Annotated in this window: 36 protein-coding genes and 2 riboswitches; of the genes, 8 read left to right on the plus strand and 28 right to left on the minus strand. The window is 39.0% G+C overall.

Features of this window, described 5'->3' with window-relative positions; genetic code table 11:
• Positions 1–70 precede the first annotated feature (70 nt).
• The 3 genes from ACR65M_RS02265 to ACR65M_RS02275 form a co-directional block, all read right to left on the minus strand.
• Positions 71–232, minus strand: a complete 162-nt coding sequence (locus ACR65M_RS02265; RefSeq protein ID WP_440272437.1) for a hypothetical protein — start codon at positions 230–232, stop codon at positions 71–73.
• A gap of 208 nt (positions 233–440) precedes the next feature.
• Positions 441–1208 (minus strand): MerR family transcriptional regulator, encoded by a 768-nt coding sequence (locus ACR65M_RS02270; protein WP_440272438.1) that lies wholly within the window; start codon positions 1206–1208, stop codon positions 441–443.
• A 133-nt stretch (positions 1209–1341) separates the two neighbouring features.
• Positions 1342–4425, minus strand: a complete 3084-nt coding sequence (locus ACR65M_RS02275; RefSeq protein WP_440272439.1) for an efflux RND transporter permease subunit — start codon at positions 4423–4425, stop codon at positions 1342–1344.
• Between the two features lie 98 nt (positions 4426–4523).
• Between ACR65M_RS02275 and ACR65M_RS02280 the strand changes: the two genes are divergently transcribed.
• Entirely contained in the window at positions 4524–5351 is an 828-nt protein-coding gene (locus ACR65M_RS02280) for a TetR/AcrR family transcriptional regulator (protein ID WP_440272440.1), read from the plus strand.
• Positions 5352–5410: 59 nt separating this feature from the next.
• Here ACR65M_RS02280 and ACR65M_RS02285 read toward each other — a convergent pair whose 3' ends face one another.
• From ACR65M_RS02285 to ACR65M_RS02300, 4 genes are all read right to left on the minus strand, one after another.
• Positions 5411–6673, minus strand: coding sequence for a glutamate-5-semialdehyde dehydrogenase (locus tag ACR65M_RS02285; RefSeq protein WP_440272441.1), 1263 nt, complete (start codon positions 6671–6673; stop codon positions 5411–5413).
• A gap of 141 nt (positions 6674–6814) precedes the next feature.
• Positions 6815–7936, minus strand: coding sequence for a glutamate 5-kinase (gene proB / locus ACR65M_RS02290; RefSeq protein ID WP_341329687.1), 1122 nt, complete (start codon positions 7934–7936; stop codon positions 6815–6817).
• Positions 7937–8031: 95 nt separating this feature from the next.
• A complete protein-coding gene (gene proC, locus ACR65M_RS02295) occupies positions 8032–8886 on the minus strand; it encodes a pyrroline-5-carboxylate reductase (RefSeq protein WP_440272442.1) in 855 nt (284 codons plus the stop codon).
• A gap of 320 nt (positions 8887–9206) precedes the next feature.
• On the minus strand, positions 9207–10184 hold the full coding sequence (locus tag ACR65M_RS02300; protein ID WP_440272443.1) for an asparaginase: 978 nt from the start codon (positions 10182–10184) through the stop codon (positions 9207–9209).
• Between the two features lie 191 nt (positions 10185–10375).
• Here ACR65M_RS02300 and ACR65M_RS02305 point away from each other — a divergent pair, with 191 nt between their 5' ends.
• Entirely contained in the window at positions 10376–11086 is a 711-nt protein-coding gene (locus ACR65M_RS02305; protein ID WP_341329684.1) for an MOSC domain-containing protein, read from the plus strand.
• 459 nt (positions 11087–11545) lie between these two features.
• On the opposite strand, the gene manA is transcribed toward ACR65M_RS02305, so the two are convergent.
• From manA to ACR65M_RS02370, 13 genes are all read right to left on the minus strand, one after another.
• Positions 11546–12490 carry a mannose-6-phosphate isomerase, class I gene (gene manA / locus ACR65M_RS02310; protein ID WP_440272444.1) on the minus strand — a complete coding sequence of 315 codons (945 nt, stop codon included), beginning with the start codon at positions 12488–12490 and terminating at the stop codon, positions 11546–11548.
• A 78-nt stretch (positions 12491–12568) separates the two neighbouring features.
• The gene (locus ACR65M_RS02315; RefSeq protein ID WP_341329682.1) at positions 12569–13462 is read right to left on the minus strand and encodes an ROK family protein; all 894 of its coding nucleotides are present in this window, start codon (positions 13460–13462) and stop codon (positions 12569–12571) included.
• Between the two features lie 17 nt (positions 13463–13479).
• A complete protein-coding gene (locus ACR65M_RS02320) occupies positions 13480–14385 on the minus strand; it encodes an ROK family protein (RefSeq protein ID WP_341329681.1) in 906 nt (301 codons plus the stop codon).
• 133 nt (positions 14386–14518) lie between these two features.
• Positions 14519–16801, minus strand: a complete 2283-nt coding sequence (locus ACR65M_RS02325) for a glycoside hydrolase family 3 N-terminal domain-containing protein (protein ID WP_440272445.1) — start codon at positions 16799–16801, stop codon at positions 14519–14521.
• A 45-nt stretch (positions 16802–16846) separates the two neighbouring features.
• Entirely contained in the window at positions 16847–19969 is a 3123-nt protein-coding gene (locus tag ACR65M_RS02330; protein WP_440272446.1) for an alpha-mannosidase, read from the minus strand.
• Positions 19970–20081: 112 nt separating this feature from the next.
• Positions 20082–21185: an FIMAH domain-containing protein gene (locus ACR65M_RS02335; protein WP_341329678.1), complete on the minus strand. Its 1104-nt coding sequence runs from the start codon at positions 21183–21185 to the stop codon at positions 20082–20084.
• Between the two features lie 6 nt (positions 21186–21191).
• Entirely contained in the window at positions 21192–23078 is a 1887-nt protein-coding gene (locus ACR65M_RS02340; RefSeq protein WP_341329677.1) for an endo-beta-N-acetylglucosaminidase, read from the minus strand.
• A gap of 381 nt (positions 23079–23459) precedes the next feature.
• A complete protein-coding gene (gene gmuD / locus ACR65M_RS02345; protein ID WP_341329676.1) occupies positions 23460–24872 on the minus strand; it encodes a 6-phospho-beta-glucosidase GmuD in 1413 nt (470 codons plus the stop codon).
• Between the two features lie 19 nt (positions 24873–24891).
• Complete coding sequence (locus ACR65M_RS02350; protein WP_341329675.1) at positions 24892–26397, minus strand: response regulator transcription factor; 1506 nt, start codon at positions 26395–26397, stop codon at positions 24892–24894.
• A complete protein-coding gene (locus ACR65M_RS02355) occupies positions 26390–28186 on the minus strand; it encodes a sensor histidine kinase (protein WP_341329674.1) in 1797 nt (598 codons plus the stop codon). The genes ACR65M_RS02350 and ACR65M_RS02355 overlap by 8 nt, the downstream gene beginning before the upstream one ends.
• A 348-nt stretch (positions 28187–28534) precedes the next feature.
• Positions 28535–29992, minus strand: a complete 1458-nt coding sequence (locus ACR65M_RS02360; RefSeq protein WP_341329673.1) for an ABC transporter substrate-binding protein — start codon at positions 29990–29992, stop codon at positions 28535–28537.
• Between the two features lie 23 nt (positions 29993–30015).
• Positions 30016–30894, minus strand: coding sequence for a carbohydrate ABC transporter permease (locus ACR65M_RS02365; protein WP_341333457.1), 879 nt, complete (start codon positions 30892–30894; stop codon positions 30016–30018).
• Positions 30895–31050: 156 nt separating this feature from the next.
• On the minus strand, positions 31051–31980 hold the full coding sequence (locus tag ACR65M_RS02370; protein WP_341329672.1) for an ABC transporter permease: 930 nt from the start codon (positions 31978–31980) through the stop codon (positions 31051–31053).
• A 198-nt stretch (positions 31981–32178) separates the two neighbouring features.
• Between ACR65M_RS02370 and ACR65M_RS02375 the strand changes: the two genes are divergently transcribed.
• Positions 32179–32907, plus strand: coding sequence for a ThuA domain-containing protein (locus tag ACR65M_RS02375; RefSeq protein ID WP_440272447.1), 729 nt, complete (start codon positions 32179–32181; stop codon positions 32905–32907).
• Between the two features lie 90 nt (positions 32908–32997).
• On the opposite strand, the gene ACR65M_RS02380 is transcribed toward ACR65M_RS02375, so the two are convergent.
• From ACR65M_RS02380 to ACR65M_RS02415, 8 genes are all read right to left on the minus strand, one after another.
• Entirely contained in the window at positions 32998–36108 is a 3111-nt protein-coding gene (locus tag ACR65M_RS02380) for an alpha-mannosidase (protein ID WP_341329670.1), read from the minus strand.
• Positions 36109–36120: 12 nt separating this feature from the next.
• Entirely contained in the window at positions 36121–38001 is a 1881-nt protein-coding gene (locus ACR65M_RS02385) for a beta-N-acetylhexosaminidase (protein ID WP_341329669.1), read from the minus strand.
• 34 nt (positions 38002–38035) lie between these two features.
• Complete coding sequence (locus ACR65M_RS02390; RefSeq protein ID WP_341329668.1) at positions 38036–38656, minus strand: YesL family protein; 621 nt, start codon at positions 38654–38656, stop codon at positions 38036–38038.
• 35 nt (positions 38657–38691) lie between these two features.
• Complete coding sequence (locus ACR65M_RS02395; RefSeq protein WP_341329667.1) at positions 38692–40023, minus strand: glycoside hydrolase family 125 protein; 1332 nt, start codon at positions 40021–40023, stop codon at positions 38692–38694.
• Between the two features lie 11 nt (positions 40024–40034).
• Positions 40035–42749 (minus strand): alpha-mannosidase, encoded by a 2715-nt coding sequence (locus tag ACR65M_RS02400; RefSeq protein WP_341329666.1) that lies wholly within the window; start codon positions 42747–42749, stop codon positions 40035–40037.
• 214 nt (positions 42750–42963) lie between these two features.
• Entirely contained in the window at positions 42964–45978 is a 3015-nt protein-coding gene (locus tag ACR65M_RS02405) for an endo-beta-N-acetylglucosaminidase (protein WP_440272448.1), read from the minus strand.
• Positions 45979–46121: 143 nt separating this feature from the next.
• A complete protein-coding gene (locus ACR65M_RS02410) occupies positions 46122–48737 on the minus strand; it encodes an endo-beta-N-acetylglucosaminidase (RefSeq protein WP_440272449.1) in 2616 nt (871 codons plus the stop codon).
• 523 nt (positions 48738–49260) lie between these two features.
• The gene (locus ACR65M_RS02415) at positions 49261–50403 is read right to left on the minus strand and encodes an alpha-hydroxy acid oxidase (RefSeq protein WP_341329663.1); all 1143 of its coding nucleotides are present in this window, start codon (positions 50401–50403) and stop codon (positions 49261–49263) included.
• A gap of 146 nt (positions 50404–50549) precedes the next feature.
• A riboswitch (SAM riboswitch) is annotated at positions 50550–50667 on the plus strand.
• Positions 50668–50761: 94 nt separating this feature from the next.
• On the opposite strand from ACR65M_RS02415, the gene ACR65M_RS02420 reads away from it, so the two are divergent.
• The 5 genes from ACR65M_RS02420 to ACR65M_RS02440 all read left to right on the plus strand — a co-directional run bounded on the left by ACR65M_RS02420 (position 50762) and on the right by ACR65M_RS02440 (position 56115).
• Positions 50762–51871, plus strand: a complete 1110-nt coding sequence (locus tag ACR65M_RS02420; protein ID WP_341329662.1) for an iron-containing alcohol dehydrogenase family protein — start codon at positions 50762–50764, stop codon at positions 51869–51871.
• Positions 51872–51934: 63 nt separating this feature from the next.
• Entirely contained in the window at positions 51935–52768 is an 834-nt protein-coding gene (locus ACR65M_RS02425) for a MetQ/NlpA family ABC transporter substrate-binding protein (RefSeq protein ID WP_341329661.1), read from the plus strand.
• A 117-nt stretch (positions 52769–52885) separates the two neighbouring features.
• The gene (locus ACR65M_RS02430; protein WP_341329660.1) at positions 52886–53926 is read left to right on the plus strand and encodes a methionine ABC transporter ATP-binding protein; all 1041 of its coding nucleotides are present in this window, start codon (positions 52886–52888) and stop codon (positions 53924–53926) included.
• The gene (locus tag ACR65M_RS02435; RefSeq protein WP_121448472.1) at positions 53910–54572 is read left to right on the plus strand and encodes a methionine ABC transporter permease; all 663 of its coding nucleotides are present in this window, start codon (positions 53910–53912) and stop codon (positions 54570–54572) included. Before ACR65M_RS02430 ends, ACR65M_RS02435 begins: the two co-directional genes overlap by 17 nt.
• 138 nt (positions 54573–54710) lie before the next feature.
• Positions 54711–54789: riboswitch (ZMP/ZTP riboswitch) on the plus strand.
• A 126-nt stretch (positions 54790–54915) separates the two neighbouring features.
• Complete coding sequence (locus ACR65M_RS02440) at positions 54916–56115, plus strand: phosphoglycerate dehydrogenase (RefSeq protein WP_341329659.1); 1200 nt, start codon at positions 54916–54918, stop codon at positions 56113–56115.
• Positions 56116–56209 lie beyond the last annotated feature (94 nt).

The following is a 56209-nucleotide window of genomic DNA, read 5'->3' on the forward strand; positions in this document are numbered from 1 at the left end:
CAACACCTTATTCTGACTCAATTCTGCCATTTTCCTGTGCTCGCTGTCGCAATCAGCGCTCTATTCTGACTCAACTCAGCTGATTCCTTACTCGCTCTGTCACAATCAGCACCTCATTCTGACTCAACTCTGTCAATTTTCTGCTCTCGCTGTCATAATCAACACTTCTTTCCGACTCATCACAGACGTTTTCTTGCCCTCGCTTCGCAATAAACGCTCTATTCTGACTCAACCAGACAACTTCCCACTCTAGCTGTAGCAAGTAGTGTTCTTCTCGGATACCAAACAGTTGATACCCACACTTTCTGTCCGGATGGCAACACTACAATCTGGTAACACTTAGACAAATTCCTACACAATAACGTGCGAACTGAAACATTACTCTCTCAAAAAAAAGAGCGAGACCTCTAAGATCTCACCCCCAAAAAAACTCATCCACCTTATTCAGTCTTTTGCCCTGTATACACAACTATTGCATCTCTCAAGAATACTGCGGTTCCTGGCTGTTGTTTGTCATAATATGCTGTGAATCGTTCGTCATCGACATACATTTGCGCCAAGCCTGCATGCGCTTCTTTGCTATATTTTGGCCAAAAATACATGAGCCACTGCTTATGCAACTCAGCGGCTTTTTGGCCGAGTTCTCCAGCAGGATCGCCAGTCTTCATCGCATCACTTAAGGTTTCCATTAATTCCTCAGAAAGACGGGTTACCGCCTCATGATCCTCTTTGGACATATTCATGAACTTCTCGTTTGATTGTTTAACTGTTTCTTCACCATATATTTCACGGATTTCTTTTCCGTATTTTTTCTCATTTTCTTCGAGTGCCTTCTTTTTAAAGCCTTCGAATTTTTCTTGATCAGACATAATAACTCTCCCTTCTTTTTGCGCAATGGTTTTTTCAACATTGGCAATGAGTAGATCGATTTGTTTTCGTTTATCAAGGAGCTGCTCTCGATGTTCTTTGAGTGCTTTAGACTCATCAAAGGCAGGATTGGTCATAATTTGTTTGATATCTGTTAGATTGACCCCGAGTTCACGGTAAAAAAGAATTTGTTGTAGACGATCGATTTCATCTTGGCCATAAATTCGGTAACCTGATGAATTGATTCTTGCCGGCTTAAGAATCCCAATTTCATCATAGTACCTTAGAGTTCTTGTACTTACTCCTGCTAGTTTCGCTAGCTTTTGTACCGTATACTCCACCTCATCACCCCCTTGATAATTTCAATTTACACCTTTACGCAACGTTAAGGTCAATACAAAATTACGAAAAAATTTTTAAGGTGTGAATATAAAAGCCCCACAAGATATGTATAACCTTGTGGGGCCGGATTGATTAGTTTTCTTGAATGTTTTTACGGTCTTTCTTAAACATTTTAGACAAAATTTCGTAGACGATTGGTACGACTAGAAGTGTTAGTAGAGTTGAACTTGCGAGTCCACCGATAACGGTAATACCAAGCCCTTTCGAAATTAAACCTCCACCACCTTCGCCAAATAATAACGGGATTAGTGCACCCATTGTGGCAATTGCCGTCATTAAGATTGGACGTAAACGTGTGGCACCAGCCTCAAGAACAGCTTCACGCATTGTTAGTCCATCACGTTCCATATGAATGATTCGGTCTACTAAAACGATGGCGTTTGTAACCACTATACCGATCAACATCAACAGACCCATCATAACCGATACCGAAATGGTTTCGTCTGCAATCAATAATCCAACAAACGAACCAATAATTGCAAATGGCAAGGAGAACAGAATTGCAAATGGTGCAACTCCTTCACCAAATGTCACAACAAGGATGAAGTACACAATTGCAATTGCTGCGAGCATTGCAAGACCTAGTTGGGTAAATGTTTCAACCATATCTGCTTGAACACCGGCAATATCAAGTGTTACTCCTTTTGGAAGGTCTAGTTCTTCTACTTCTTCTCCAACCTTAGCTGTTACTTTTGAAATATCATCCCCAATAATAGATCCTGAAACGGAAGCATAGTACTCACCTTTACTACGAGCAAGTGTATTTAAGGTAGTACCTTCTTTAACCGTTACTAAATCAGAAAGAGGCATCGTTGCACCCATTGCTGTTGGTACTTGAGTTGCAAGAAGATCATCTATTGACTCTGGTGTAGCTACTTCTTCCTGCTGAACAATAACCTCCAATGTATTTCCATCTTTTTCAACAGTTGTGATAACCTCTTGTGAGCGGTCTGGATTTAGCATCATCACAATTTGACCAGTTGTAAGTCCATATTGTAATAATTCATCCTGTTCAACATTGAATGTGTACTCGACATATGCATCCTCAGCACTTGACGATACATCCTCTAAACCGTCTGCATCATTCATGACGCCTTCAACCATATCAACAGCATCATAAAGCTTATCTAAATCTTCACTATATAATGTATAACTAACTTCATTTGTGCTCATTGACATAGAAGAGAAATTCTGGCTCTTCCACTCACCCGATTGGCCAATATTAAACACGTATTCTTCAACTTCTTCGCGGACTTCAGGGAAGTTCTCCATTTCCGGATCGAAAATGAGGTACATGAGCGCACCGTCACCGCCGCCTCCCATCATTGCGGCCATTGGGTCGCCGCTTTCTGTTACAGAAACCTGAAGAATATCAATATCTTCTCGTTTTAATAACTCTTCTTCAACTGTTGCAACATTATCCAAGGTTTCATCTTTTAACTCACCAGTTCCTGGCGTATAAGTTAGATACATGACCTTTTCTTCTTCACTACCCATAAAACTAAAACCAATAAGCGGTGTTAATGCTAAGCTACCGACTAATAATAATATTGACAGTACTGACACAATAATTTTATGATTTAGCGACCAATTTAAAATACCTTTATACCAATTTGCAAGCTTACCTACTTCTTTATGCTTTGACTCTGTTTTTTCAACATAGAGCTGTTTTTTAAACAAAGTATGTGATAAAGCAGGAACGATCGTAATCGCAACTAACAAGGAAGCACCTAAGGCAAAAGTCATTGTTAATGCGAACGGCATGAACAATTCTCCAACCATACCACCTACAAAAATTAACGGTGCAAATACCGCAACCGTAACTAACGTGGAGGAAAGGATTGGTTTGAACATTTCAAGTGTTGCTTCACGTATTAAGGCACGGCCATTTAGCTTTTCTTCTTTTAAATGTAGTCTTCGATAAATATTTTCAACAACGACAATGGAGTCATCAATTACACGTCCGATTGCAACCGTAACTGCCCCTAGTGTCATTAAGTTCAATGTAATGTCCATCCACTTCAGTAACAATAATGCCATAAAAATGGAAACCGGAATGGATACAATCGAAATAATTGTTGATCTAAAATTACGAAGGAATAGTAGAATTATTAAGACCGCGATTAAACCACCAAATAGTGCTTTTTCTACCATTGTTGCAACTGATTTTTCAATTGGCTCTCCTTGGTCTAGTGAAACATCGATAACGAGACCTTCAATTCTTTCCTGCTCGTCTTCAATAAGATCCTTTACTTCATTTACCACATCCACTGTGTTTGCTCGTTGCTCTTTTACAATTTGAATTGCGATGGCGTCTTTTCCGTTCGTACGAGATACGGATTGAACACGTCCAACTTCTTCAATTGTCGCAATATCGCCAAGCTTCACAAATGGCTGTGGTTTATTTTCAGTAGGTGTAACAGGAATTAACATTTCCTTTAACTCATCTGCTGTCATGAACTTTCCGTCGATCGCAACAGCTTGTTCACCTTCTTTAAATTCAAAAAGTCCTAGTGATACTGACATATCACTTGCCTGGATTATCTGTTTGACCGAATCCTCTGTTAAGTCAAGCTCAGCCATTTTTTCAGTATTATAAGTAAGTTGTACTTCTTCAATATGCTGACCTGTGATTGTTGCTGATCCAACCCCATCAAGCTTTTCAATCTTTGGAAGTAAAACATCTTCAACTGTTGATGTTAATTCCACAATATCTTCTGTTTTACTACTCACACTTAATGCCACAACCGGCATCATATTCATGCTAATGGCAGTAATAACAGGCTCTTGTGCAGCTTCTGGCAATGTTACTGCATCTAACGCGGATTGAAGTGCACGGTTCGCCTCGTCCATATCCTCGCCATACTCATATTCAACTTGAATATTAGCCATGTTCGAATAGGAATTGGAATAAACAGATTTAACCCCATCAAGTCCCTCTACCGCTTTTTCAATTGGCATTGAGACATCTTCCATCACCTGTTCAGGAGTTGCACCTGGATATACATCCATAACCATTAGGAAAGGAATGGATATATCAGGAATCGTTTCTGTCTTCATTTGAGTACCTGAATAAATCCCAGATACCGTTATAATAATTGTTAATAACCAAACTGCTAGTTTATTTTTTAATACAAAGTTGGCTATACCTCTCACACTTACACCTACCCTAGATTGACTTATTAAACCCATTTATTTATAATAATGACCAATCAGTCATTTGTCAATGAAAGAAAACGGGAGAGAACCACGAAATGGTGAAAAAACAACTTATAATGGAAAAAGCGCTAGAGCTTTTCGCAAAGCAAGGTTTTGAGGCAACATCCGTACAGCAAATAACTGATCAGTGTGGGATTTCAAAGGGAGCTTTCTACCTCTCTTTCAAATCAAAAGATGAATTAATCATCGCCCTAATCGACCAGTTTATGGAGCAAATTTTTGCTAATATTGACCATTTAGTCAGAAACAAAAAAGATACAGAAAATCTTCTGTTTGAATATTATTATGTAAGCTTCCAGTCATTTAAAGAACACTCACATTTTGCGAATATCTTAATGAAAGAGTATACCCAGTCTCTTAACGAAAAATTAATTCTTAAAATGCATTATTATGACAAACTAGGTAATACAGTGATTCTCTTGATGATTGACCGCATTTATGGAGAAAAAGCAGAGCATATAAAATATGATCTACTCTATAGTATAAAAGGTTTTATGAGGATGTATTCGGAGCTCTTTCTGTATCAGCTTGTTCCACTGGATATTGACCTCCTGTGTCAGTCCCTAGTGGAAAAAACAGATTTATTAGCTCATGGCATGACCCTTCCTTTTCTAAAAAAAGAACTTATGGAATCATCCGGACAGGGTGAGATTACAAAGGAACAATTGATTTCGTTACTTGAGGAGAAAGTAAAAGAAATGGAAGATTCAATGGAAAAGGAATCCCTGCTGCTATTGCAAGAACAGGTGAATAAACGAACATATAGCCCTGCGATTATAAACGGACTCCTGTTAAACGTCCGGAACCATCCACATTGTAATTGGATCGCTCATTTACTCAGTTCCCATTTTAAGAAACAATAAATTTACCCCTTTCACCAAAAAACACGGCAGAATCCTATTTATTCTGCCGTGTTTCTTTATTATCTTATTTGTCCATTTCCGGTCATTAAGAATTTTACTGTTGTTAGTGCTGGTAGTCCCATCGGCCCACGTGCATGAAGCTTTTGAGTTGAAATACCAATTTCAGCACCAAACCCTAGGGCTCCACCGTCTGTAAATCGAGTTGAAGCATTATGATATAGAGAAGATGCATCGACAAGTTTCATAAACACATCTGCTACTTCTTGATTTTCTGTAATAACCGCCTCTGAGTGCTTTGTCCCATATTTTTCAATATGGTCAATTGCTTCGTGCACATCTTCAACAATCTTCATCGCAATATCCAAACTTAAATATTCATTTGCCCAATCCTCTTCACCTGCGGGGATTGCATTTGGGATAATTGATAGTGACTGCTCATCCCCATGCACTGTAATAGAATGTTCCTGTAATGTTTTCACAAGCGCATCCTTATGTTTTTGCAACCAGTCCTTATGTATAAGGACTGTTTCCGCAGCATTACAAACAGCCGGTCGATCTGTTTTTGCATTCACAAGGATTGGCAACGCCTTGTTGACATCAGCTCCAGAGTCAATATAGACATGGCAGTTTCCGACACCTGTTTCGAGTACAGGAACTGTTGCTTGTTTAACAACCGTTTGAATCAAAGAGGCCCCGCCGCGAGGAATAAGCACATCAATATATTCCTTCATCGTAAATAGCTGCCCGGTAGCTTCACGATCCGTACTTGCAATAAATTGAACAGCTTCCCTTGGTATCATCGTATGCTCTAGCGCATATTGAATAACCTCAACGATTGCTTTATTTGTGTGAATCGCTGATGAGCCGCCTTTTAAGATGATTGCATTTCCTGACTTTAACGCGAGCCCTGTTGCATCAACCGTTACATTTGGTCGTGCCTCATAAATCATCCCGATAACACCCAAAGGTACCGTTACTTTTTTCACCTGTAGGCCGTTTTCCAATGTCCAATCTGAAATAACTTGGTCTGTCGGGTCCTCCAAAGCAGCAACTTGTCGAAGTCCCTCTGCAAAATCAAAAATACGTTTCTTTGAAAGTGTTAGCCGATCCATGAATGCTGGCGTATATCCAGCTTCTTTACCTTTTTGCAAATCAACCTTATTAGCTTCTAAGATAATTTCAAAGCTTGCTTCTAAATGTTCAGCTATTATATACAATGCTCTATTTTTATCGTCAGTTGATAGAATACTCACTTGTTTGGCAGCTTTTTTTGCTTCACGTGCTTGATTTCTAATATCTACATTTTCCTTTACTAAAGTCACCTAATTCCTCCTTTAATCAATTGCGCCTTGGCGTATTTGATGCCCAGAGCTATTCGAGCCTGCTCGAAAAACTACTTCTAAAAATCTGTGGCAACGCCGGAGGCTTTGACTTTACTCAGTTGGGTTATCTACTGAATAAAGTCAAACTCCAATTGTGATTGGTGCATCTATATGGCAAACAAAATCTCCTATTTCCATAATGACAGTGGAATCTATTACTTGATCTCTTTGAGACTGTAGCATCCGTTCTAACTCATCTGAAGAGATTTTCACCAAACCTCTGGCAATTTCTTCTTCGCCCGTATCCACTACACGGACAACAGCGCCTTTTTCAAACCTACCTTCGACTTGAAGAATCTCCTTTAGCCGCAAGCTCTTCCGATTCTTCACAATTCTCTCTATTGCATCGGCATTGATGATTATTTCTCCCTTGGATCCTGAGTGAAAGGCAATCCACTTTTTCTTTTGATTAAGTATTGTCACTGATTTTTTACAAGAAAAAAACGTACCGGTCGCCTTTTCTTCCACGGCATCCACGATGATATTTTCTTTATTTGCATTTCCTAAAAAAGTTGAAATCCCAGACGCCATTGCAATTTTCACGGCTTCAATTTTAGACTTCATGCCACCTGTACCAACAGTACTTCCAGAACCACCTGCAGCATTCTCGATTTCATCCGTAATTTCAGACACTTGCTCTATTAACTTAGCATCCTCATGTACAGTTGGGTTTTTATCATATAAACCATCTATATCAGATAAAATGACCAGTTGGTCAGCATCCACTAAACCAGCAACTTTAGCCGCCAATGTGTCATTATCACCAAAGTTCAAACGCTCTGTCGAAAGCGTGTCATTCTCATTAACGATTGGAATAATCCCTCGGTCTAATAAAACATTCAATGTGTTGCGCACATTTTGATAACGTGATTCATCCAAAAAGTCGCTTCTTAAAATCAAGATTTGCGAAGCCACATAGCCGTGTGATAAAAATAGGTGGGAATAGGACTCCATTAATAATCCTTGACCAATCGATGCAGCTGCTTGTTTTTCTGACAATGAATCTGGGCGTTTAAGACAGCCGAGCTTTCTATATCCAGCAGCGACGGCCCCTGATGATACTAGAACAACCTCGTGCCCTGCATCCTTCAACTCAGCAATTTCATTCGTCAATTTTTCTAGTTTTATCTTACTAATTTCTCCATGACGGCTCGTTAACGAGCTACTTCCGACCTTTATAACAACTCTTTTTTCTATGGACATCCGATCAATCCTTATCTGTTTTGTTTTTGATTTGATTGCCGGACGATAATACTTTTACAAGCGCTTATCGCCCGTAAAAGGGTTTTATGCTTATGTTAAACAGCTTGAACTTTTTTCTCAGTAGTGCCTTCAAGCTGTGAACTGATTTCTTGGGAACGCTTTGCCGCATGTTTAATAGCTTGTGAGATCGCCTTACCGGCACCATTTTTTTCTAAGGCTGCTAAACCTGCAGCTGTTGTTCCATTTGGGGAAGTCACATTTTCCCGTAATGTGGTCGGTGTCTCATTCTGTTGCTGAATCATTTTTGCTGCTCCGACAATCGTTTGAGCAATAATTTCTCTTGTCACTTTTTCTTGTAATCCTGCCTTTTTCACTGTTGCTTCCATATGCTCCATTAGGTAATAAATATAGGCAGGTCCACTACCCGCTACTCCTGTAAACACATCCATTTGGTCCTCTGGAATCTCGTAAACTTCTCCAATTGATTCAAGCAGGTCTTTAGCCAGTAACATATTTTCCGTAGTAGTCGAGGAACCAGCTGAAATGGCTGTTGCAGACTCTCCAATCATGCTAGATGTATTCGGCATCACACGAATCACCTGTTGTCCCGCTGGTAAATGCTGCTCCATGTAAGTTGTGGTAATACCCGCTAGTACGGATAAAACGAGTTGGTTTGGTTGAAGTGAATCTTTGATGGACTGTAGTGCAACTTCTGCATCTTTAGGTTTCATTGCGAGGACGATAATATCGATATTTTGTAGGTTTAGATGTTTGCTTGTTAAACCTTTAATATAATAATTTTCTTCAAGCTGTTGTAGTCGTGCTGTATTCGAACGGTTGGTAACAAAAATCTGATTCGAAGGAACTTTTCCAGCCGCAACAATTCCTGATATCATTGCCTCTGCCATAGAACCTGCCCCTATAAAGGCGATTGTTTTTTCATGTAACATCAAATGTCTCCCTTGTGGTAAAAATTTAAGAACGTATTTATCGTAACATCTTAAAAACCATTATCAAGGGTATCTCGGAAAGTCATATGCATATGATTCAATTAGTGAGTGTAAACGCTACCAAACTAAGCTAATCACATCAAACCACCTTCTATCCGTTCAAAACATGCCTGAGCCAATAATTTGCCAGTTAGCGGGACAGGGGGATAGGTCCCTCATCCCAAAATGTTACAAACTACTACTAAAACCGACAAAAAGGACAGGTCCACCCTCTTTGCGAATTTCACAAATTACAAATGAACCTATCCTCTTCAAAGAATTTAATGATGAAAATGATCTTCATTTATTTCTTTTACGCCCGCAGCTATCAGAACGGCTAATTTAATTCTGGCCTTCTTGCTGTCATAATCACCAGCTAAAAGGACCCCCGTATTTTGCAAGGACCAGGCACTTCCTGGGAAGTCATAAACCGTCTTTACTTCCCCTTCCTCAGCACTTGTTGTGAGAATGACATATATTCCTTTTTCAACCGCCCTTTTTACACTTTCTAGGATATATGGTGGTGCATGACCTCTACCAGGAGCTTCTACAATAATTCCTTTAGCCCCATGTTCAGCCGCACAGTCTATAAATTTACCATCTGAACCAAGTGAGGTTTTTACGAGCTCAACAGAAGGTAATGAGTTTTTCAAAGTATATGTTTCTCGTTTCACAGGTTTTTGATAGATAAAGATTGTATCTTGATCCACAATTCCTAGGTAACCGAAGCCAAAAGACGTAAATCCATCTACGTTTGATGCATGTTTTTTCTTGATGTATCGCCCGGTGAATATTCTCTCATTAAATAAAGCAACCGTTCCAAGACCCCTACATTCTGGATATGCAGCTAATAGAATGGATTGGCGCAAGTTAACAAAAGCATCCGTTCCATTAACTTGAGGCCCCCGCTGTGATCCAGTGATTACAACTGGCCTTTCATCAGCAATAACTAAATCTAAGAAATATGCCGTTTCTTCTAATGTATCCGTCCCATGAGTGACTACGACTCCATCTATATCTGGGTTTTCAAAGACTTCTTCAATTTTTTCCTTCAAGGTAATTAAATGACCAAAGGTCATATGATTGCTAGGTATTTGAAAGACAGACAGCACATCAACATCTATATATGAAGGGAGATCACACATTTCAGATAGTTCTTCACCAGACATCACACCCGCTGTTAAAAGCCCCGTTACTGGATTTCGTTTACTGGCAATTGTCCCTCCTGTACTTAACATAATGATTCTTTTCTTATCCATGGTTACCCTCCTTCAATTTAAAACAACCATTAGAAACTATTAATTTAATAGTATAGTGCCCCTCTATCCGTTTCAATAGTTTGAATTAAAAGAAAGTAGTAAATATCTCTTCAGTATCCAACACGTTAAGCCATAATCGGACAGATTCCTCTCTTCAACCATGGTAAACTAAAACCAGAGGTGATAACGAAATGGAAAACCAACCATACATAAACCAATTATTTATTGGCAAACCCAAAACAATGGGTGACCCAAATGCGAAAAAGCTCATGGATAAAGAATGGACAAGTGGTATTTTTAAAGAGCCCATTCATTATCCGGTAATGCTTGGTAAAGAAGGTCTAACCGGAGATGGTCAAGCTGATTTAAAAAATCACGGCGGACCTGAAAAAGCCGTTCTTGCCTATGCAGCAATCCATTATGAAAAATGGCAAAGTGAATTAAACAATGATCAAATTGTCGCAGGAGCAATGGGAGAAAATTTCTCAATTGTGGGTCTTGATGAATTCAATGTTTGCATCGGGGATATTTATGAGGTTGGTGAGGCTTTGGTTCAAGTTTCACAACCACGTCAGCCGTGCTGGAAGCCTGCCCGTCGCTTTAAAATACTCGATTTTGCACTACGAATTCAAAAAAGTGGTCGAACCGGATGGTACTTCCGCGTTATCAAAGAAGGCATTGTTAAAGAACAAGATAAAATTAAGTTAATAGAACGCCCATACCCTGAATGGACCATTGCCAGTTGCAATGAAGTTATGCATGAAAAGAGAGATGATAAAGAGGCAGCAGCCAAACTTGCAGCCTGCATACACCTTGCAGCGAACTGGAAAGAAACATTAGCTAAACGACTAAAAGGTGAATCAAAATCAATTGAAAGCCGTGTTTACGGGCCAAATATTTAGGGGTAAACATAGTGTGAGTTTGGGACTCAAATTTTTGATAAAATGAAGGACATTACTAAGTGAAATCATGGATGAAATGTCCTTCATAACCTCGATGAAGACCATTTCAATCCAAAATCACTGATTTCTAACTGTTCTTTTTTTATAAAAGACGGTCATATATTCTCCGCGTCTTCCTCCTTGTCTTCCTAAGTCCACTCAGCCATAATCCGGTAGCATTAAGGCAAAGTCATTTACTTGGTAGAATAGATCCTCTTGGGTTTCAAGGAGGTCCGGAGACTTCATTTGTGATAATTTCTTTAAGAAGACTCATCCCTCACTTCCCATGGTATGGGAGAATATCGTTTGAATTTTTCAGATTGTAGGTCATTTGTCGTAAAATCAGGCATAACCGTGCTCCCTTTATATGATTTTTCAACAGCAAGCAGTTAGTTATTTTCGCATTACAGTTAGTTGATACTAAGGATGAGAAACAATTAGTTGGCATTTCCCGCTGATTTCAAACTCACCAAATCCAACTGGGATAATAAAATGCATACCCTTTTTCAAATTATATTCTTCTCCATTATGTAAAAGGGTTCCTTCACCATTTGCAACACTTAGAAGTAAATAGTATTCATTGAATGAGAACATGGCATCTCCATGTACATCCCATTTATATACGGAAAAAAACTCTGACTCGACAAAAGTAGTAATCGTAACATTTTCAAGTTCCTCAACATGTGGGGTAAACCCCATATCTTCATGTGGAACATTCGCTATCTCAATTGCCTTTTCTAAATGAAGTTCACGTAATTTCCCCTCGGCATCCCTACGGTCATAGTCGTACATCCGGTAAGTAGTGTCCGAGCTTTGCTGGGTTTCCAAGACAAGGGTTCCTTCACAAAGAGCATGAATCGTTCCACTTGGCACATAAAAGAAATCACCTGGCTTGATTTTCACTTTACGAAGTAGTTCGTCCCATTTACCTTCCTCGATTTGCTTAACTAGCTCTTCTTTAGAACTAGCATTATGGCCAAAAATCATTTGAGCATCCTGTTTGCAATCAAGAATATACCAGCACTCTGTTTTTCCTAAATCACCATTTTCATTTATCATTGCATAGGCATCGTTTGGATGTACCTGTACTGATAAATCCATATTCGCATCCAATATCTTTGTTAATAAAGGAAACACCACGCTTTCGGGGTTACCAAATAAGTCGGGGTGTTCCTGCCAAAGTTTGTCTAATGTCATTCCCTTAAAAGGACCATTCTCGACAACAGATTGTCCATTAGAATGCGCAGAAATTGCCCAGCATTCCCCAGTATTTTGGAATGGAATCTCATACCCATATTCCGTTTGTAACGCGGTACCACCCCAAATCCTCTCTTTAAAAATTGGTTTTAATAATAATGGTTCCATCGGGAAAAAACCTCCAGTGAATTTTGTTCATGTCTTTCAATATTCAGTGTTAACTGAATTTTTATTACGCTTAGTATCTTATTTTCTGGTTAAAAAGTGATGTAAAGCCCCTATCAAGTTAGCGTCATTATCAAATTGACAAGGTTCAACACTAATATCCGGTGTAGAGATCTCATTCTTTAATAGTTTTAGCTCATTATTAATGCCTTCAATTACATCCGGACGTTTGCTGATCCCCCCGCCGATTAGGATTTTCTCTGGGTCAAGTGCGTATTTTATATTATAGATACCAGCTGCAAGCCTCTTGTAAAAAAGAGTAATGCATTCTTTTGCAATGGGATCACCCTCTTCAGCCATCCGGAATACCTTTTCCCCGTTCAAGGTCCCATTTTCCAAGGATTTCTTATGTTCCGCCTCTTTGGCTAGAGCATTTGTTGAGGCAACTAGGCTCCAGGTTGATTTTAGGGGATTCCTCAACGGGTCGCCCATAATCATATAGCCAAACTCGCCCCCTTGTAAGGTGGCACCACGTAAAACGGTATGATTCATCACGATACTACCGCCAATGCCTGTGCCTATTACTATACAAATATAGTAATCTATTTCTTTTGCTGCTCCAATCCACCCCTCTGCCAATGCAGCGCAGTTCGCATCATTTTCAATCGACACATCCAGACCGGTCCGCTCCTTTATCAATTCTGTCAAACTAATACCGTGGATATATGGGATTGCGCTTGACCCACCGATATATCCATTTATCACATTAACCGCACCTGGTGAACTAATAGCAATCCCTTCAATTTCAAAGCCCTGTCGATATTCATTGGTGATTTCGGTAATCGTCTCCAGAAAACTCTCTAAACCTTCTTGCGGAGTAGGGATCTTTCCGCCTTCCAGCTTCAATCCGCGCTCGTTCATTACTGCATACTTAATAAAGGTACCACCTATATCAAATACCATATAAGAATTCATGGTCAGCCCTCCTGTTACTAAAAAGATGCTTGTTGAGTAAGCAGAGCAGCTCCAATGACACCAGCCTTTGTACCTAATGAAGCATCTACAATTTCAACTTTATGCTGCAGCTGTGGATATAAAAAGTCATTAACCCTTTCTAGAAGGAGTGGCATAATATAGTCTTTTGACTGCATAACTCCACCACCAAGAACGATGATGTGTGGATCAACAGTATGAACAATATTCGCAATGCCTTTTGCCAATGAGACTATCATTTGATCGACAATATTTCCTGCTTCCTCATTCCCATTCATTGCCATCTCAATTACCTCACCTGCATGGCCTGTAATCCTTAGTTGTTCTCTTCCACGCTGCTTAACTGCAGTTCCACTTGCCAGTGTTTCTAAGGCACCAACATTCAAGGCATGATGTGACGGTCCCTCACAATCTACAATTAAATTGCCTATTTCACCTGCACAGAAGTGTGCACCTTGAAGCAATTGCTTGCGGAATACAAACCCTCCGCCAACTCCTGTGCTAACAGTAATATAAAAAACAGACTCTTTTCCTTCCCCAGCACCAATGATGGCTTCTGCAAGTGCAGCTGCATTTGCATCATTATCAAGATAAACCTTTTTATTCAAAGCCTTTTCTAACATAGATACTATTGGAATATTATCCCACCCAGGTAAATTGTTTGGACTCAGGATTAATCCCTGTTTCACATCTAATGGGCCCGGGGACCCGATTCCAATTGCTTCGATATTTCGGTCTTGTAGGATTTTCTCGCAATGCTGAATCATTTGACCGATTATATAATTTGGTCCTTTATCACTTTCTGTTTTTATATTTATTTCTTCCATTAACTGACCTTCAGAAGTTACAACCGCAATTCTTAGGTTAGTTCCTCCCAAATCAATCCCTAGAAGATACTTCTCCATATCTGCCACTTCCCCTGTTATTTTGATAGATTCCACGGATCCTGGATAACTTAATTTCCCCAAGACAATTGGCTCTTTTTAATTGTTACTTTTTTCTCCTTATACTCAGTGGTTCCAAGTGAACCGGAATTAATTAGCTAATTATTAAGTCGGCACTTACAAAATCGATAGGATTTCCAACCTCAATTTCAATACATCCTTCCTCGATCCTATATTTATTTTGGCTGCTAAATACTTCCAATTCTTCCGTCCCCAGTTCAAACATTACTTCTTTTGTTTCTCCTGCTGCAATCCAAATCTTCTTAAATCCTTTTAATTCCTTTACTCTCCTCGTTATACTTGAACCCTTTCCTTTTATATAAAGCTGTATTACATCATAGCCATCACGGTCCCCTTTATTGGTGACTTCAACCATAATTTTGAATGTTTCCCCCGCTAAGAGTTTACAAACTGGGATGGACTGAATAGAGCAACGAAGATTATCATACGTGAATGTAGTATACGAAAGGCCATATCCAAAAGGAAATAATGCCTTCCCGGACATATCAAAATAATCTCTCTTGTATCCACCCTCCTTGTGATTATAAAATACAGGAATTTGCATGGAGGATCTTGGAATTGAAACAGGCAATCTTCCACTTGGATTGACTTTTCCAAATAAAACCTCTGCTATTGCCTGGCCACCCATTTGTCCTGGATACCATGCACTTAAAACAGCTGGGACATTTTCCGCCACCCACGGAATGGCATGCGGTCTTCCTTGTATCAAGACAACAACAGTTGGTGTTCCAGTCTGGATGATTCGCTGTAGTAGGTGTAGTTGCTGGCCACCTAATTCTAAATTAGCTATGTCAACATTTTCACCACAATCCATTTCTTCTTCTCCGGTTGTATTGATTACAGCACCATTAAGGTCAAATTGTGCATCAAAATTTCTTGCACTAGAACCACCTAAAACGACGACGGCAACATCCGAACTGTTAGCCAGATGAACTGCCTTTTCGATCCCTTCCGTATCTAGGGAACGAATGCCGCATCCTCTTTCATAAGCAACTTCTGCATCATTTGCTAATTCAGTAATCCCCTGTAGAACAGTGACAACTTTACCTTCTTGTTGAAACGGTGTATAATCTCCTAGCTGATTATAAACAGAGTCTGCATTAGGTCCAATAACTGCTATTTTTTTATTACTCCCTTTTATTGGTAATATCCCTTGATTTTTTAACAAGACAATTGACTGCCGTGCCGACTCAAGATTGATTTTTTGTGCTTGTTCCTGACTTATTGGGGTTTTTGTTTCTATAAAAGGATTTTCAAATAAACCCATTTTAAATTTAAGTGTCAAAACCCTTCTAACTGCATCGTCCAGCTTTTCTTCACTGACAAGACCTTCTCCAATGGCTTTTTCTAAAGTAGTATACACGTTGTCCCAAAGACTTATATCTACCCCATTTTCTAGAGCCAGCGCAGCAGCTGCTTCCTGACTTTGTGTTAATGGGACTAAAAGGTCTAGTGCACAACCATCTGCCATTACAGCCCCTTTAAATCCTGATTCCTTGCGTAGGATTTGGTTGAGAAGATACCCATTAGCATGACATGGGATTCCATCAATTTCATTATAAGCAGCCATACAAGCAAGAGCTCCTAATTTAATAGCTGCTTTCATTGGCGGAAGATGAATCTCCCTTAATTCTCTTTCTCCTATCGATGCAGGGGCTGCATTATGCCCCCCTATTCCATTACCTTGAGCTGTAAAGTGTTTAAGAACAGCAATCATTTTACCTTCCGGAATGATATCACTTTCTTCCCCTTGCATCCCTTTTACAACCGCTTCTGTTAATCGAGAAGTAAGATATGGATCTTCACTGAAACACTCTTCCGATCTTCCCCATCTAGGATCCCGAAGGATATCCAATGTCGATACAAGTCCTAAATGAGCACCTTTTGCTCTGATTTCGTTTGCAACAGCTGCTATCAGTTTTTCATGTAATTCGGTATTCCACGTCGCACCAATTCCCAAGTTTACAGGAGTTATCATGCTATCTAATCCTTGATGACCATGGGGGCACTCTTCGGAAAGAAGGACAGGAATCCCCAACCTGGTATGTTCCTTTACATATTGTTGAATCATATTAGCCACTTCGGCACTTGAATCTTTGGCAATCCCATTTTCAAAATTGATTGATGACCAAGGATCGGAACGGAATAACCCATAAAGGACTCCGATCCCATCCCACCGTTGAACATGCTCTTTAAACTTCTCCGTTAGTTCGTATCCGGTGTCAGTTTTTCTGTAGACTTCCCAACCATATAATTTTTGGTTGACCTGTCCAACCTTTTCCTTTAAAGTCATGCCTGTCAGTAACGTCTCTACTTGATCATCTATTTTTTCGTTTGCAGTATTATAATGTTCCATTTTTCCACCTAACTATTGTAGTATTTTCAAACTTACCCCACTGTACTAGGTTAATAGAATCGTTTTTACCTCAAATGGCTTCAGTGATGTAGTTAGTTTATTCCCTTGTACCGAAATTCCCACCGGTTTCTCTTCCAACAGATTGGTTTCATATGCGGAATGAACCTGCCCTGACATAGATAATTGAACTTTCTCTCTGCCCCCGCTGGATTCATACATTCTAAGCGTAAGCCCCGTACCATCCTCTGACTGCTTAACCGTATCAAGAATGACCTGTTTAGACTCTGTCTTAATAAAGGAATATGAACTTGGAAGACTCCCCTCATGGGCTGAAGTACGGAAAACAACAGCTGGGTGATTCAACTCATACCCTCTCTTGACTACATCAGCATCTCTCCAGTCACCTTCATGCGGAAGAAGGGAGTAGGTAAATTCATGATTCCCCTGATCTGCCCCCCGGTCAGGCCATTTTGGTGCCCGTAACAATGATAAGCGCAGAACATTTTGTTTCACGTCATACCCGTACTTGCAATCATTCAATAAACTGACTCCATAATTGTGTTCAGAAAGATCGGCAAAGCGATGGCCGCATACTTCAAACTGTGCTTGCTCCCAGCTAGTATTTGAATGTGTTGCTCTTTCAACCGATCCGAACGGAATCTCAAACGTGGCTTTATTACTAACCACATCGACAGGAAAAGCGACCTTCAATAATTTGTGATCCTCCCGCCAATCGACTCTTGTTTGGAAATCAATTCGCCTACTGTGGTGGTATAAAACCATATCTTGTTCAATGGTTGATTGTGCTAACTGCCATTTAAACCAAATGACGTCCTTCGTTGCCCCTGTTCGGATGCCTTGTTCAAGAAGGACAACCTTCTCCGCAGGCTGATCTTCAAATTTGGGATCGATATCCCATGCATCCCAAAGCATCGGGCGGTCATGGAATAGCTGGAACTCGTTAGCGGCTCCGCCATTGCATTTGACTTCACGCTGGGCTTTTTTATCATATAGACGGGAGATTTCCCCCTTTTCATTCCATTCGACCAGATAATATTCTGTTTCCCACTCGCGGCCTATATCCTCTTGCTCTTCGATGACTTGTTTCTCCAAATCTTTTAGCCATATGACTACATAGCCTAGTTCTGGAATATCAGGAACGTAAACAGTTAATTCGATTTGGCCATCCCCCTTTTGAATAAAGTCCGCTGGAAGTTCTTCACCATCCAGATTTACTGCTCCCTTTCCTACTAATTCAGGTCCGCCAACAATTTTTACTGTTTCAGATCTCTTCCAGGATAAACTATTAAATAGGACGATTGGTAACCCGTCACCATTGGTGTCTATTTGTTTCTCCAATGCCTGCAAAGCTTCCTTTCTCGTCTTTTCCCCGTATTCAAAAACTTTCTTGTAATCAGACTCTGAATCCACATATACCTCTGGAATGGATGAGCCTGGAATAATATCGTGGAATTGGTTTAGAAGAAGCAATTTCCACCCTTCTTCCATTGACGAAGGAAGGTTTGCTCCAGCGAAGTGTACAGCTAAACTGCTCCAAATTTCTGCATCTCGATAAAGGACTTCCGCCTTACGATTCCATTTCTTATTCCGGGCATGTGTTGTGTATGTTCCGCGATGAAGCTCGAGATACATATCTCCAACCCATGTAGGGAGTTGTGTGTTTACCTCGCTGATCCCATCAAAAAATTCGTGTGCTGTACTGTTTATCACTTCTGGCAGGCCAGGTAGTGAGGCCGAACGGTCAATATAATCAATCATTTCTTGTGTAACACCGCCGCCACCATCCCCATGTCCATAAAGAAGCATTTGTTTAGGATAGACATTCTTTTGCTTAAAGCTATTCCAGTGGTCATGGATTTCTTGAGGATGCGTATATTCATTTAATCCATGGTTCAAATATGAGAGAATCCTAGTTCCGTCGATACCTTCCCAGTAAAATAAATCATAAGGAAATGAATTGGTATCATTCCAATTCATTTTTGTTGTCATAAAATAGTCAATTCCAGCACCTTTTAATAATTGCGGCAGGGATGCACAATAACCAAATGTATCCGGAAGCCACTCAATTTTAGGCTGGACCCCGAATTCATCCTTGTAAAATTTCATCCCATATAATAACTGACGGACTAAAGATTCACCTGATGGCATATTTAAATCAGGCTCAACCCACATACCTCCGACAACCTCCCAGCGCCCCTCAGCAATATGCTTTTTCACTCTGTTATAGATTTCAGGGTAATGTTCCTTTACAAAAGCATAGGCTTGGGGCTGACTCTGTGCATAGGTGAAGTTTGTATTCTCCTCCAGCAGGGTACTCATCGTCGAAAAGGTCCTGCTGCACTTGCGAATGGCTTCCTTTACTGGCCAAAGCCATGCAAGATCAATATGGGACTGACCTACCATTAAGATTTGGCCATGGGTGTTGCCTGCCAAATCGGATAGCTTTTTCTTGATACCTTCTTCTATACCTTCAACCCATGAACTATTTAATAAAGCCTCTGGCTTTTCAATCAGGATTATTTTTTCTGCCTCTGTCAAAGAATCGATGATTTTGAATCTTCCCATATCACCTTCTGGCAGTAATTTAGCCGTCTCATAGTAGGCCTTCACAGTTGCCAACAGACTTTGGACAGCCGTGTTCGGAAGATCAATGCTTCCTTTAAGAAGGGTGAGGGGGGGAGGATCAAATTCGGCTGGTTCATTCTGATAATTTAACTCGTCTTGCGTTTGGCCAGCATAGTTAAATAGTTCTATTTTAATGTTGATTTTTTCTTTCCCCCACGCTTTCTCCGGAAAAGGAACATAGCTTCGGTTACGGTCAATTCCATGATAAGGCATATCATCTAACGAAACCAATGCCTCATGAAGAGTCCTAAGACCCTTGGCACCGGGTAGAAAAGTTAGTCCCATTGGTCGATACCGCCATTCAATTGGGATTGATACCTCTTTTTCCAAAAACATGGTTGTGCCTGAATCGACTAACCAATCACCTTCATTAATAAGTAGGGGTTCCTCAGATTCGAATTCATATTTTTCCGGCTCTATATATTTGCCGCGCTTTGCGCGCCAATCTTGGATCTGGATGGATTCCAGATTTTCGTGATTTGATAAATATTGAATAAATCGCTGAATTGTCTGCAATGTCAAAGTCGTTTCCTCCCAAGCTATTAATCTTAAAAAATACAGAGTATGGCAGACCATTTTTGTATCTGCCATACTGCACCATAGTAATCTTTACTTAACGTACGCTAGCAGCCGTTTATTCCGACCATGTTCTTAGTAAATAGTCCGCACTAGCTTTTAACATATTCTTTGTGTCTTCAGAAACATCTTTCACTTGGTTACGGTCAATGGTATCCTTAAATTTTTCCAAGTGAGTTGCCGCTTGCTTCATACGACCGCTGTCATAATGTTTTTTCGCACTCTTCAATGTTCCCGTTAACTGTTTGCCGGCTGTTTCGGCCAATTCCTCTTTCTCAACCAATCCGTTGATTACACCATAAATCTCATCCAAGGTAATTCTGACAACAGTACTGACTCTATTGCCAGTATAGTCTTCCATCACAAATTCAAGGATACTGTCCGTTGATTGAGTTTGGAATGTGAGCTCATTTAAATGTGTGCGTCCGCGAATAATATAAGGTTTGCGTCCTTGACTGTAAGTTGTATTAAACGTTTTGGCTTCTCCATTTTCATAAATATACAGGTAATGCCAATCTCTTGCTTCAGGTAACTCCCACGTAACGGAATTCCCTTCAATTGTGACTTTTTCTGCCGAATATGCTTCTATATATTTGTCAATAAACGTGCCCTGGTAGCTTATCCAGTCATGGCTGTTAATTTTTATTTTCAAATGATATTTATCCCCGTTAATTGGCATATTGGATAGTTTTACTTCTGTTTTGCCTTTGCTAACAGTGACAATCCTATTGACTTCTTTGGCATAATCGTAATCTGTAGAAATATTTATAGTAGTCTTTCCATTGACATCCTTAGGATTCTCCCACGATACTACCATATCACCCTTATCCGTTTGGGTAGCTTTAATGTTACGAACTCCTTTAGTTAAGTCGTAATGAACAACCGCAGGATCACTTTCTTGACCATCTTGACTCACGGCTGTCACAGAAACCTCACCTGATAATCCCTTCAGGTTTTTGATATAAAACACTTCATCATAAATCCCACCAACATAAGCTCCGTTATTATAGATATTGTATTGATTGACTTCATCATATCCTTTTAAATCCCATGAAATATACATTTCATTGGAATCGCGGAGAGCTTTTGTTATCTGCAGACCGGTTGGTGCCTCTGGTTTTGCAATCGATCCATCGGTAATCTTTACTTGCCCAATATTCATCTGGTACTAATCAACCGCTACATCGCCATTTTCAAAAACTAGCCCAAATGCAGCAATCTCTTTACCTGCATATTGAGATAAGTCAATTTTTGCTGTTACCCAGCCATCGGTCCGTTTACCCGAGTTGGATACTGCCAGTTTTACTACCTCTTCAGGAGAGTCCTTAAAGTGTAAACCGATACTCATAACGGATGTGTCATCTTGTGAGGTTTTCTGATACGTAAGTGAGAATTCGGAACCCTCTTTTACCTGCAAATCGGTCTTATAGAGGCGTAGGTAGTTTTCAGCATCTAATGTACCGTTAACTACAAGCGAGTTACCTCCGTTATAGGCACCTACCTTTTCATAATCGTAGCGTGGACCTGCATTGTAGTTAGGACCAAAATCAAAATCTACCTGTAGTGGTGTACCTGTCGTATCAATCCACCACTGCCAAGTAATAGGAATATCCTGAATATTAATATTGGACCATTCTTCAGAATTGCTGACCTTTCCATCGACATAATAGGCCAACCCACGGCCAATGTTAAAATTGGATACAAAATTGGAGCCTTGAATAACACTTCGTTCCGCTATATATGCAGCAACGCCATCCCAGTTGTCTCCTTTTGCTGCTACATCAGACAGGTCAACGTCTGCATTTCTGCCAGTACGGGTTGGGTCCTGATTCGGACCAGTCCACCATGCACGATCACGAATGAACGACATCCATTGATAATCGCTGTTATTCCTCCGCATCGTATCTTCTCCGCCAAGGTCCTCATCTAATCCGTGATGTGTAAAGTCGGAGCCAAGCATTGCAATACTATTCATCAGTTTTCCACTTTCATCTAAATTATTTCGTAAATCATTCCGGTGTTTTTTAAATCGGTCGCCGCCAGCCTCAACACCTGCAAATACCGTTTCAAGGGGATCTAAACCTAAACTCTCTGCATGTGCTTTAGAATTTTTCATCTTGTCATTATTCCAAAGGTAGTTTAAGAAAATTGAATGGGCAAGATCGCCATATTGTGGGTCCTTTAAAAAAGGACTATTAACCTCGGTAAACTCATTTTCGTATCTCGTTTTGCCAGTTTCATTATGGACGGAATCATACCACTGGACATATAGACCACTATTTCTCAACACCTTTAAAAACTCTTTATATGTAGGGATATCCTCGACCGCTACCCCGGTAATCTCTTCTTGGTTAAAGAAATAACCATCAAAACCAAAATAACCAGCAATTTCAATCAATTTTTCAGCAGCAGGGAAATTTCCATTCTCATCCTTAACAAACATTTGTGTATAGGTTTGAGGTCCCCTGTCATTGCTTGAGAAGAAAATAACGGCAAGAGATTTTACCCCGTTTTTATGTGCGGCATTTGTGTAAGCAGGATTTGGAATGTTTAATACACCAAATTCAAACCATCTTTCATACCACGGTAGGCTAGGATTATATAAGTCTCTCGGAACATCCGCCGACGCCATTCCGTGCCAGTAGGAATAATAGTCTGTATACTGCCAGAATGGAAACGTGTATTCCCCAAATTTATTCGTATAGGCCGTACTATCCATAAAGGAATTCCCATAATCACCAGCAAGATTAAACATTTGTGTTTCCTGGCTCAATTCAGGGTTTGCCTGTGTAGAGGCAAACGGTTCAATTCTTTCTTGTAATGGTACTTTCGCCCTTAGCATTTCGGCATATTTATCCGTTTTCGGGTCCCATTCGATAATGTCATTTGCTGTATACCCATGCTGTGTAGGCTGATTTAATCCAGTTGCACTTTTGCCTGTATACGGTAGTGTGTCCCCTGCCAAAGCCGTAGATGAAAAGCTAATCTGCAAGATAAGAAGCATAGAAAGTGTTACGATTAATGTTTTTTTTATTCTTCCCAATCGAGAAAACATTCTTTTTCCTCCCTTATTTATAAACTGCTGTAGTTTGCGCAAAAGAAGTAAATTAATCTCACTCTGTTCTAACCAATGGCACCCTTACAAATGACTCTCTGTGTAATGCATCACGCGAATGAATGACTAATAAGTTTCACCGTCCTTTTATACATAAAAGATTCGTTTAATGCCCTAAGCGACATTGATGTAAGCCCTTCCATCATTTTAGCAGTACTTTACTGTCCATCCTATTGGTAAAAACATAGATTCATTGGTTAAAATAAAGAACACTGTGGATCAAGAAAAGATTGATATATACATAGAAAAAAACGTACCACTTCATAGGTTGGTACGTTTTTGATTCATGGAATTATTTATATTTTATTAATTTCGATAGGATTAAAACCCATTGTTCTCTGCTAACAGTTTATACCATCTGCCGGATTTCTTAATGGTTCTTTCCAAACCATTTTTTAAATCTACCTCTACCAATCCATAGCGGTTCTTATAAGCATTTGTCCATGACCAGTTATCCATAAATGTCCAGATATGATACCCAAGGCAATTGGCCCCTTCCTCAATTCCTTTGTGCACCCATTTTAAATGTTCCTTCACAAACTCAATCCGGTATTCATCCTCAATAAATCCCTCTTCGTTACGAAACTTCTCCTCGCCTTCAACCCCCATACCGTTCTCTGAGATGAAAAAGGGAATATTACCATAATTTTTACGAAGATCGACCATTATGTCATAGATAACTTCTTCGCAAATCTCCCATCCACGGTGTGGATTGATTTTCCGCCCTGGCATGATGTAAGGATCAAATAAATGTTCCGGCATAAACGGTGCATTCTCCGGCTCAGACTCCTCTTTGGCTTTAACGCGGCGCGGTTGGTAGTAGTTAACTCCTAAAATATCAATAGGATTATCTCTAATAACTTCCAAATCACCGGTTTCTATGGTTGGAAGCAAATCTCTTTCTAGTAAAATATCAACTAAGTCCTTTGGATAGTTCCCTTTTGTGACAGGGTCAAGAAAACTACGATTAAAGAATAGGTCCGAAATATGCGCTGCGGCTACATCCTCCGCATCCCTGCTTCTTGGATAAGTTGGAGTTAAGTTTAGAATGATACCAATTTTGCCATCAAGATTCAATTCCTTAAATGCCTCTACCGCCCTTGCATGGGCAACAATGGTATGATGTGCAACAACTGCCCCACGTTTAAAATCTGTCACATTAGGATAATGCCAATTATATAAATAACCTGCCTCGACAGGCACGATCGGTTCGTTAAATGTAAACCAATATTTCACACGGTCACCAAATAAGCGGAAGCATTTTTGTGCATAATTTACATAGGCATCGATTACCTCCCTGCTTTCCCAGCCTCCTTTTTCCTGCATGCACATTGGCATATCAAAATGATACAAATTAATAAACGGCTCAATGTCATTAGCCAATAACTCATCAATGACTTGATTGTAGAAGGAAACGCCCTCCTCATTTATTTCCCCTGTGCCATCCGGAATTAATCGTGACCATTGAATTGAGGTCCGAAATGAGTTATGGCCCGTCTCCTTCATTAGCTGAATATCCTGTTTAAATCGATGATAGAAATCCGATGTATGCTCTGGGCCAACTCCATTATGAAAACATTCGGGCTCGATGCCGTACCAATAATCCCAAATACTTTGTTTTCTTCCAGCACTCAGTGCTGCGCCTTCCGTTTGTGGACCGGATGCTGCACTTCCCCACCAAAAGTTTTCAGGAAAACGATAGTGGATATTTTGTTCTTCGAATACTTTTCCCATAGATTTCACCTTCACTCTTTTAAATTTTCCTCCACTCACTCGGTGTCGTGCCAATCATTTTTTTAAATTGCTTATAAAAATAAGTGGTATCAGAATACCCTACTTTTTTCCCAATATCTCCAGCCCTAAAATGGGTGGTTTTCAGTAATTCTTTTGCTTTTTCCAATCGATAGCGATTCAGATATTCAGAATAGACGACCCCTACTTCTTTTTGAAATAATTGTCCCAAATAAATAGCATTTACATGAAACTGCTGCCCTAGTGTTTTTAATGATAGCCCTTGGACATAATGGGCATGGGTGTACTGAAGCACATTTTGTACGATCGGACTTCGTAAATGAACATGGTTATGAATGGTCAGGATTAATTCATAAAAATATTCGGTTATAATGACCCTTATCTGCGCGATATCCGAGCTATAAAACATTCGTTCGACAACACCTGTATAAAGGGAGAAATCCTCGGGTTGTAGTGAATAATGGATATAAGAAATTAAATCCAGTGCATACTTTTTTACCACTAGGGGCGAGATAACATTTGATTTCTTTGTTAAATCCTTAAGATAACAATCAATCAGTTCTAAAGGTTCTTCCTCTGCATTCATTAGTTGTTTAACAATATTCCCCTTAAATTCCTGCTGCCGTTTTAACTCCTCCTGATGATCAATTATTTCTTTATCTGAGATCAGCACATTTGGTTCTGAATATATCTGCAGAAGGCTATGTTCCCTAGCAATCGCAAAACTTTCTTCTAGCTTATCAATCTCATAAACCGGCTTGCCCATAGCCAAATAGAATAAGCCTGCCTCTTTTTGCTCATTACAGAGTTTATCAAGAAGACTTTGGTTTTGCTTTACCAACTCTTCTTCACTTACACCTCCAAAAATAACCACGATCTCTTGATCAGGACTACAGAAAGATATTGCCGAGTATTGCTCTGCAATAAAGTGTCTAACGTACTTAACCACTTCAGACTTCTGATAATGTTCAAGATTTAAGATTGAAACATTATATGACGGTTGGTTTAATTCGATATTGTATAATGCCAATTTTTCAAGAAAATCATGCTGATCTATTTCCCCTGTCAGAAAGCGCCATAATGTATTATCCAATAATGTAGTCGTTCCCTCTGGCCGACTTCCTGCCAGATTAGCCCTAAGTTTTCGTCCTACGGCTTGAATCGTTGTCAACAATTCCTCTTCATCGACAGGTTTCACCAAATAGTTTTCAACCCCTAGTAACAACCCTCGTTTAATAAACTCAAACTCTTGATAACCTGTTAGGACAATATTTTTAACCTCTGGCCGTACACTCTTAACCTCTTGAATTAAGTCCAAGCCGGACATTTCCCCCATTAAAATATCTGTAATCAGAATGTCGATGGGATGCTGTTTAATATAGGAGAGCGCCTCTTCTCCGCTTTCTGCTGTATGAACAATTTCAAAACCGTAATCCTCCCAGTCCAAGATCGCTGATAATCCTTTTGTGATGATGGGTTCATCATCAGCCAATAGAACCTTAAACATAAGAAATCCCCTCCACTGGAATAGACAAAGTGACCATTGTTCCCGTGTTTTTGCTACTCTTTATGGTAATACCATACTTGTTCCCATATCTCAGTTTCAAACGTTGATGTATATTTCTCAACCCAATAGATTGCATTTCATCACCATCTTCACGATTAATATGTTGTACAATATTGTTCAATTCTTCTTCAGACATGCCCTTGCCATTATCTTCTACACATATTTCAATTTTTTCTCCCAGATTAGAAGCTCGTATAATTAATTCATTATTGGACCGATCTTTTCTAAAACCATGAACAAAATAATTTTCAATAATCGGCTGTAGGGTTAATTTTGAAACAAATGTATGTTTCACCTCATCTGGAATATCAAAATGGACATGCAGTTTATCCGGATGTTTAAACTGCATTAATGTTAAATATTGTTGGACATATTCAATTTCGGTATAGAGCGGTACGATGTCTTTTGATTCCAGTGAGTAGCGGAACAATTTAGATAAATGGAAGATCATCTTACCGGATGTTTTGGAACCCTCCAAGACAGATACCATTCGGATTGCTTCAAGCGTATTGAATAAAAAATGGGGATTAATTTGTGCTTGAAGCGCTTTTAATTCCGCCTGCTGTTGTTTCATATTGAGCAGATAAAATTGTTCAATGTAATTATTTAGTTCATTTAACATCGAATTGATATTGAACGAAATCTTAGATAACTCATCTTCATGTTTCGTTTCGGGGATCCTTGCGTTCAGGTCCCCTTTTTCTACTCGGCGGATGGTTGACACAATTCTATTAATTCGCCGAGAATAATTTTGCATAAATGAATAACTGATTAAAATAGCCGCCAAAATTAGAAAGATGATGACAACCCACATTGTTCCCCTGATAATTGATAGCTTTTGCCACCCTTTATCGGGAATGACACTTACAAACGTATAATCACCTTTGTTCGCAATGGTATTAATGTAATATTCTTCGGATTTATACTCTATCTTTGTTTCATTTGTTTCTTGCTTGACTTGATGGACGAGAGGGAGAGGAACTCCTTTATTATGGGAATAAACGATTTGGCCATTGGCATCAATTAGAAAGAAAGAAGCCGGTGCCCCTTCATCCTTTTTGACCATCCTATCTAAATGCTCAGTAGAGTAATAGACGGAAATCTCACCTATTTTTTCGAGCGTGACCGGGTTATTAATGACAGCCTTTTTCGTAATTGTATCTTTTAACTTCTGCCCTTTTGGCAAAGCATCTCCGCTTAGGTTATAGTATCCCCCCGGGAGTACATCATTTAAATTTGGTTCCGAGTTATCAATACTTTTGTTCCACCTCAGATAATTATTAATGAGCAAATATTCAATTTCAGGGCTATCTTCTGAACGTAAGCTAATGGCGTTAATATCATTATCCTGACTAAAATAGCCATTAAAATACGTATCTAAATTGGTAGGAAAATACGTATGGTCCTCCGTAAATTTATCAAGGCGGTATTCCAAATATTTCCCATATCCGTTATGAAGGGCAAAGGAAATATCATCAATCAGCTCCCCTTGAATATAAAGATCTCGCATTGCCCTATCAATATCTGAATCTTTGGCGGAAAAGTAATCCTCAACCCTTTCTATCGTTCTTGTACTGACATTGACTTCCTTTTGTATAATGATTTCTGAATAATAGTTTGTGATTGTCACAATCAAGATGATGACAGTAACAATAATCGTAATGGAAGAGGTTAAAAAAAGTTTATTAAATATTCTTTGGTGAAAACGGCTGTTGTGTTTCGAATTCATTTCCAATCCCTCAATTATGTGTAGTTTTTCAGTTCAAGTTTATCACAGTGGAAAGAATCGAAGACATGATCTTTCTATGCAGCTTCAGGTAAATACATCCCTGGATAAGAATAGCGCTCGCGCTCTTACCTGGTCAGGAACATTTGGCCAGAAGCGCTTAAATAGGGATAAAGGACTCAAAAAGAGTAATTGACAATCTAATATTTACTTTTCATAAGGAGGAAAGCGAAAGACACTAGCCGTTATGGCACTGGAGCTAGGCAAACTTTATGTTCAAAATCTCATGTTTTTTTATTGTATGAAATAAAATCAAGCTGGAATATTCCACCCAGCTTGATTTGTTTTTAGTTATTTTTGCGAGCTTTTCCACTCATCAAATTGCTTTTGTATTTCTTCTAACACTTTATCAAGTCCGGCTTCTTTTAATTTCTTATTGAATTTTGGTAAATATTCTTCTGGGTCAACAGATCCTGTTGCCAAGGCAGGATAGAATTCCTTCGAAATATTTGTAATGGATGCAAGTTCTGAACGAACGGGATCACTATTAAAATTGAAACCTAGTGATGGCGCCTTAACGGCAGAATCATTAAACTCTTGGAACTTTTCCCATTTATCTTCAGGGTCATCTTTGTAAAGGTCTAGGATAAAGTGGTTTCCTAGTGAATAAGATGGCATGTTATAGCTTTCAATGCGTGCAGGCAGATCTTCAATTGTGCCATTCTCATTCTTCTTGTAATGTACGCCTTCAATTCCCTTATCTACTAAGTTACGAAGATAAGGATCCGTATTAAGTAAATTTAAGAATTCCATCGTTTTTTCAGGGTTTTTAGATGTTACTGAAATTGCCTGAATTGAACCAGATACGGAATCGTTTACAGTTGTTGGCTGCTCCGCAGGTACAGAAACTACCTCGTACTTCGCTGAACGAGACCATAGTAAATCTGCATATGGTTGGAAACCACCCATGCGGACAAACCAGTTTTCTACATCCATCGGCCAGCTGTCTTTACTTGTTGCAGCATCCTCTTTTAGGTAGCCAGCTTTATAATAGCTGTGCATTGTTTTAAGCGTTTGCATAGCTTCGTCTGTTTCAAATGGATTTATAACATGATCTGTATCACCCTCGAATGGGAAGGCAAATGGCATTTCAGCGTTAAAGACATAATCATAGCGTAAAAATGCATCAAATGTTGCGATTGGTGTGATGCTAGGTTCATTCTCTTTAATAACCTTTAACATTGGCTCTAGATCTTCTAGAGTTTTCACATTTGAAATATCAAAGTTGTATTTGTCAACAAGTCGTTTGTTAAATGTATAAACCGATTGTCTAGCAGCTTCTTTATTTGCAGGAATACCATAAGTCTTACCATCAACTTTAATTCCTTCTAAAAGGGCTGGGTTAATGGCTTGCTTTAATTCCTTGCCTTCCTCTTCTAACAATTCATCAATGGCTAGGAAAGCACCTTTTTGTGCGTTTTGAACATAGTCAGTACCATTCGTAAAGATAATATCAAATTGTTCCCCAGAGTTAATCATGACTTGAGATTTTTGTGCCCAATCTCCCCAATCTATTTGGGTCATGTCAACTGTGGCATTAATTTTTTCTTTTAGATACTTATTTACTTCTTCAAATACTTTATCAGTATCTTTTTGTGGTGTTCCAATGGTATACCATTTAATTTCATATGGCTTTCCATTTCCATCACCTTTTTCCGTTGTTGAACTATCTTCATTACCGCTACAAGCAGTAAGAATAGTTCCAATAGACAGAACTAATGCAATCAAAATCCATAACTTCTTTTTCATTACAGCTCTCCCCTTTTCTTTTTTTATTCTTTAACGCCGCCAATAGTCAGTCCACTAATAAAATACTTTTGAAAGAATGGATACGAAATCGCTATCGGTAAAGTGGCGATAACAACCATTGCCATTTTTGCTGATTCTTCTGGGATGGTATCAAATAAGCTTTGTTGCATGATAGCCACATCCAAATTCTGCCTCATAAATTCAAGATTTGCCTCAATTTTCATTAATAAGGATTGGAGTGGTACTAGATTTGGGTCATCAATGTAAAGTAAAGCTGTAAACCAATCATTCCAATAACCCAATGTGCTAAACAATGCAATTGTTGCAATCCCTGGTAATGAAAGAGGGAAAATGATTTGGAAAAAAATCCTCCATTCACTTGCTCCATCTATTCTCGCTGATTCCAAAATCGATTCAGAAACTGATTTCAGGAAAAATGTTCTCATGATGATGATATAAAAGGCATTCATAGTAAGCGGTAAGATCAACGCCCAAATAGTATCTTTTAAACCCAGGAATTGGGTTACTACTATATAAGTAGGAACCAACCCACCACTGAAAAGCATGGTAAAGAATGCAAGGAATGTAAAAAACTTGCGATATTTGAATTGTGGTCTTGAAATCGCATAAGCATAAAAGGTGATCATTAAAACGCTGATAATTGTTCCAACAATTGTAATGAAAATCGTAACACCGTAAGAGCGGAATAACTGCTCTTTCATACTCCATAGATAGTGGTATGCATCGAGGCTCCATTCCTTAGGGATTAATTGAAACCCATTTCTAACTATACTCTCCTCACTAGTAAAGGAAATAATAATGACATAGATAAATGGAAAAATGCACGTGAAAGCTAAAATCCCTAGCAGTACACTAATTATCGCATTAACGACTGGATGCATATGCTGAGGATCACGATGTTTTTTCCTTACAACCTTTGTCCCACCCCCCTTCATTTCTCCTAGTGAACTTGAAATAACGACCGGTGATTCATTTCGTTCTAGTTTTGCCATATCGTTAGCCGCCGGGCGACTTCCTCCCTTCACGATGGATTAAAATTAAAATAATGCACTTTCCTCATCAACTTTTCTTACAATATAGTTAGTGATGATAACAAGGATAAATCCAACTGCCGACTGATAAAGACCTGCAGCCGTACTCATTCCAATATCCCCAAGATTCATAAGACCTCGGTAAACGTAAGTATCAATTACGTTTGTAACTGAATACAACGCTCCGGAGTCTCTTGGAACTTGATAAAATAATCCGAAATCCGAGTTAAAGATTCTACCGATATTCATGATTGTTAAGATAATCATTAACGGTTTAAGCATAGGTAAGGTAACATGTTTAATCTGTTTCCATTTTGAAGCACCATCAATCATAGCTGCCTCATAATATGTTCGATCAATTCCAACAATAGATGCTAAATAAACAATACTACCATAGCCAACACCTTTCCACAGACTCATAAACACGATAATAAATGGCCAATATTTTGACTCGTTATACCATGAAATGGAGTCAATGTTGAACCAGCCGAGAAATTGATTTAGTAAACCATGCTCAGTGCTTAAAAAAGTGAATACAAAGTAGCTTCCGATAACCCATGAAATAAAGTGTGGAAATAAGATAGAAGTCTGATAGACCTTTGAAAGTCTTTTGTTAATCAATTCACTGAGTAGGATAGCTGTTGCTACTGCCGCTATTAGCCCCACAACAATAAAAATAAGATTGTAGATCAAAGTATTTCTAGTAATAATCCATGCATCGTTTGTACTAAATAAATATTTAAAGTTATCCCAGCCTACCCATTCGCTATTTATAACGCTTGCAAAGAAACCATCGGGATCAATCCGAAACTTTTTAAAGGCCAACACTTGGCCGAACATTGGCAAATAAGAGAATAGTAGCAACCAGATTGTTCCTGGCAGAATCATTAGAAGCCATACTCTATTTTTATAGATATCTTTCAATATACCTTTCATAATTTCTTCCTCCTTTCAGCCCATGTAAGCACTTCCATAGTTATATTTTATAGGGAAAGAGGGACTATTAATAGTTGACTAATTTGGGATTAAGTGCAAAAATCTTAGAAATCGACAAAATCTATGTTCATTCATTTGTAAACGCTTTATGATTTAGTCGAATATTTCATCATTTTTTGTAGAGAAAGGAGTGGATTGATGATGAAAGTGACCGTCTGGAATGAAAATCGGCACGAACAAGGCAATCCAATTGTAAGCGATTTATACCCAACCGGTATTCACGGAACGATTTCAGATTTTCTTCAGTTGGAGGGCTTTGAGGTACGAACTGCCACTTTAGATGAAAGTGAGCACGGTTTAACAGATGAGGTCCTCAACAATACCGATGTTTTAATTTGGTGGGGACATCTTGCTCACGGTGAGGTTAAAGACGAGATTGTAGAGAAAGTCAAACAGCGTGTTCTTAATGGAATGGGGCTGATTGTTCTTCACTCAGGCCACTTTTCTAAAATATTTAAAGTACTAATGGGAACAAGCTGTGATCTAAAGTGGCGTGAAGTTGGTGAAAAGGAGCGCTTATGGACCATAAACCCTAGCCATCCAATTACAGTAGAAATTCCTGAATATATCGAATTGGAAAATGAAGAAATGTACGGAGAGCATTTTGATATACCTAAGCCTGACGAGATAATCTTTATCAGTTGGTTTGAAGGTGGTGAAGTATTCCGCAGCGGCTGTACATATACACGAGGTAATGGGAAAGTATTTTACTTTAGGCCTGGACACGAAACTTATCCGACCTATCATAACAAACAAATTCAACAAGTAATCATTAATGCGGTGAAATGGGCCGAGCCTATCAAAAAAAAGCATTCCGTTTACGGGAATGTGCCCGCTCTCGAGGATTTAACACAAAGTAAAGAATGATGAAAAAGTTATCGGTAGGTATCATTAAATACCAAGTTTTCTTGTAAAAAAATTGACCGACTGAAATCATTCAGCCGGTCAATTTTTTGACTAACGAATTCTAAAGGTCTTAATTTCATAAGGTTTGATTTCAAACTCAATAGGTGATACTAATTTATTTCCAATTGGCTCTTCCATCAAATTGGTCTCAACCCATGAGGTGAACTCTTTCTGAATGTTCATGCTCACCTTACCTCTACGTCCTTCATATTCATGTAATCGTACAATCACTCCGTTACCATCGTAAGCTGGCTTTATAGAGTCAATCCAAACATGCTCATTATCTATTTCAATAAATGATTCTTCCTTCATCCATTTGCCTTCTACAGCGATAACTGGATCATTTAAATCCCATGCCTTTTCCACTGTCTTCGCCGTTCTCCAGTCCCCGAAATGTGGATAAAGGGAATATACAAAGGAATGATGTCCTTGGTCAGCATTCGGATCAGGATGAATGGCAGATTTTAATAGCGTTAATCGCATGATATTATCCTTAATGTCGTACCCATATTTAGAGTCGTTCAGTAAACTTACCCCGTAATCTGGTTCTGACATGTCGGCCCACTGATGTCCAACTGATTCAAACTTCGCCATTTCCCAACTTGTATTCCAATGATTCGGACGTTTTACATTACCATATTGAATATCATAGGTTGCCTCTGTTGCACGAATATCAACCGGGAAAGAAACTTTGAGTAATTTTCGTTTTTCATACCAATCCACATCGGTTTCAAAATCAATACGGCGGTCATTTTTATAGAAAACTACGCGCTGGGAAAATTCAGAATGATGGTATTTCCATGTAACTAGAATACTAAAGCTAAGTTCGCCATTTTCGGCCACTTCGAACGTAGCAACATCATGAATTTCCTCCATCTTTTCTTGATAAAAGATATCAATATCCCACGCATCATGGGCAAGAGGTTTATCTTCAAAAATTTGCAGTACGTTTCCAACTTGGCCTTCAGCTAAAACATGACGCCCTGCTTCCTTATCATAAAGCTTAGTAATCTGACCAAACTCATTCCACTCAACAAGATAATATGGTGTTTCTAATTTTCTATCATGGTAAGTAAAGGAAGTTACCATTTCCTGATTAGCCTCAATCGGTTCAAAATACAATGTTTTCGCACCAAAGGACGGAAGGCTATCTACCTCAACAAGCCAGCCATTCGCTTGTTTTTGATGATTTAACACTTGACCACTTTCATCCTTCCAATTACCTGCTGAAAAATCATTAAACATAGTGATAAATACATTTTTTCTACCCTTATGATGTGTTGAATTTATAACAGCGACAGAACGGTCAGCTTGCTCAATTCCGGTTTGAACAATTTGTGTCTCCACTTGATTGACGATTTGAAGTGCCTCTTTGTATTCTTCTTTAGCATCTTCATATACTTCATGAATAGATGAACCAGGAATAATATCATGAAATTGGTTCCTTAGAATGATTTTCCATCCTTCTTTCAGCTCATTTTCCCCAATCCATGCACCGTCTTGGGACAGCCAAGAAGATAAGAATTCCGCTCTTCTATATAATAACTCTAGCATTCGGTTCATTTTTTTCATAAATGCCTGGCTCGTATAGGTACCACGATGGTATTCCAGATACAACTCACCATCCCATTTATGAATATAGCCTGTAGATTCCTTAACATTTTCATGTAGTTTTTTGAAGAAGTCCCCTGCTGTGGAAGTTTTCACATTCGGCATTCCTGGCAGTTGATCAAACCTACGTCTCATTTCTAGCATATGGCGATTTACACCACCGCCACCGTCCCCATATCCATAGGATAGTAGTAAGTCCTTGGATAAATCCTTATCGCGATAGCCATTCCAAGCACCTTTTACTGTTTTGGCAGTAATAAAGCCATTATACGTATAGAACCAAGAATCTGGAGAGTTCCATGGCTCAGGTGTAGTAATAAAATGCGTTAAAATCTCCGATCCGTCGATTCCCTTCCAATAGAAGGTATCATGTGGCATACGGTTATATTGGTTCCAGCTAATCTTTGTTGTCATCATGGTTTTAATACCTGACTTTTTCAAGATCTGTGGCAGTGCCCAGCTGTAACCAAAAACATCCGGCAGCCATAAATATTCACAGTCGATGCCAAACTCTTCTTTAAAGAAGTTTTTCCCGTGTAGGATTTGCCTAACAAGCGATTCACCACTTGGGATATTGCAATCAGCTTCCAGCCACATTGCACCACCAGCTTCCCACTGGCCTTCTGCAATTCTTGCCTTCATTTGTTCATAAATCTCAGGATAATCTGTTTTAATATAATCATAGAGCTGAGGCTGGGTTTGCAAAAATAGATATTCTGGAAATTGCTTCATTAAGTGCAGAACCGTCGAGAATGAACGGGCCGACTTCTCCCTCGTATTTCTTAGCCTCCACAGCCAAGCAACATCAATATGCGTATGACCGACGGTATGAATCGTAATATCAGATACTTTTTCGAAAGATTGAAGTGCCTCTGTTAATCCAGCTTCTGCTTCATAACAAGATTCATAGAATTCCGCGCTTCCAGGTTCAGTCCAATTAATACCCATCAAAGCATCCTGCATCATTTTTTTCAAAATCGAATAGGAGGAATTAGCCTCTTTCGTTTCTTTTAACACTTCAAATGCAGCTAAAAGTGTATAATATAAATTATCTACTTGTTTATCAAGCCAACCAATTTTAGCCATTTGTAGTTTAAACTCATTTTCTGTTGGAACCCCTCCCCCTTCGAGTCCTGACCAGAGCCGGAAGTCCAAACGCATTGGTTCATGTGAAGTCTTTTCATCAAAAAGAACCTCTTCATGATTAGAGTCAACACCTTGATATGGCTTGCCGTTTACAAATAGTAACGATTCAAACCCGGAGTTATTACCCCCACCTGTCTTACCGAATGAGAAAAGTCCAACAATTTGTTGACCATTTTTTGAAATGTGGCTATCTACATACGCATGTAACCATAGATAGCGATCGCGTCCCTTCCAATAGTCACCAATTTGCATACTATTTGTTGCATTGTATTCGGACGGCGGGTAGGCACCAATCTCACCATCATCTTCATGAGTGTAAAATTTGTCTATGCCAACACATTCACGATAACGGTAACCTTCTAATTCTCTAATACGCTCTTCAAATTTTCTTTCGGTTAAAAACATGTTTACACCCCTCTATAATGAAAAATTACCTGCTGTTACAATTCGGTGATACACATTTCCGCCTACTAGCCCATCGACTATTTCCCATGGTCCGTCATGGCGTAGACGTTTCTCCTCTAACTCTTCGAGACTACTAATTCTTCCTTCAAGCCACTCATTGATTCGGTATTTGACTGAATCAATCCGTGTAATGACACCACCATAACGAATATCAATAACTTCCCATCCAAATGGTTTGTATGCTGCAAACCAAATTTTTCGATGCTTTTGACGTAATTGATCAACATGGGTTTGAATCCAATCCAGCTTAATAAGGATTGATTTCATTTGCTCGTGATCTTTTAGATCATAAGCCCCCTTTAGCTTAATGCCAATTTCCGCTTTCACGCTCAATACCCTAGCTAATTGCTCATAAAAGTCAAAAAGAGTTTCCCACTTTGGATTGTTTTGTTTCGCTTTTTCAATCTTATGGACTAACTCTTCATAATGCTCACCTAAGGACAGACTGCGAATATTCTCGTCGTATAGCCCAATTAAGATATCTTGATACAGCAATACCTTAGAAGTCATTGACGTATTCATGTTATCCTTCATGACACCAGGGGTTTCATCCAGTTTTTTCAGAACCATGAAGTCTTCAAATTGTCCCTCGCCGCAAAAGGCATACCGTTCAGCCGTTTGTTCTAATGTAACTTCCTTGTGATAGGTATGCTCTGCAAACAATTGCAAGACTGGTAATGATGTTGAAAAAGGCGTTTCTGCACCGTTATCACCCCATAGTGTTACAAATACTTCTTTGATCCCTTCTTTTTTGCATGCTGCCATAGCAGCTTCTGTAGTAGCGATTGCTTTACCATAGTTCGGTACTATTCCATTCCATGTCCAAGCACCACCAGCAAAAATAGGAGTTTGGCCTAGTAACTTATGATTTTGAAAGTCCTTTTCATATACATCTTGCTCATTGCGATAATAATTCCAATAAACAAGTTCAACCTCAGGAATAGAATCAAGAATATCCTTTCGAATTTGACCAAACTCATCCTGATATTTGCTGTCTTTGGAAAACAAAGGGAAATACATATCGCTCCAAATCATTGGTTTGAATCCATATTTTTCAGTAATAGAAACTACCTTTTGGAGGTGTCGGTTCATGATATCGATATGATTCTCATAGCCGTGTTTTTCTAAATACTTACCTAAGCCAAGCTGAAAGGTCTCATCCATACCAATATGAATACGCTTAGTCTTGAAAGATTCTGAAGCAGCTCTAATACAATTCTCTAAGAATTCATAAGTCTCAGGCTGATCAACTAAAAGAATATCGTCTGTATCTCTAAATCCAGAAGCATAATTCCACTTAAGCGCTTCCCGTAGATGCCCCAGTGTTTGAATACATGGAATCATCTCGATACCTAATTTACCTGCATATTCATCACATGATTTTAATTCCTCAGCGCTATATCGACCCCGCATATACCCAAAGTATGGATGTTCCTCTACCTCATACGTATCCTCCGTATAAAGCATTAATGTATCTAAGCCTATGACAGCCATTCTTCTGAGTAGCCTTTTTACATCGGCTACCGTAGGCACGGCATTTCTAGAGGCATCTAGCATAACACCGCTCATTTCAAACTGCGGATCCTCTGCTATTTCAAATACGTTGTTTTTGCCATAATGTTCAAGCCATAATCCTAATGCACGAAAAAAGTGAACCGGCTTATCAAAAGTAATTTCTCCTTGGCCTTCATTATTCGCAACCCTTAACATACCTTTCTGATTCTTTACTTGAATTGGGTAGCCCTCTGAAGAAAGTTCAACATCTAAATATTTTGCTATAAGTTCAATTCCATCTATAACGGAAAAAAGGTCTCCCTTTAAATTCAGTTCCATATCAAATCCCCCTGTTTTACCAAATCCAGAATAGTTATTGCTGCAGTGCCCGTTTTTCTAAAGAAATAAATCGATAGAGGCTGACTCTCATCATCAAGTAAGCAGGTGCTACTACGGAAACAAACGGTATTAGACCGAGATATAGATTAATAGTGTAGCCTATGAATATTAAACCGGTCACAATCAATATGGTGTATGGTAAACCGGTCAATGTCAGCAGAAACGACTGTTTAATATATCCCTTTGTTGATAGTTCATAATGAACGTAGGTTGCAAAGAAGTATCCAACTGCTATTAATAACACAAATACTAATACATATAAGATAACTAAAAGGAAACTAGCAAACACACCTGACATGAATTGTTCTGCAATACGGATGTCAATAAAAAGGAACAGGCCGATACTATAAAATACAAGGCCGATTCCATTACTTCTCTTCCATTCTTTAAAATAAACTTGTTTAAACGTTTTCAATACAGGAAAATCTGTATCCTTTTTCATCCATTTCCGAACAATGGTAAACAGAGCAACTGATGCTGGAAAAAAACCAAAAACTCCTAATCCCAGAATGGTAAAAGCAAACCAACACAGATTGGCCAGGATAACTCTCCATATCCATTCACAAACAACAATCATCCATGGAGTTTTTTCCATTACGTCATCCCTCTTTCTAGCTACTAACCCGATTTCTAGGCTTTGTTGCTGTTGTTTTTGATTAATTGCTGATGAAGTGGACTTCCTTTAACGGCTTTTCCAGTTAAACTTAATACGAATTCACTGAACATCGTGTTTGCCCAGGCAAACCAATCTCTCGTAAACTCTTCTGGGCAATCGGCGTTAAAGCCTTCGTGCATATAATTAGTTCCACCGTCTGTATTCTTAAAATAAGTCAAAATTTGCTGTTTTTCCTCTTCGCTAGTTGTGGTCATTCCTTGAATTGCTAGGGCAATATGCCAAATATAATGGTCAGGTGTATGTGGACTTCCAATTCCGTTTGCATATTTTCCTTCATAATAATAGGGATTATCCCTACTTAACAGAAATTGACGTGTATTTAAATAGGTCGTGTCATTGTATGGAAGATACCCTAAATAAGGAGCAGACAATAGGCTTGGAACGTTCGCATCGTCCATTAGGTTACAACGACCTTCTCCATCTGTTTCATAAACATACATCTCTCCGTGAACTGGGTGATCAAGCTTCGCATATCCCTCTATCCCTTTTTGAATTTCATCACGAAGCTCCACGCATTCTTCTTTTAATACATCATTATTTAGGACTTCATCGCAGATTTCAGCAGCATATCCCAAAACAACAACAGCAAACATATTGGCTGGTACAAGGTATCCGTATGTGCATGCATCATCACTTGGACGGAAAGCACTCCATGTCATTCCTGTTGTGACAACACGTCCACCTTTTCCATCACGAGTTAACGTATCAGATTGGCGGACATCTTCACGCTCAAACTGATAAGGAGAAAGATTTTCATGATCCTGCTCAGTCTTCCATACATGAATAATCGTTTCAATCACCTGTTGGAATGTTTCCTTGATAAAAGTTGTCCGACCTGTTGACTTCCAAAATAGGTAGGCAAGCTGGACTGGATAACACAATGAATCAACTTCATATTTCCGCTCCCAAATATGTGGTGTCATATCTGTCAAATCTGATTGGTGTCCTTTTCCATTTGCACTTTCGTTAAAGGCATTCGCATACGGATCATGCAAGATAAATGCAAACTGTTGGCGAATTACCCCTTCAAGTAAATCTGCCATTTCTTCATCCTCTTCGGCAGCTAGAAGATAAGGGCGAACCTGGGCAGCAGAATCACGTAGCCACATCGCCGGAATATCTCCGGTAATTACAAACGTTTTTCCATCTTCCTTTTTTTTCAGTGTAGTCGTATACGTATTAATAAAACATTGCTCAAACATATGCTGTAACTTTTCATCACCAGGAAAGAATTCTTTTACATGGTTAATTAACTTTTGCATTGAATTGGGAATTACTAAAGTCATTGTTCTTACTCCTATCTTTTTTTAATGAAACCAAGTGAAATAATTTCATATTTTCCTACGTTATAAACATCCTCTTTTTGATTTGTTTTTTCCTCTAGAATTGTACTTTTATAAGATTCATAATCCCCTATAGTGACCTTCAAGCTATCCTTTGCTTCAGAAGGGTTATACCAGCGGATTATGACATCACCATGATCTTCAGCCACTTTCATTGATGACCATACAAGACCGTTAGATTTTGTGTTTACAAATTTATGTGTGTTCTGCAATCTCCCTTCATGAATAGTTGTCTGAACAATCACAAGTGGTACTTTATATTGGTAAGCATCTACATATGCTTGTGAATGAATGACATCTTTTTCATGCGGTAGTACCTGCCACTCTGCTGTTTGCATACCAAGGCATTGTGCTTCAGGTGTCGGGAAGTAGCCCCAGTCCCCAAGTTCCGCTACTGAACGAAGTACGGTTACAGCAATTGTGCCGGTCTCTTGTAGGATCTCGTATTCTTGCAGACCATCTGTTGCAATCGTTAAGCCCATTTTGTCATCTGCTAAACTACTGAATCGCTGCTGATGGTGACAAAAGCTTGGATTTTCCCATTCTTTCTCCGGTGTATTCGGGCGCGTTGCAATTTCAAAAATGCTGTCGACCATATGTGTTTCTGTTTTTAGTCCTGTAGGGAAAAGGACACGTAAGCGGTGATCAGTTGCTTGATTATCAATCATAAGCTTAAAGGATGGACCCTTCATTCCTTTTTCAAGTGTGACAACAGTTCGAAGTGTTAAACTTGTCATTTCAGCTGATCTGCCTGCTTTTCTTTCTTTATGCCAAATCAACTTATGTCTTTCACTAGCTAAGTAATCATCAGCAGAAACCGGAATCGATAATGTGTGCGTAAATTCAAGGACTGTTCTTAGATTATCTTTTTCAATCAGGTTAAATACTGCTGGAACTCCTTTTGTTGTGATAGGAGCATGATTCTCAGCCTCTTTATACATGTATTCGTTGCCTACATCCCCAGTATCTTCATAGATTCCTAGTCGGTAAAATCTTTCTCCCGTTTTCTTATGTGTTAAGTCATAGGTGCCGTCTTCATGGAAATGCATATGAACATATTCATTTTCCATTTTGAATACGGTGTTATGCATCTCACCGGTATTCTTCGTTTCTTCGTCATGTTTCTGCTCTTGGGTTTCAGTTGGCACAATGTAGAATGTTTTATATCCAAAGGAAGGTATTCCCTCTGCAAAGAATGATAGCTCTGCACGTTTAGCAAAGAACGGCTGACGGAAACGATCATTTGGTAAGTCATAGTCAAATTCGATATTTAAGTTTCCTAACATTAACTCAACATCATTGCCTTCATCATCCAATAATTTATATCCTGGTGTTTCCTTTTTCTGCAAATAGTCCGGTATTTCTTCAAAATGCATTTGTGAGAAATACACTTTTTCAAGATCAACTACTTTTGTAACAACTTCATTCTTTTCCCAGCCAGTTGTATTCATGACAACAAGTGGTATTCCTCCCGCAGGCGCCTGTGATGTATCAATAGATTCAGCTAGTTCTCCTGCTTTTTCCTTAACAAATACATCCCCCATTTGGGAAACCGTCTCAAAACGGGTGACCATTTCACGGTGAACCTCATCGACACTACAACCGCAAATGCTGTCATGCGGATGGTTTTTCATAAGTGATTTCCACATAAAACGAATATATTCCCGTGGATAGGTTCCACCCGCTAAATACTGCATAGTAGCCAAAGGTTCGGCGATTTTTTCCAACAGGGTCTGACAAAGGTTATTCCACTGTTTTAGATAAATTCGACTTGATGCAGTGTTGACAAGAGTCGACCATCCATCCGTTCTCTGATTGCGTAGTTCCCCTTTAATGACCTGTAGCTGGTCGGGAAGTGATGCTTTTAATTCCTCTGTATATTCTTCAAAACTAGAATGTTTAAATTGATAGTCTGGATAAAGGGTCGTTGCAGTTTCAATTGCCTCTGGTATTGTTTTTTGAAGTGGCTGATGGTCACAGCCGTTCATAAATAACAATTGATTCGTTGAGGCGTATTTCTCAGCATCTTGAAGCTTTTGATCCCAAAATGCCTTTGCTTCTTCCTCATCCACCGGTATTTCATTTCCATTTGAATACCAATTCGCAAATAATATTCCTAAAACACTAGATCCGTCTGGGGATTCCCAAAGCATCTCTGAATAAGGAGATTCAAAGTTTAGTGTGTCAGATACAGTATTATTAAATCCAGTTGGTTTAACTCCCCTACCAAACGCAGCTGTATCAATCCCCGCTTGTTTTAACAGCTGCGGCGCCTGACCGTATATACCAAATGTATCAGGGAAATAACCAATTTTTGCGGCAGGACCATAGATTTTCGTGTCGTTCAAGCCAATTTGAAGATTCCTTACGTTCGCCTCAGAGCTCGTTAAAAATGCATCCTGCAGTACATACCAAGGACCAATATGCAGTTTTTTCTCTTTAATCATTTGTTTCACAATGTCACGATTCTCTGGGTGTATAGCAAAATAATCCTCCAAAAGAACAGTTTGTCCATCAAGATGGAACGATTGAAAATCATTTCCGTCCTTTTTGAACTGTTCAATTAGATTGTTCATTAATTGAATATAGTAATAGCGGTGTTTTTCAAAAGGTAAATACCATTCCCTGTCCCAATGGGAGTGAGAAATAATATGTGCTGTTTTATTCATAGACTTTTCCTTACCCACTTTCTTTTATATCAGCGATAGAAAACGCTATCATTATTTAAAAATAAAGTTTCACTTCATTTTAACAATAAAAAAACTGGCACTATGAAGCAATAGAATACCAGCAAATCATATATATAATTCACTAATTCTAAAGAAAATCCAAAAGAGGCATTCCCCTTTGCTTTATCACAATGAAGAATGGCCCCTTTCTTTTTTATCCGTTCTTTTTATTCCCGTTGTTGAAGTCCTTCTTTAACTCCTGAATTCGCTCCATCGCCATAACGAGGCGGTCATAATTTGTAACCTGTTTCCTTAATGTTGGATGAAGCTTGTTATAGGCAACCTTGCACTCATTTACGACCTTCTTGTCATCAAGTGTTAATTCATCAAGCTTTGGTAAATTGTTTATTTGACGTACAACTTCTGTTACCTTTTCATTCAAGTAAGCCACACTATACCTTAGACTCTCTCTTTCATCCTGTTGCTGAACAGTGTAATAGATTCTTCCTGCTTCAACGCCAAAATCTAACCCTTCAAGCGTCATCGTTCCATCTTGTTCTGCAATCATTTCTATCAAAACATCTTTTGCATCAAGGGATTTGTATAATCGAACTGTTTGTCCTTTCTTCACTCTTTCAATCGTTACCTTGTCTTTTGCACCCAAGTTATTTTCTGCATTTACAAAATGCATCATTATATTTTCCGTTCTTGGCAAAGCAGCACTTTCAAACATCTGCCATTCATAGATACGAATAGCACCCCAAGGGGATGTTCCGCTATTATAAACTTGCAGTTTGAATTCACTTGCTGTAATAGGCTCGTCTAATATAATATCAGTCACAGCTTTGGTATTATTTGTAATCCTTTTCGCTCCGACCCATTCCCCGTTTTCATCCTTGTAAAGCAACTCAAAATCAACAGTATTCATATTACTTGCTTCCCCACCATATTCGGCATGTTCAACACGCCAACGACGGATTGTTTTCTCTTCACCAATATCAATAGTCATGTAACCACTTTTCTTATTTGTTGCTGCCCATTTACTATTACCGATCGCTGTTCCGTCTAATACTTTGGAGGCAGGCTCTGCGGAGTTTTCAAATGAGACAGATGTCACCTTAGCATTAAGAGCCACATTAGGTGAGGTTGGATTATTCTCAATCTCCGTAGCATCAGTACCCATACCCCAATCAAAAGCAACAATTGTACCTTCTCCACGAACATAATCCTGATTGACTGGGACAACTTTTAAGGATGTAATGTTGTCACTAGATGCGTTTTTGGCAGTCCGGGTGATATTTGGTATATAGAAGTAATTATTCGGTGTAACTCCTAAAAGTGTTTCCACCCCATCGGCATTTTCTTGGTAAACCTCATAATGCAATACGTTTTCTTTAGCGGACCAACTTAGACGGGCTTCCGCTTCAAACGCTGTCTTCGTTAGCTTTTCAAGAATTTTAACATTGTTAGGCTTGGAAATAGCCTCAGCTTTTCCATCAAATACGGATAATTGCCCTAAATGAAGTGAATAGTTCTCAAGCTTATTAGTGTTACTTACCTTAAGACTAAGCGCATAAGCTGTCTTCCCAGTATCCTCTCCTAAATCCACTACGGTTGTTTGCCAACCCTCCCCTGACTCTGGAAGCGAATAGTACTTCATCTTATCCTCTGAATAATCTTCACTATATGCCACACCAAGCTGAACATCAGCACCTAATTGATTTTGATAAACTAGGCGAATCTTAGTTGAATCTGTAATTGGAAGTTTTGTACTGTAAAGCATCGTGTCGTTGACAGAACCTGCATCAAGATCACCGCTGAATTTTAGTGAATTTCCACCGTTATATGCTTTATCAAAGTCATAAGTGACATTCAACTTACTTCCTTCACCACGAATCCACCAACGCCAGGTTGGCATTATATCCTGGATAGACCGGTTATTCCATTCTAGAATACTAGCTTTTTCCCCATCTACAAAATATTGTTTTCCATGACCGCTATTAAAGTTCGTAATAAACGGCATATTTTGAATGACAGATGAATCTGTCACAAATCGGGCCATACCCTTCCACTTGGAAGAATCATCTGCAAGTGTAGGATCACCCTGCGGTCCTGTCCAGAAATATTTTTCCTTCTCATGGAAGTCGGCAGGATTTTCCGCCAATCCCATTGTTGAGTTCGGTGTATATAAAGCTATAGATACCTTTGGCTGTTTATTTTCACCCAAAAGAGCATCCGTATTAACACTTGTGTTATAGGAGTTTTGTTGAACCTCAAAACCTGCATAAGCATCAAAAGGGTTACGATTATGACTATTCATCGTTTCAACTGTTGTGTTAATCTTACTGGTATTCCAGTTGTAGTTTAAAAAGAATTCATCGACTGCGTATACCCCATCATCTGCTGGTTTCACATACATGTCATTTTTGCTGTTGATGGAATCCTGATAGTTAATCTTTCCATCGTTGTCTTGAGCATCATACCAACTAATATGTAGTTTTGAATTTCGTTTGATATAATGCATCATTTCATTCATACGTACAGCCGTTTCCTTACTAACACCATAGGTTTCCTGATTAAAGAAATAACCATCAAATCCAAAGTATTCTGCCACCTCAATCATCTTGTCCGCAACCGGAAAACTTCCATCTGCAGCCTGTTTGGTGAATTTTTCTATTTCTTTGACCCCTTCTTCTGACTGGCCCCACGGGAAACCAAGTGTTGCATAGACAGGTACCCCATTGCGGTGAGCAGCATCAACAATATCCGGTGTTGGGATGGCGAAGATTCCCTCATTCGTTCCGGACCAGTAAATATAAGAATCAAGAAGTTGCCAGTTGTCAAAAGCGTATACGTTAAACTCATTACCTCCGACGGAACTCGCTTCATCGTGATTCCATGTTGTAATTGCTGCGGAGGTTATTCCTGCCTCTGGGTTAGCAAGAGGATTTACTTGCTCTCCTTTAAATCTTTCCTGATTTAAGGGGACACTTGCTCGGTTCAATTCCGCATCAGGATCCGTTTCAGGAGACCACTCCAAAAGTGTATCCACTCTGAATGCAGGTGCAAGAGGCTTCAGACTAAGCTTGTCCATATAATTCTCATTCACCGCATCTGTTCCATCCCCATTAACGTCAGCTTTTACGCCTGTGGCAGCAATCGAACTAAATAACATAAAAGCTACAGTTATAGTCAAAATACGACTGTAAAACCTACTTCTTCTCCTCATACTGATCCTCCTCTTTATTAAGTACAGTTTTTACATAGTTAGAAAACCAAATCAATTATAATAATCAGATAATTATAGTTAAAGTAGACTATACTTTTATTGATTTATAGGAAGCAAGGGATATCTCTTGCCTCCTTAGGAAACTACCGATTTAAGAATCCATGGACCTCAAATTCAAAAATTCTTGCAGCCTGGTCACTGCCTTGAGTTGGTTTGTCAGTCCACAATCGTACGTAACGAGCATTTGTTAATGATATACTGTGTTCTGAAACACCCGCTGTATTATCCGTTACCTTAATAACTTCTATCCAATGTTCACCGTCCGTGCTGGCCTCAATTCGAAATGCCTGTGTGTTGAATGCTTGTGGCTCCCCACCGGCCTGTGCATGACGCACGACGAACTTTGATAGCGCATATTGATTACCTAGATCAACCTTTAACCAATGTGGTGCTTCACCTAGGGCACACCACTTACTGTTGTCCGTTATTTTGCCATCAACTGCGTAGCTTGCAGCTTCCGTCGCTGCACACTGACCACTTGCGGTAGCAGTTTTGTTTAGAGCAACATTTTCAATATCCTTAGCTGCTTCGGAAATGGTTATCATCGCCTCTTTAGTCAGAACACTTTCTCCCTCGCTGTTCCTCGCAACCAAGGTAACGGGGTATACGCCCTCTTCAACATAGGTTACAACCGGATTTTCCTCGTGGCTGACGGAAGGTGTACCTCCTTCAAAATGCCACTCAACTTCTTCTGTAACTTCTGTTGAAGCATTGAAAAATTGGATATCCTCCCCTGGCCCTGCAATGGTTTTTTCCGCAGAAAAGTCTGCTTCTGGCTTTGGATATGGTGGCCATTCAAACGTAACCGTGTTTGGCTCACTTCGATTAAATTCCTTGTTTACGGTAACAATCTCTAAGGTTGTGCTATTTTCTTTTCCATTTCGTTTAAGATTAGAAAGAAAATACACATGGTTTGGCGTTGTGCCGACTAACTGCTTTTGATTGTTTGGTAATACTCGATAAATTTCGTAATGACTAATATCGGAATCAGACGGCTCCCAAGCAAGTGAGATATCAGAATAGATTCCCTTGTTAAAGCTGATCTCATTAATTTTGCTTTGTTCCGGGGAGTAAATATGTTGTTTGTCCTTTTTGTTATAAACTTTAATTTCTCCAATATTCGTTGTAAAGTATTCCACATTCTCGTTACCGTCAACTAAAAGTGAGATAGCTGCGATATTATGACCTTTGTGCTTTTTCAACTTTATCGTTTCAGTCATCCACTGATTATGACTTTGTTTTTTAATATCGAAAAATGTAAACTGGTCAGGATTGTCAACGAAGCTGACTCCTATTTTCATATTAGGTTTTTTCATATCTGTTTTGTAGGTTAGAGCGATTTCCGTATCTTTTTGAATCGGTAGATTGGTTTTATAAAGCTTAATATGAGTAGGATTGCTTTTATCAATAGCACCTGAAAGCTTTAATGAACTTCCCCCGTTATAAGCGATTTCCCAATCAAAACCAACATCAATTGCTTGTCCGCCCTCTTTTATCCAACGCCAGGTTGGCAGGATATCTTGTAGACTACGATTATTCCAGGATTGGTTACTTACCTTATTTCCATCAACTGCGAAAAACTTTCCGCTACCAGTATTAAAATGTGTGACAAAAGGTAATTCCTTAATGACTGTTTTGGCTGTGAAATAGTGAGCAATCCCTTTCCATGAGCCATTGTTAGCTGTGGTTGTAGGATTACTAGACTCACCAACCCAAAACTCATTTTCCTTTTGATAGAACTGTTCAATACTTTCGGATGTCTTAAAGGCCCAATCTGGGCGGTAAATTCCTAAAGATGTTAGTGGTGTTTTGCCTTCAGGAAAGATTCCCTGCCAAGGAACCTTTGTACTTGTTCCATTTGCTTCTACATCGATTCCAGTAAATAAATCATAAGGGCTTCTTCCTATTTCCTGTGCTTTATTAAAGGATGATTGTTGGTCCCGCCACCAAAAGTTCAAAAACATACTGTCGGATACCCGCTTCTTTCCGTCCTGTAAAAAGCTACTGTTTTTATCTGTCAATGCATTTTGCCAATCGATATTCCCGTCTTTTGTCATTGAATCATACCACATGATATGCATGTCTTCCTGCTTATGCTTCTGCAAATAAACAAGGAACTTTTGCATTTTTTGTGCCACTTCTACATCTTTGACATCTGTTTCCTGATTAATAAACCAACCATCAAATCCATAATAGTTCGCTACCTCTAATAGTTTATCTGCCGCTGGAAAAGAACCATCTTCCCGCTGGGTCAGCATTTGGTTCACCCATTCCTCCTTGCCACCGTAGACAATAGGTGGGAAGAAAACGTTTCCTAAAATAGGTACACCGTTTTTATGAGCAGCATCCGTTACATCTACACTTGGTGGAACAATAATTCCTTCCCCTGAAGAACCTGCCCAATACACCATAAGATCTACATATTGCCAATAACTAAATGTATTGGCAAAAAAGTCTTCTCCTCCCTGAGAAGGAACCCCGCTAGTGGTAGGGTTAAGGGCAGATAAAGCAACTAATTTTGCTTCTGACTGTGCATTTTCATTTACTTTATAAAGTACCTCCCGCTCTGCTAATGGAGTCTGGCTACGGTTATAAATAGCATCTTGATCCTTATCTGGTGCCCAGTCTAATAGTTGTTCCGGATACCAATAGGATGATTCCGGCTGTTTAGCAAAGGTTGCACTTGGTGCCAAAATCATAATACACAAGCAGAAAAAAATACCCATCCAGAAACACTGCTTTTTTTCAAACATATTCCATCTCTCCCTTTCCATTTCATTTTTCTATCTAACGAAGCTTAAAACATGCCCTCTGTTCTATGCCTCCCTACAAAGTTAATGAAAACACTTACAAAATAAAAGGTCCGTATTTACTATCTTCTATTAGCTGCTTTTTCTATTAAAATAGGGGTGATAACCTCCCCCATCAGTGATTTTTTATTTTATAGAAGCTTTTTCCATTATTTCTAAAATTACTCCATAAAAACACCCATCCCTTTTTTATATAGGTAAAAATACATGAGCATTAGTTACCATTACAAATTTCCTAATCATTGAAAGATAAAATGTATTAAATTTAGTAAAAATATAGATAACCAATTTTCAAGCCATATTAAAAGCCTTCCGATTCGCTCGGAAGGCATTCTAACTAATTCAATTTTTGGATATAAACAAAATGTTGATGATATCGGACAAAACTATAAATATATTAGACAAACCCAAATTATGATTTAATTAGTCTGAGTGTTTTAAGGTCTTTTACACTAGATGCACCAGCCAATGCGATGGAAACCTTTGTATCTTGAATAAAGTTGCCAAGCACCTTCTCTACACCTTTCTGTCCTGCAGCTGCAAGTCCATATACAAACGGTCTGCCAATAAAGACCGCATCCGCCCCTAACGCAAGTGCCTTAACAATATCAGAACCTCGTCGAATCCCACTATCAAATAAGACAGGAATTTCACCCTTTACCTCTTCCACTATAAGTGGCAATGCATCAATGGCTGAAATGACACCATCAAGCTGCCTACCTCCATGATTGGAAACAATAACTCCATCTACACCATTCTTAACCGCAAGTCTAGCATCATCCGAACTAAGAATCCCCTTTATTAAAATTGGCAATGAGGTCCGTTCCTTTAAATCAGCGACATGAGTCCAGTTAAGTGAAGGATGGTGAATATTATCTAAGATTCCTTGAATAATAGACTCTAAATCTTGACTATCTAAAGAGGATAAGAATACCGAATCCTGTTCATAATTCGCTTTCCCTACCCCAAGCTTTAATGGTGAAAAACGATTCTTCATATCTTCTTCTCTCCAGCCCATCATAACTGTATCAACAGTTAAAACAATTGCTTCGTAACCCGCCTCCTCTGCTCGTTTAACCATATTAAAGGAAATCTCCTTATTATTTGACCAATAAAGTTGAAACCATTTTGAGCTACTACCGGATACCTTTGCTACATCTTCAATCGAATAGCTTGAAACAGTGCTTTGGACAAAAGGCACATGACAAGCAGCGGCTGCTTTTGACACTGCCAATTCTGCCTCTTCATGTGCCAGCTTTAACATTCCAACCGGGGCAAGTAAAAAAGGATGGGGGTATGTTTTTCCGAACAAGGTGATGCTTGTATCAATATTTGATACATCCCGTAAAATCCTTGGTACTATGGAATACTTGTTAAATGATTCTTGGTTTTGCCTCAATGTCACTTCGCCACCTGCTCCTGAACGAACATACCCAAAGCCTCCAGCAGACATTTTCTTTTTTGCCTCCTCCTCTAATTCCACATAGGAGACCGGAAAATATTCATCCTTCACAATATTCTCTATGTACGCATCTTTAACTTTTGATATATTCATTGTATAAAGCCTTCTTTCCATATTTATTGTAATTACCCTACTACTTAAAAATGGGGTAGTCAATTGGAGTTTTGACAATTTAGAAAAAAAAGATTGACTTACCTTTTAAACAAGTTTAATATCAAAATAATAAATTTCATAACAATCTCTTATTAAGAGCGGCTGAGGGACTGGCCCTGTGAAGCCCGGCAACCATTCATGTTAAACGAAGACATGAACAGGTGCTAAATCCTGCAAAATACAATGTATTTTGAAAAATGAGAGAGGTGCTACTTCTAAAGTATATCCATGCCTCTCTTTATGAGAGGCATTTTTTATTATCTGGTAAATTACTTAAAAGAATGGAGGGATGAATTATATGTCAACACAAACAGTAAAAGGAGCACCCGGTCATTTTAGAATTGGTGAAGGGATCCTTAAGGAACTAGAACCCCTTTTATCTGAGTTAAAGGTTCAAAAAATTCATATAGTATGCGGTAAGAAGGCCTGGAATGCAGTATCCACCTATTTGCCTGAGAAAATAACCAATTCCCCTATTTCGAGCTTTACTTTCATTGAGGGTCACTGCACTTTAGAAAAGGTTGAAAGTATTTCTAATCAGCTATCAGTAAACTCAGTTGATGCAGTTATTGGCATCGGAGGCGGAACTGCACTAGACACTGCGAAGGCTTCAGCAATTAATGCAGGTATAAAATCAATATTGATTCCAAGCATTGCATCTACATGTGCGGCATGGACTCCACTTAGTGTCTTTTATGACCAAAATGGAGTTTTTACACACTACACTGAATTCCCTCTTGCCAATACCTTAGTACTTATTGAGCCTGCTGTTATTGCCTTAGCTCCAGTAAAGTACCTACGAGCAGGAATTGGTGATACACTAGCGAAGTATTACGAAGCAGAGGCATTAATTTCTGCGTTTTTCAAAAATCAAGAGCTACCGGTTTGGCTAAAGGTTTCAAGGTTCTCAGCATCTATTTGCAGAGATGTTCTACTACAGGATGCCACAGCAGCTATCCAATCTACCTCTGAAGGAAGTGTCTCTGATGAACTGGTTAGAGTAATTGAGGCCATTATTATGACTGGCGGTATGGTCGGCGGCTTCGGTGGAAAGGCAGGAAGAGTAGCAGGAGCACATTCCATTCATAATGGCCTTACTGAAGCAAACCAAGCCAAAAACTTTTTACATGGTGAGCTTGTTGCATATGGAACTCTGGTCCAGTTAGCTCTAGAAAATAAAGAACAAGAGCTTTTAAGACTATCAAGCTATTATCATGAATGGGGACTTCCAGTAAATTTAAAAGACTTAAATATTGATCCGGAAAACAAAACTCTTTTGGAAGCAATAATTAAAAAGGCAACTCTCCCACAAGAATCTATTCATTTTATGGATATAACTATTTCAAAGGATGCACTATTATCAGCTATAAGTAAGGTGGAAAATCTTACTTTCTCTAGAGTCAATTGATAGAAACAGAATAAGCATAAATACAAGCCATAATATTAACATAATACGAAAAGAGGAATAAACATGAAAAAGTGGTTATTTGCTAGTTTATTAGTTTTAATTATCTCGGTTCTTGCAGCCTGCGGTGAAAGTAGTTCAAGTGGTTCAAAGGACGAAAAAGCAGAAGGTTTATATAGTGACGAAAAGCTGGTTATTGGTGTAACTGCAGGCCCTCACGAACAAATTCTTGAAAAGGTAAAAGAACTTGCTGAAAAAGAAAACCTAAATATTGAAATAAAAGTCTTTACCGATTATGTTATGCCAAATATTGCTTTGGATGAAGAAGAGCTTGATTTAAATATCTTCCAAACTGAGCCGTACTTTAATGCATTTAAAGAAGACCGTAATTTGGACCTTATAAAATCGTTTGATACTGTTACATTCCCAATGGGTGTTTATTCATTAAAGGTGAAGGATGTTTCAGAGCTAAAAGACGGTGCTAAAATTGGATTACCTAGTGACCCTACAAACAGCGGACGTGCACTACTTCTATTTGAAAAAGCTGGATTTATTAAGCTGAATCCAGATACCGGAATCAATTCAACTGTAAAGGATATTGTGGAAAATAAAAATAATTATGAGTTCATTGAACTTGACTCTGCACAAATCGCACGTCAACTGGAAGAACTTGATGCAGCAGCTATAAATACGAACTTTGCTATTGAAGCAGGTTTTACACCATCCGAGGATGCCATATTTATTGAACCTAAGGATTCTCCATATGTGAACCATGCTGCAGTAAGAACTGAAAACAAAGATGATGAAGTTTTAACGAAATTAGCGGATATTTATCGCAGTGAGGAAATTGCTAAATTCGTTGAAGAAGAATTCAAAGGATCTGTTATTCCATCTTGGTAAAAAAAGCTACAGGAGGACGTGGTAACCCTATTTATACTGCGTCCTCCTTTAAACGCCAACTGCAAAACATTATTAAAAAAGTGAAGGTGTATACCTGCTCAGAAGGGAGTTTTACAAATGATTGAACTAGTGGGAATCTCAAAGACTTTTACAGCTAAACAAGGTTCAATTCACGCGTTAAAGAATGTTTCCATTTCTGTAAAAAAGGGGGAGATATATGGTGTGATTGGTTACAGCGGTGCAGGGAAAAGTACCCTTATCCGAAGTGTGAATCTTTTAGAAAAGCCTGATTCAGGTTCTGTAATCGTAAATAATGTAGATTTGACAAAGCTCTCAAATGGAAAACTCCGTGAAGCACGGGGACAAATCGGGATGATTTTCCAAGGCTTTAATCTTTTAAAAACAGCAACCGTATATGAAAACATTGCACTTCCATTAAAGCTTACTGGCTTAGGTAAGCAGGAAGTCGAGGCCCGGGTTACAAAATATCTAAATATTGTTGGCCTCGAGGAAAAGCATCATGCCTATCCTTCTGAGCTATCAGGTGGACAAAAGCAAAGAGTAGCGATTGCACGTGCATTAGCCCATGAACCAGAGATTCTTTTGAGTGATGAGGCGACAAGTGCTCTTGATCCAGATACAACAGAAGCAATTTTGGAACTATTATTAAAAATTAACAAAGAACTAGGGATCACCATTTTACTTATTACTCATGAGATGAATGTCATCCAACGTATATGTGATCGGGTTGCTGTTATGGAAGATGGAGAAGTTATTGAAGAAGGAACAACGAGAGAGATTTTCACTTCCCCGCAGCATCATACAACAAAAAGATTTGTTAATAGTTTATTTTCACATAAGATACCGGATGAAATACTAGCTACTTTAAATGAAACGGGCCAAGTAGTCACCCTTTCCTTCTTTGGAGAATCTTCAGGTGAACCTGCATTAGCTTTAGTTAGTAAGAAATTTGATGTTTATCCAAACATCTTATCGGGAAGCATCACCCGCTTAAAGGAAGAAAACTTTGGACAGCTTTTGATTCACTTAAAGGGTGACACGGCTGAGATTGAAAGTGCCCTAAACTTCTTAGAACAACAACAAGTACATGTGGAAGGATTGAGAGTAAGTGAAAACAAGAATAGAAGAATTTCTTGAGCTTTGGGGCAGTGATCTTTGGGAAGCTACTCTCCAAACCTTTCAAATGGTTGGAATTGCGCTAGGGATTTCCGTATTAATTGGTCTGCCATTGGGAATATTGCTTGTTTTAACAAGACCAGAAAAGGCCTTAGCTAATAAGTATGTATATCAAATTTTAAACGCCATTATAAATATTATTCGTTCTGTCCCATTTATCATCTTATTGTTCTTTATCCTTCCTTTTACAAAGCTAATTGTTGGGACATCAATTGGCGTTAAAGGTGTAATTGTTCCATTAGTTGTGTACACAGCTCCATACATTGCCAGATTAATGGAAACAGCTCTATTAGAAGTTGACCGTGGAGTATTGGAAGCCTATGAAGCAATGGGAATAAAAACACGGCACATCATATGGCATGTGCTTGTTAGAGAATCCCGTTCATCCATTATTCTTGGTTTAACCATTGCGACCATCGGTCTAATTGGTGCATCGGCAATGGCAGGGTTAGTTGGCGGAGGTGGACTAGGAGATCTCGCATACCGCTACGGCCACCTTCGTTATGAAGTGGACGTTATGTATATAACCGTCATATTACTTATAATCTTAGTACAAGGACTACAATCACTAGGCAATAGTTTGGCATCGCGTTTGAAGAAAGATTAACCGTTCAAATGGGATACTTCTAGCGGGTTATAAAATATACTTAAGCATGAAGCACTCGCAAGTCCATCGTCCAAAGTTTTAAAATTAATTAAAACTTGAAATATATCAAAAAACTTGGTATCATACTTACAAATCAAAAAGGCTATATGTGACTGGCGCACGCGGATAAACCGCGAGGGAGCATATAGTGTCGGAGCCGTTCGCCTGGGCAGAGGTAAGGGAAAGTCCCTTGCCTCTTTCTGTTTATCTTTAGGCGAACCACCAAATATAAGCAGACCAGATTCATAAATTTGTATACTAATAGTTTGTCACTAAAATTCAAATCAAAAGTGAGGTAGACGAGATGAGCACACTTATTGAAAATCAGGTTAAAACGGTTAAAACATTAAATAATATTGCTGAAAGCGGGCTAAAGGTGTTCAAAAATGACCGTTTTGTAATTGATAATCAAAGTGAGAACCCAGATGCAATTGTTGTTCGTAGCTTCGATATGCATGACCTTGAGTTTGGCGATAACTTAAAAGCAATTGCACGAGCTGGTGTTGGTGTTAATAATATCCCCATCCAAAAATGCACCGAGAAAGGGATTGTAGTTTTCAATACACCAGGTGCAAACGCAAACGCAGTAAAGGAAATGGTATTAACTGCATTAATGGCAACATCTCGTAATGTTTTTTCAGGGATTGCTTGGACAAAGACATTAGAAGATAAAGGTGAGCAAATACCTCAACTTGTTGAAAAGGGGAAAAAGCAATTCGTTGGGAAAGAAATCAAGGGTAAAACACTCGGCGTTATCGGTTTAGGTGCAATCGGTGCACTTGTTGCAAACGATGCTCTTGATTTAGATATGGATGTTATCGGGTTTGACCCATTTATCTCAGTTGATACGGCTTGGAACTTATCACGTAATGTTCAGCGTGCCATGTCACTTGAACAGCTTTTTGCTGAGTCTGACTATATTACCGTTCATGTACCTTTAACCAAAGACACTAAAGAAATGTTTAATAAACAGACATTCAGCATTATGAAGCCAGGCGTTCATATCATTAACTTCTCACGCGGAGAGCTTGTAAACGAAATCGATATGGCAGTAGCACTTGAAGATGGTATCGTTGGAAAGTATATGACAGACTTCCCGAATGAAAATGTATTAAAAATGAAGAATACCATTTGCACTCCACACCTTGGTGCTTCTACAAACGAATCAGAAGAAAACTGCGCGATTATGGCAGCTCGTCAGACGAAGGAATACTTAGAAACTGGTAACATTAAGAACTCTGTAAACTTTCCAAACGCATCTCTTCCTTATACAGGAAAAACAAGGGTAACAGCTTTTCATAAAAATGTGCCAAACATGGTGGGTCAAATCACATCGGCTATCTCTAATTATGAGTTAAACATCGCAGACATGGTAAACCGTAGCCGCGGAGAATATGCTTATACGATGATTGACATTGATAATGAAGTAAATGGGGAAATCGTTCCTAGCATATTAGAAAGAATCAAGCAAATTAACGGAATCATTTCAGCACGTGTAATATAAAAAGAAGCAAGGGGCACTGATATGCTCCCCTAAAGGTAGACAGATGAAATAAAAAATCTGTTTCCTTTGGGGGAGTATTTTTGTATGGCTAAAA

It is taken from the genome of Ferdinandcohnia sp. SAFN-114 (genome assembly GCF_059415045.1).

Coding starts and splice junctions, on each gene's coding strand:
- ACR65M_RS02280 (WP_440272440.1), top strand. CDS start 4,524: ATGGTGAAAAAACAACTTATAATGGAAAAAGCGCTAGAGCTTTTCGCA.
- proB (WP_341329687.1), bottom strand. CDS start 7,936: ATGTCCATAGAAAAAAGAGTTGTTATAAAGGTCGGAAGTAGCTCGTTA.
- proC (WP_440272442.1), bottom strand. CDS start 8,886: ATGTTACATGAAAAAACAATCGCCTTTATAGGGGCAGGTTCTATGGCA.
- ACR65M_RS02300 (WP_440272443.1), bottom strand. CDS start 10,184: ATGGATAAGAAAAGAATCATTATGTTAAGTACAGGAGGGACAATTGCC.
- ACR65M_RS02305 (WP_341329684.1), top strand. CDS start 10,376: ATGGAAAACCAACCATACATAAACCAATTATTTATTGGCAAACCCAAA.
- manA (WP_440272444.1), bottom strand. CDS start 12,490: ATGGAACCATTATTATTAAAACCAATTTTTAAAGAGAGGATTTGGGGT.
- ACR65M_RS02315 (WP_341329682.1), bottom strand. CDS start 13,462: ATGAATTCTTATATGGTATTTGATATAGGTGGTACCTTTATTAAGTAT.
- ACR65M_RS02320 (WP_341329681.1), bottom strand. CDS start 14,385: ATGGAGAAGTATCTTCTAGGGATTGATTTGGGAGGAACTAACCTAAGA.
- ACR65M_RS02325 (WP_440272445.1), bottom strand. CDS start 16,801: ATGGAACATTATAATACTGCAAACGAAAAAATAGATGATCAAGTAGAG.
- ACR65M_RS02335 (WP_341329678.1), bottom strand. CDS start 21,185: ATGAATATTGGGCAAGTAAAGATTACCGATGGATCGATTGCAAAACCA.
- ACR65M_RS02340 (WP_341329677.1), bottom strand. CDS start 23,078: ATGTTTTCTCGATTGGGAAGAATAAAAAAAACATTAATCGTAACACTT.
- gmuD (WP_341329676.1), bottom strand. CDS start 24,872: ATGGGAAAAGTATTCGAAGAACAAAATATCCACTATCGTTTTCCTGAA.
- ACR65M_RS02350 (WP_341329675.1), bottom strand. CDS start 26,397: ATGTTTAAGGTTCTATTGGCTGATGATGAACCCATCATCACAAAAGGA.
- ACR65M_RS02355 (WP_341329674.1), bottom strand. CDS start 28,186: ATGAATTCGAAACACAACAGCCGTTTTCACCAAAGAATATTTAATAAA.
- ACR65M_RS02360 (WP_341329673.1), bottom strand. CDS start 29,992: ATGAAAAAGAAGTTATGGATTTTGATTGCATTAGTTCTGTCTATTGGA.
- ACR65M_RS02365 (WP_341333457.1), bottom strand. CDS start 30,894: ATGCATCCAGTCGTTAATGCGATAATTAGTGTACTGCTAGGGATTTTA.
- ACR65M_RS02370 (WP_341329672.1), bottom strand. CDS start 31,980: ATGAAAGGTATATTGAAAGATATCTATAAAAATAGAGTATGGCTTCTA.
- ACR65M_RS02375 (WP_440272447.1), top strand. CDS start 32,179: ATGATGAAAGTGACCGTCTGGAATGAAAATCGGCACGAACAAGGCAAT.
- ACR65M_RS02380 (WP_341329670.1), bottom strand. CDS start 36,108: ATGTTTTTAACCGAAAGAAAATTTGAAGAGCGTATTAGAGAATTAGAA.
- ACR65M_RS02385 (WP_341329669.1), bottom strand. CDS start 38,001: ATGGAACTGAATTTAAAGGGAGACCTTTTTTCCGTTATAGATGGAATT.
- ACR65M_RS02390 (WP_341329668.1), bottom strand. CDS start 38,656: ATGGAAAAAACTCCATGGATGATTGTTGTTTGTGAATGGATATGGAGA.
- ACR65M_RS02395 (WP_341329667.1), bottom strand. CDS start 40,023: ATGACTTTAGTAATTCCCAATTCAATGCAAAAGTTAATTAACCATGTA.
- ACR65M_RS02400 (WP_341329666.1), bottom strand. CDS start 42,749: ATGAATAAAACAGCACATATTATTTCTCACTCCCATTGGGACAGGGAA.
- ACR65M_RS02405 (WP_440272448.1), bottom strand. CDS start 45,978: ATGAGGAGAAGAAGTAGGTTTTACAGTCGTATTTTGACTATAACTGTA.
- ACR65M_RS02410 (WP_440272449.1), bottom strand. CDS start 48,737: ATGATTTTGGCACCAAGTGCAACCTTTGCTAAACAGCCGGAATCATCC.
- ACR65M_RS02415 (WP_341329663.1), bottom strand. CDS start 50,403: ATGAATATATCAAAAGTTAAAGATGCGTACATAGAGAATATTGTGAAG.
- ACR65M_RS02420 (WP_341329662.1), top strand. CDS start 50,762: ATGTCAACACAAACAGTAAAAGGAGCACCCGGTCATTTTAGAATTGGT.
- ACR65M_RS02425 (WP_341329661.1), top strand. CDS start 51,935: ATGAAAAAGTGGTTATTTGCTAGTTTATTAGTTTTAATTATCTCGGTT.
- ACR65M_RS02430 (WP_341329660.1), top strand. CDS start 52,886: ATGATTGAACTAGTGGGAATCTCAAAGACTTTTACAGCTAAACAAGGT.
- ACR65M_RS02440 (WP_341329659.1), top strand. CDS start 54,916: ATGAGCACACTTATTGAAAATCAGGTTAAAACGGTTAAAACATTAAAT.